The sequence below is a fragment of the Gammaproteobacteria bacterium genome, assembly GCA_015709695.1.
Taxonomy (GTDB): Bacteria; Pseudomonadota; Gammaproteobacteria; order Steroidobacterales.
This window is the reverse complement of sequence record CP054183.1, coordinates 2331990-2389046: the sequence shown is the minus strand read 5'-3', so window position 1 is coordinate 2389046 and position 57057 is coordinate 2331990. Positions and strand designations below refer to the sequence as shown.

Here is a 57057-nt window from a genome sequence, read left to right as displayed (position 1 = left end):
CATCACCGCCTACACGACGGTGGACCGCCTGCAGCAGGAGGACTCGGACATGAACCCGTTCCTCATGCCCCCCTACAACCCCGGGCCGATCCCGCCGCCGGAGATCCGCTCCTTCATCGCGCCGAGCTTCGGCGCCGACACCGACACCTTCTCGCAGGAGTTCCGTCTGGCCGGTTCGGCCGACAAGCTGCGCTGGCTGGCTGGCGTGTACTACTTCGACAACAAGGTGGGCGGTCACTACACCCTGAACACGGATGCCATCGGCTTCGTCGACATGGACGCCAACTACCGGCAGGACACCGAATCCTGGGACCTGTTCGGCCAGGTCGAGTACGACCTCGCGGCGGACTGGACCGTGATCGCCGGCCTGCGCTGGACCAGCGAGGACAAGGACCTCGACTACAGCAACACCGACAGCTCGGGCATCGTCGCCTTCTGCTCGACGACGCCGGCGCCGCCCTGCACCAACCCGGATCCCACTCCCATCAGCCCGTCGCGGCCGACAGCCGACTACCTCATGCTGTTCAACAGCGCCTCGGTGGGCAGCCTGGCGAAGCATGACGACAGCTACCTCACCGGTCGCCTGCAGCTCAACTGGAAGGCCAGCGACGACGTGCTGCTCTACGGCTCGATCTCGCGCGGCAAGAAGTCGGCCGGCTTCAACAACGGCTTCCTCGACCAGACGCAGATCTTCGGCAACAACCCGATCGACAGCGTGCCCTTCGGCACCGAGACGCTGGATGCCTACGAGCTCGGCGTGAAGTCCACGGTGCTGTCCTCCACAACGCGGCTGAACGCCTCGGTGTTCTACTACGACTACAAGGACTTCCAGACCTTCCAGTGGCTGATCCTCAACCAGGTCATCTTCAACACCGACGCCGAGGTGTATGGCGCGGAGCTGGAGATCGACAGCCGGCCGATCGAGGGCCTGACGCTGCAGGCGGGCCTGGGCCTGCTGCACGCCACCGCGGACGACATCCCGACCATCACCGGCGATGCGGTACGCGAGCGCGAGATGGTCGGCGCCCCCGACCTCAGCCTCGATGCCCTGGTGCGCTACGAATGGCCGGCCCTCGGCGGCACGCTGGCGCTGCAGGCCGCGGGCAGCTACCACGAGGACATCTGGTACGACATCCAGAACCACCCGGTCTCGAAGGAGAACGGCTACACGCTGGTCAACTTCCGCGGTTCCTACACCAGCGGCGACCGCGCCTGGGAGCTCTACGCCTACGTGAACAACGCCTTCGAGGAAGAGTACAAGGCCTACACCTTCGACTTCACCGGCCTGTTCGGCTTCAATCAGATCGCCTACGGCGCGCCGCGCTGGGCGGGCGTGGGCGCGCGCTTCAACTTCGGCAGCTCCCGGTAGGGAGCACGCCCTGCCTGTCGCCGGCTGGCGCTCAGCCGACCTTCGGCAGGTGCTGCAGCGACTCGGTGATGGCCTCGGCGGGGTAGTCGTAGTTCTGCAGGCTGCCGGAGAAGTAGCGGTCGTAGGAACTCATGTCGAAGTGGCCGTGGCCGGAGAGGTTGACCAGCAGCACCTGCGGCTGGCCGCTCTTCGCGCAGGCCCTGGCCTCGCGGATGGTGGCGGCGATGGCATGGGTGGACTCCGGCGCGGGGACGATGCCCTCGGTGCGGGCGAAGAGCACGCCGGCCTCGAAGGTCTCGAGCTGCGGGATGGCCACCGCTTCCACCAGCCCCGCGTCGACCAGCTGGCTCACCAGCGGCGAGGCGCCGTGGTAGCGCAGGCCGCCGGCGTGGATGCCGGGCGGCACGAAGTCATGGCCGAGTGTGTGCATCTTCAATAGCGGCGTCAGGCCGGTGGCATCGCCGTAGTCGTAGGCGTACACGCCCTTGGTGAGCGTCGGGCAGGAGGTGGGTTCCACCGCCACCAGGCGCACGGCCTTGCCCGTCGCCTTGTCGGCGAAGAAGGGGAAGGCGATGCCGGCGAAGTTCGAGCCGCCGCCGCAGCAGCCGAAGACGGCATCGGGGTAGTCGCCGGCGAGCGCCATCTGCTTCTTCGCCTCCTGGCCGATGACGGTCTGGTGGTGCATGACGTGGTTGAGCACCGAGCCCAGCGCGTAGTTGGTGTCGGCGCGGCCCGCGGCTTCCTCGACCGCCTCGGAGATGGCGATGCCGAGCGAGCCCGGGGTGTCGGGATGCTTCTCCAGCGTCTGGCGGCCGGCGTTGGTGAGCGTCGTGGGGCTGGCGAAGACCTCCGCGCCCCAGGTCTGCATCAGCGAGCGGCGGTAGGGCTTCTGCTCGTAGCTCACCCGCACCATGTAGACCCGCACCTCCAGCCCCAGCAGCTGGCCGGCCAGCGCCAGCGAGCAGCCCCACTGGCCGGCGCCGGTCTCGGTGGTGAGGCGGCGGATGCCCGCCTCCCGGTTGTACCAGGCCTGCGGGATGGAGGTGTTCGGCTTGTGCGAGCCCGCCGGGCTGACGGACTCGTTCTTGTAATAGATCCTCGCCGGCGTCTTCAGCGCCTGCTCGAGGCGATGGGCGCGGTGCAGCGGTGTCGGACGCCACAGCCGGTAGATCTCGCGGATCGGCTCGGGGATGGCGATCCAGCGTTCGGCCGAGACCTCCTGCTCGATCAGCGCCGGCGGAAAGATCGCGGCCAGTGCCTCCAGCCCCACCGGCTTGCCATCCGGCCCCAGCGGTGGCGGCGGCGGCGCCGGCAGGTCGGCCACCACGTTGTACCAGTGGGTGGGCAGCTCGGTTTCGGGCAGGAGGAACTTGCTGGTCATGGCGGTTGCTCGGGGAATCCAGGGAGGACAGGGGGGAGACAGTGTACTCAACTCTGTCCGGGTGACGCAGTGTAGCGGCCACTGCCGGCGGAGTTGAGTACACTGTTCCCGGATGCCAACGGACCCCCGCCGCCGATGATCAAGCGCCTGCTGGACTGGCTCGGATTCGCTGCCCAGGCCCACGAGCACGGGCACGGGCATGCGGACGATCACGGGCAGGATCACGGACACCCGGGTGGCCATGTCCACGGGATCGTCGACCCCGGCATCGCCAGCACCGGGCGCGGCATGTGGGCGGTGAAGTGGTCCTTCGCCGGGCTGCTGCTCACCGCGCTGCTGCAGATGGCGGTGGTGGCGCTCTCCGGCAGCGTGGCCCTGCTCGCCGACACCATCCACAACATCGGCGATGCGGCCACCGCCGTCCCGCTCTACTTCGCCTTCTGGCTGGCCCGGCGCCAGCCGACCGCGCGTTTCACCTATGGCTATGGCCGGGCGGAGGACCTGGCCGGGGTGGCGGTGGTGGCGCTGATCCTCGCCAGCGCACTGCTCGCCGGCTACCAGGCCATCGAGCGGCTGCTCGAGCCGCGGCCGATCGCCTGGCCGGGCGTGGTGGCGGCGGCGGGAATCGTCGGTTTCCTCGGCAACGAGATGGTGGCCGCGTTCCGCATCCGCGTCGGCCGCGAGATCCAGAGCGCGGCGCTGATCGCCGACGGCTACCACGCGCGCGTGGACGGGCTGACGAGCCTCGCCGTGGTGCTCGGCGCGCTCGGCGTCTGGCTCGGTTTTCCGCTGGCGGATCCCGTCATCGGCCTGCTGATCACAGTGATGATCTTCGGCATCGTCTGGCAGTCGGCGCGCGCGGTGTTCTCGCGCATGCTCGACGGCGTGGAGCCGGAGGTGCTCGGCGAGCTCGAACATGTCGCCAGCCATGTCCCGGGCGTGCGCGGCCTCGCCAACCTGCGCGCCCGCTGGGTCGGTCATCGCCTGCACGCGGAAGCCGACCTGATCGTCGATCCCGATCTCCCGGTGCGCGATGCCGCGGCGCTCGCCGCCCGGGTGCGCGAGGCGGCGCTCGCCCACCTGCCGGCGCTCGGCTCGCTGCGGCTCGCCTATGCGGAAGCCGCGGCGGCGTCGGCGGCGGCTGGCATGCGCAATGCGCCCGGCTATCATGACGCCGGCGGTCATCGCGGCGATCAGGGCGGGCACGGCCATTCCCACGGCGGAAGACATCACTCGCACGATCGTTCCTGAGGCGCCGTCGGCGGCAGCACGACCCTGGCACACGCTGCCGGCTGAAGCGGTGCTGCGGCGTCTGGATGCCGAGGCGTCCGGTCTTGCGCCCGACGAAGCCGCGCGGCGCCTTGCCGCTGCCGGCCCCAACCGCCTGCCGCGGACTCCCGCGCCGACGCCCGCTGCCATCCTCCTGCGGCAGTTCCGCAGCCCGCTGATCTACCTGCTGCTGGGCGCGGCCGGCCTGGCGCTGGCCACCGGCGCCGTCAAGGATGCGCTGTTCATCCTCGCCGCATTGCTGATCAATGCGGTGCTCGGCGCGGTCCAGGAGGCGCGCGCGGACCGCAGCAGCCGGGCCCTGCAGCAGCTGCTGCAGCTGCGGGCGATCGTCGTGCGGGCCGGCGAGGCGCTCGGCATCCCCGCCGAGCAGCTGGTCGCGGGCGATGTCATCGAGCTGGAGCCGGGCGCGCGCGTGCCTGCCGACGCGCGCCTGCTGGCGACGCAGGGCCTGGAGATCGACGAGTCGCTGCTGACCGGTGAATCGCTGCCGGTGGCCAAGTCCGCGGACTGGACCGGTGCCGAGGCCACGCCGCTCGCCGAGCGGCGCAACCTTGCGCATGCCGGCACGCTGGTCGTTCGCGGTCGCGCCCGCGCCGTGGTGGTCGCCACCGGGAGCGCCACGGCCGTCGGCCGGCTGGCGCTGGCGGTGATGGGCACGCCGCCCGGCGAGCCGCCGCTGATGCAGCGCCTGTCGGCGTTCAGCGGGCGGATCGGCGCGGCGGTCGTCATCGCCGCCCTGGCGGTGGCGGGCCTCGGCGTGCTGCTGCGGGGCTACGGCGGCGTGGAGATGGCGATCTTCGCCATCGCGCTGGCGGTGTCGGCGATCCCGGAGGGCCTGCCGGTGGCGCTCACCGTGGTGCTCGCCGTCTGCACCCGGCGCATGGCGCAGCGCGGGGTCATCGTGCGCCGGCTCGCCGCCGTGGAGGGGCTGGGCAGTTGCACGCTCATCGCCAGCGACAAGACCGGCACCCTGACCTGCAACGAGATCACCGTCCGTGAGGCGGTGCTGGCCGATGGCAGCTGCTTCAGCGTCTCCGGCGAAGGCTTCGCGCCCGAGGGCGAGGTGCGCCGCCACGATGCGACGGCGGAAGGCGCCGGCGAGCGGCGACACGCGGCACTGCTCGAACTGGCCCGCGCCGTCGCCCTGTGCAACGAGGGGCAGCTGTCACGGCGCAATGGCGCCTGGGCCTGGCACGGCGACCCGACGGACGTGGCGCTGCTCGCCTTCGCGGGGAAGCTCGGCCTGCAGCGCGAGGCCGCGCTGCAGGCGCAACCCCAGCTGGGGAGCACGCCCTTCGAGCCCGAGGCGCGCTATGCGGCCACGCTGCATGCCGCGGGTCCGCAAGCCGAGCTGCTGGTGAAGGGCGCGCCGGAGCGCGTCGCCGCGATGTGCGCCGATCCCGGGGCGGCAGCCAGCCTGCTGGCGGCCGCGGAGGCCATGGCACGGCGCGGGCAGCGGGTGCTGGCGGTCGCTGCCGGCATGCTGCCGGCCGGGACGGTGCTGCCACCGGCGGCGCCGGCCGGCCTGCGCCTGCTCGGCGTCGTCGGCATGATCGATCCGCCGCGACCGGGTGTGACCGAGGCCATCCGCGTCGCGGCGGGCGCCGGGGTGCGCACCATCATGGTCACGGGCGATCACCCGGTGACGGCGCTGGCCATCGCCCGCGACCTCGGCCTGGCCACCGGGGCCAGTGAGGTCGTGACCGGCGCGGAGCTGGCCGCCGCAGGGCCCGAGGGTTTGCCGGCGCTGATGGCGCGGGCGCGGGTGTTCGCGCGGGTGGCACCGGAGGAGAAGCTCGCCATCGTGCAGGCCGCGCAGGCCGCGGGGCACTGTGTCGCGGTGACCGGCGATGGCGTCAACGACGCCCCGGCGCTGCGCGCGGCGGACATCGGCGTTGCCATGGGCCGCGGTGGCACCGACGTGGCGCGCGAGGCGGCGGAGCTGGTCATCACCGATGATCACTACGCCACCATCACCGCCGGCATCGAGGAGGGGCGCATCGCCTACGCCAACATCCGCAAGGTCATCTACCTGCTGGTGTCCACCGGCGCCGCCGAAGTGCTGTTCGTGGCGCTCGCGGTCGCCACCGGTGCGCCGCTGCCGCTGACACCGGTGCAGCTGCTGTGGCTGAACCTCGCCACCAATGGCATCCAGGATATGGCACTGGGTTTCGAGCGCGGCGAGCCCGGCATCCTCGGCAGGCCGCCGCGGCCCCCGGGCGAGGGCATCTTCGACGCCCTGATGATCCGCCAGTCGGCCGTGGCGGCCCTGGTCATGGGCCTCGCGGGTTTTGCCGTGTTCCATGGCCTGCTGGATGCCGGCTGGAGCCTCGACGCGGCGCGCAATGCGCTGCTGCTGCTCATGGTCCTGTTCGAGAACCTGCACCTGCTCAACTGCCGTTCGGAGACTGCATCGGCCTTCTCGATGCCGCTGGCGCGCAGCCCGGTGCTGCTGGCGGGAGCCGCCGGTGCCCTGCTGCTGCACCTGGCGATGATGTATTCGCCGATCGGGCGCGAAGTGCTGCACACGGCGCCGCTGCCGCTGCAGGCCTGGGCCGGACTGCTGGCGGTGGCTTCCAGCATCGTCGTCGCCATGGAGATCCACAAGGCGCTGTGGCGGCGGCGCGGGCTCAGGCAGCGGGTTCGAGACTAGCGAGCCAGGCTTCCAGGCGCCGGCGGTCGAGCGGGCCGGCGAGCGCCTCGCGCCGGCCCGAGGCATCATAGAAATATGCGCGCGGCACCGCGCCGTCCCAGGCGGGGTCGATCTCCTCGCGCAGGGCGCGGTTGTTGCGGTTCACCATGATCCAGTTGGCTTCGTGCTCGAGGCCGTGGGCGAGCAGCACCTTGCCGGCCGCTTCCTGCAGGGCCACGCCGTCGGTGGACAGCAGCGCCAGCGGCATCGCCGGATGCCGGCGGCGCAGCTCGCGCAGCAGCTCGAGATCCGGCCGGCAGGGCTCGCAGGCCAGCGACCAGAGCACCAGCAGGAATGCCTTGCCGCTGCGGGCCGCCACGCGCGCGGCGAAGTCCCCGGGCCGCAGCACCTCGAACTGCACGTGGTGCGCGCCGGCCGGCGCGGCGGCGAGGAGCAGCGGCAGCGCGAGGCAGGCGCGCCGCGAGATCACGGCCGGGCCCGCATCGTGGCGGCGGTTCAGCTGCGCACCGGGCGCTTGCGCAGCTTGCGCTGCAGGGTGCGGCGGTGGATGCCGAGCGCGCGGGCCGCCGCCGAGATGTTGCCGCCGTGGTTGGAGAGCACGCGCTGTATGTGCTCCCACTCCGCGCGGCGCACCGACAGCGGCTTCGGCGCGGCGGCCTCGGCGCCGGCAGCCGCCTGGCGCTCGTCCTGGAGGGCCGCGAGGATCTCGTCCACTTCCACCGGCTTCGTCAGGTAATGCAGGGCGCCGAGCTTGATGGCCTCCACCGCGGTGGCGATGCTGCCATAGCCGGTCAGCACCACCGAGCGCGCCGGCGGCGTGAGCTCCGACAGCTGACGCACCAGCGTCAGCCCGGAGTCGTTGCCGATGCGCAGGTCGATCACCGCCAACTCCGGCCGGCGGCGTGCAATCAGCTGCTGCGCCTCGGTCACCGTGCGCGCCGCCGCGACATCGAAGCCACGCCGCTCCAGGGCCCGCGCCAGCACGCTGCAGAAGATGTCGTCGTCGTCCACCACCAGGAAGGTGGCACCATCGCCCGTCGCCGTCATCGTCAGGCTCCCGTCTGCAGCCGCGCCAGCGGCAGGTTGACCGTCACGCGCGCGCCACCGCCGGGTGCGTCGCTGAAGCTGATGTCGCCGCCGAGGTGGCTGAGCGCGGTGTGGGTGAGGAACAGCCCGAGCCCCAGGCCGCTTTCCTTGGTGGACTGGCCCGGCTCCTCGCCCGGGTGCAGGGACTGCAGGCTGATGCCCGGCCCGTGGTCCTGCACGGCGATGCGCACCTGTTCGCCATCCCAGGCGCAGTTCACGCGCACGTCGGCCGGCGAAACATCCACCGCGTTGTGCAGCACGTTGAGCAGCGCCTGCGAGAGCGTGCGCTCGACGAGGATGCGCGGCGCCGGCCGCGGGCCCTCGCTGCTCACGGTGATGGCCGCGCCGGGGCGCAGCTGGCGCACTTCCGCCACCGTCTGGCCGACGAAGGCATCCACCGCCATGGCGCGGGCCGCCTCGGCGCGGCGCACGCCGGCCGCCGCCGAGATCACCGAGAGCGCATCCTTGCACTTGCGGATCTGGCCGCGCAGCAGCTGCAGGTTGTCGTGCAGCTGCGGGTGGCGCTCCCGCGGGTACTCCTCGGCCAGTTCGCTGGTCACCAGCGCCATGGTGGCGAGCGGTGTGGAGAGCTCGTGGGCCGCGCCCGCCGCCAGCGTCGCCACGGCGACCACGCGCTCGTCGCGCAGCGCACGCTCGCGGGCCTCGGCGAGGTCGCGCTCCTGCCCGCGCAGCGATTCGCCCATGCTCACCACGAAGTGGGCGATGAGCCCGGCGCTCAGCACGAAGCCCAGCCACATGCCGACGATGTGCACCATGAAGGTCGGGCCTTCGCGCGGCTGGGAGAACGGCAGCAGCGGCACGCGGTAGAACAGCAGGAAGGTGTAGCAGGCGGCGATGATGGCCGCCATGGGCCAGGTGTAGCGCCGCGGCAGCACCGTGGCGCTGATGGCCAGCGGCAGCAGGAAGAAATAGGCGAAGGGATTGCTGGAGCCGCCACCGTAGTAGAGCATCCCGGTCAGCGCGCTGACATCCACCAGCATCTGCAGGAAGAACTCGCCGTCCGGGATGCTGCCGCCCTGCTGCAGCCGCCGCCAGGTCCAGAAGTTGACCAGCGCCAGCACGACGATGATGCCCAGCAGCGGGCGCATCTGGATCTGCAGATTGTAGAAGTGGCTTGCCAGCAGCAGCACCACGGCGGCGCCGGGTATGGCGATGGTGCGCAGCCAGATCAGCCGGCGCAGGTTCAGCGCCGAATGCGGTTGTGGCGGATGCGGATTGCCGTGGCCGTCGGTCATCGTCGTGGCCTCCCGCTGCTACTTGCGCCGCAGCATCTCGATGCGGCTGGCGTCGAGGAAGCGGCCGTCCCTGAAGGTGCGCCACTCGATCCGCAGCCGGTCCTCGCCCAGCCACTGGTAGCGGGCCTCGTGCATGTGCTCGTCGTTCATGGTCACCATGTTGCTGATGTCCAGGAACTGCAGCTCCAGCACGCCGGGCTCCCTGCCGGGGACCAGGCGCAGCACCGGCTGGTTGCCGCCGGCGCAGTAGTGAGTCATGTGCACCTCGTCGACATCGCGGTAGTACATGTTGACCATCTCGTGGTCCGTGCCGGGGAACATGACTTCCTCGACGCTGTGCCCGTTGGCGGTCACCCGGAACACGCTCGCCACCTGGTCGGTGGGCCGGCCGCTGGCATCCACCGCGAGCCAGGTGCCGGCGAGACCGCGGATGCGTGCCAGGGGATCCTCGTCGGCGCGCGCGGCCCCGGGCCCGAACGCCGCGAGGGTGAGGAGTGCGCCGGCCGCGATGGCCAGCGCGGCATGCCAGGCCCGCATCCGGGTGGCGGGCGGGAATCGCGGTGTGTCCATGCGGCGGATTCTAGCGCGGCCACGCCGTCGCTGCGCCGGCCGCGAAGCTTATGTCCATCCCCGTGCAAGCGCGGGCCCGCACGGTGTACAGTCGGATCCGGACCGCGGCAGCGCGCGCTGCGACGGTCCGGGGTGAAGGCCGCGGCGAGCGAAAAAGAGCATTTGAAATTGGACGCACCACCGAACATCGACAGCCTGACGCTGGCCCGGTCGCTGGATGCGGTGCCCATCGCACTGATGTCGCGCCGTCTGGTGGAGGCGGGCCTGCCGACCTGGGCATGGACCTCGCGGCGCGTGTCGCGCCATGTGCACGATCCGGACAGCGTGGTGCTCACCGCCCGCCGTGGCGAGGAAGTCACCGGCTTCGCCATCATGGGCTTCGGCGACGAAGCCGCCCACCTCAACCTGCTCGCCGTGGAACCGCGCTGCCGCCGCGCCGGCCTCGGCACGCGCCTGGTGCGCTGGCTGGAGGAGTCCGCGCGCACCGCCGGTACCTTCGAGGTCAGCCTCGAGGTGCGCGCCACGAACACCGCGGCGCGCGGCTTCTACCAGGCGCTGGGCTACACCGAGGTGGACCTGCTGCCGGGATACTACGACCGCATCGAGGACGCCGTGCGCATGACGCGCGACCTGCGCGTGCTGCGCATCGACCAGCCTGGCTGAGGCGCCCGTCCCGTTCAGAGAAAGAGCAGCGCCTCGCCCGGACGCGGCGGCCCGTAGAACGCCTGCACGATGCCGGCCTGCCAGAGCTGCAGCGGCGTCGGGTACCAGAACTGCCGGCCGCTGGCGATCCAGCGCTGCAGGAACCAGGGCGGCACGCCACGGCTGGCGAAGTAGCCGAGCTCGGCGGCATAGGCGGGCGACAGCGGGCCGCGCAGGCCGTAGCCCGGGTTGCGGGGCAGGTGCAGGCCGATGCGCGCACTGCTGCGCAGGAGCCGCTGGTGGCCACCGATGTAGGCCGACACGCAGGCGCTGGAGCAACCCCTGGTGCTGTCGGTGTCCAGGTCGTGGGCGATGATGATCCCGCGCAGCTTCTGCGCCTCGCTGAGCGAGCCGCCGCCGCTGTTGAGCCGCACCCGGCGCACCTGCGGGTTGGCGGCGAGCGCGGCCTGCACGGCATCGGCCAGGCCGAAGGTGATGCTGCCGCGCACTTCCAGCAGCCGGCCGCTGACGCTGACCTGGTAGTGCCAGCCGGTGATGGGGAACGCCAGCCTCAGGCCGGAATAGCCCTCCCCGGCGAACATGACGAAGCGCAGCGCCAGCAGGATGGTGAGGACCGTGGCCAGCCCCTGCGTGACATAGGCCGCCAGCGGCGTGCCCACCTCGGCGGCGTGGCGGTCCGCGGCGCGGAAGATGCCGATGACCTGCCAGGCCGGCACCAGCAGCAGGAGCACGACACCCGCGGCGACGAACAGCGCCACCCCGGCCCGCGAATCCAGCCCGCGGTCGAGGCCGAGCGCGCCGAGGTTTCCCTCCAGCGCCAGCGACAGCGCCGTCAGGCCGACGCCGTTCAGCCACCAGGCCACCCACAGCGGCAGCTCGCCACGCCAGTGGCGGATCAGGTAGGCAACCATGCGATGCGGGATTCCTCGCTGCGCGCCGCGGCGAGGCACAGGGGCCGGGCCGGCCGCATCCTAGCACCAACGCTGGCGCCCGGGCGGGGGAGTGGCGGGCCATCCGCCCCTCTGGCAACGTAGCCGCATGCGTAGCAGGCGCCCCCTCATCGGCGTCATCTCGGACCGGCGGGTGCTGGGCCACCACCCGTTCCACCTGGTCGGCGAGAAGTACCTCGATGCCGTGTTGCACGGCGCGGGCGGCTTCCCCGTGTCGCTGCCGGTGCTGGCAGGCGACTTCGACATCCGCGAGGCGCTCGAACACCTCGATGGCCTGCTGCTCACCGGCAGCCCGTCCAATGTCGAGCCCTGGCGCTACCAGGGAACGGCCAGCAGCCCCGGCACCCTGAATGACGCCGAGCGCGACGCCGCGGCGCTGGCGCTGATTCCGGCCGCGGTCGCGGCGGGGTTGCCGCTCATGGCCATCTGCCGCGGCTTCCAGGAGATGAACGTGGCCTTCGGCGGCACGCTGCACCAGGCGGTGCACGAGCTGCCCGGCTTCGTGCGCCACCGCGAGGATGCCGGCCGGCCGCTGGAGGAGCAGTACGCGCCCAGCCACGAGCTGCGCTTCACCGCCGGCGGCCTGCTCGAGCGGCTCGGCGGCCGTGACGGCCTGCGCGTGAATTCGGTGCACTCGCAGGGCGTCGACCGGCTGGCCGATGCGCTGGCCGTCGAGGCGCTGGCGCCGGACGGGCTGGTCGAGGCCTTCGTGGTGCGTGCCGCGCCGGGCTTCACGCTCGCGGTGCAGTGGCATCCGGAGTGGCAGCTGCGCGGCAACGCGCTGTCGCTGGCGATGTTCGGGGCCTTCGGCGACGCCGCAAGGCGCCGTGCCATGGCCTGAAGGCGGGACCCCATGGGCAACCGGCAGCAACTCACCGACTGGCTCACCGCGCACAAGATCTCCGAGGTCGAGGCGATCATCCCCGACCAGGCGGGCATCGCGCGCGGCAAGTTCATGCCCGCCAGGACCTTCGCCGCCCAGGGCGGCATGCGCCTGCCCGAGTCCGTGTTCATCCAGACCGTGACCGGCGAGCATCCCGAGGAGACCGTGCTCTCGCCCACCGACCGCGACATGCTGGCGGTGCCGGACCTCGCCACGCTGCGGCTGGTGCCCTGGGCCAACGATCCCACCGCCGTGGTCATCCACGACTGCTTCTTCATGGACGGCACGCCGGTGGACATCGCTCCGCGCCAGCTGCTGCGCAAGGTGCTGGACCTCTATCGTGCCGAGGGCCTGCGCCCGGTGGTGGCGCCGGAGATCGAGTTCTACCTCGTCAAGCGCAACACCGACCCGGACTACCCGCTGGCGCCGCCCACCGGCCGCTCCGGCCGCGCCGAGACCGTGCGCCAGCCCTACAGCCTCGACGCCATCGACGAGTTCGAGCCGCTGATCGAGGATGTCTACGACTACAGCGAGGCCATGGGCATGCAGGTGGACAACCTCGTGCACGAGGAGGGCACCGCGCAGCTCGAGGTCAATTTCGTGCACGGGGACGCGCTGGCGCTCTCCGACCAGGTGTTCCTCTTCAAGCGCATCGTGCGCGAGGCCGCCATGCGCCACGAGGTCTACGCCACCTTCATGGCCAAGCCGATGCAGAACGAGCCCGGCAGTTCCATGCACTGGCACCTGAGCCTGGTCGCCGGCGCGGATGGCGCCAACGTCTTCTCGCTCGCCGACGGCAGCGAGAGCCCGCGGTTCCGCCACTTCATCGGCGGGCTGCAGCGCTACCTGCCGCAGGTGGCGCTGCTGCTGGCGCCATACGTGAATTCCTACCGCCGCTTCACGCGCTACATGGCCGCGCCGATCAACCTGCAATGGGGCTACGACAACCGCACCGTCGGCCTGAGGGTGCCGGAAACCGGCCCGCAGGACCGGCGCGTGGAGAACCGTGTCGCCGGCGCCGACGTCAACCCCTACCTCGCCATCGCCGCCTCGCTGGCCTGCGGGTACCTGGGCCTGCGCGAGCAGCTGGAGCCCAGCGCGCCGGAGACCGGCAACGCCTACCGGCTGCCGTTCGCCCTGCCGCGCATGCTGAACGAGTCGCTGGACCTGCTCGAGGGCAGCGCGCCGATGCGCGCCCTGCTCGGCGAGCGCTTCGTGCAGGTCTACGCCGCCATCAAGCGCGAGGAGCAGGAGCGCTTCTTCCAGGTGATCAGCCCCTGGGAGCGGGAGTTTTTGCTGCTCAATGTGTGACTCCCTGACGTCGCCTGGCGCCCTTGCGGCGGGCGCTTCCGAAGTCGCTCCCCGATACTCGCCTGGTTCGGAAGCCCCCGCCTCCGGGCGCTTCCACGGCCGTGGAGCACATTGAGGCAGAATGCAGGGACACGAGCGTTGAACAGCCCGGAGGCCCTGGGTCACGAACAAGGCGGGTATCGGGGAGCGGCTTCGTGCCCCCGGGCCGCAAGGGCCGCCACCGAGGTCCGAGCCATGAGCACTGAACACAGCCTGGCCGAACTGCAGGAACTGGACCGCCAGCACTACCTGCACCCCTTCAGCGACCCCCGGCAGATCGCCGAGCGCGGCACGCGGGTCATCACCCGCGGCGAAGGCGTCTACATCTACGACACCGAGGGCCGGCAGATCCTCGACGCCATGTCCGGCCTCTGGTGCGTCAGCCTCGGCTACGGGCGGCGCGAGCTCATCGAGGCCGCGACCCGGCAGCTGGAAACGCTGCCCTACTACAACAGCTTCTTCCAGTGCAGCCACCCGCCCGCCATCGAGCTGGCGGCGCTGCTGGCCGATGTCGCGCCGCCGGGGTTCAGCCGCGTCTTCTATACGAACTCGGGGTCCGAGGCGAACGACACCGTGATCCGCATGGTGCGCCGCTACTGGGATATCCAGGGCCAGCCGGAGCGCAAGACCCTCATCAGCCGCCGCAACGCCTACCACGGCAGCACCATCGGCGGCATGAGCCTCGGCGGCATGCCCGCGCAGCAGGCGCAGGGCGACCTGCCCATCCCGGGCATCGCGCACATCGGCCAGCCCTACTGGTTCGAGGAGGGCGGCGGCCTGCACCCGGACGAGTTCGGCCTGAAGGTCGCGGGCGAGCTGGAAGCGAAGATCCTCGAGCTCGGCGCCGACCGGGTCGCGGCGTTCATCGGCGAGCCGGTGCAGGGCGCCGGCGGCGTCATCATCCCGCCGGATACCTACTGGCCGGAGATCCAGCGCATCTGCGACCAGTACGACATCCTGCTGGTGGCCGACGAAGTCATCACCGGCTTCGGCCGCCTCGGCGAATGGTTCGCCTCGCAGCACTACGCCATCGAGCCGGACCTGGTGATCTTCGCCAAGGCGGTGAATGGCGGCTACCTGCCGCTGGGGGGCGTGCTGGTGGGCGACCGGGTCGCCGATGCGCTGGTGGACGGCGGCGGGGAGTTCTTCCACGGCTTCACCCATTCCGGCAACCCGGTGGCCTGTGCCGTGGCCATCGCCGCGCTGCAGGTCATGCACGAGGAGGGCATCGTCGAGCGGGTGCGCGAGCGCATCGCGCCGTACTTCGCCAGCCGCTGGCAGTCGCTGGCCACGCATCCGCTGGTGGGCGAGGCCCGCTCCGTCGGCCTGCTGGGCGCGATCGAACTGGTGGCCGACCCGGCCACGCGGGCGCGCTTTCCGCCGGCGCTGCGGGTCGGCGAGACCTGCCGCGACACCAGCGTGGATCTCGGCCTGGTCATGCGCCATGTGCGCGACTCGCTGATCGTCGCGCCGCCGCTGGTCATCAGCGAGGCCCAGGTGGACGAGATGGTGGACAAGGCGCGGCGCACGCTCGACCGCGTCGCCCGCCGCCTGCGCCCGGGCGCCTGAGGCCGGCGCGGGCGCAGGGCATGACCGCGGGCTACCCGCCTTCCTGGTACCTGGAGACCGCCCGCGGCATCCGCGAGCGGCCGGCGCTCGCCGGCGACGGCGTGGCCGATGCCTGCGTCATCGGTGGCGGCTACACCGGCCTCTCGGCCGCGCTGCATCTCGCCGAACGCGGGCACTCGGTGGTGCTGCTGGAGGCACGGCGCATCGGCTGGGGTGCCTCCGGCCGCAACGGTGGCCAGGTGGGCAGCGGGCAGCGCCTCGGGCAGGCGGAACTCGAGGCCGGTTTCGGCCGCGATGCCGCGCGCCGGCTCTGGGAGCTTGCCGAGGAGGCCAAGGCCTGCGTGCGCGAGCGCGTCGCGCGGCACGCCATCGACTGCGGGCTGCGCAGCGGCCAGCTCATCGTGGCGGCGAAGCCCTCGCAGGCGGTGGCGCTGCGCGAACAAGCCGACCGGCTGGCACGCGACTATGGCTACGACCAGGCGAGCTACGTCCCGGCCGCCGGGCTGCCGGCGATGCTCGCCAGCCGCATCTACCATGGCGGCCTGCTCGACCGCGGCGCCCTGCACCTGCACCCGCTGAACTATGCGCTGGGCCTGGCGCGGGCCTGCGAGGCCGCCGGCGTGCGCATCCACGAGCACTCGGCGGTCCTCGGCTACACGCGCAGTGATCCCGTCATCGTGCGCACCGCGGCCGGCAGCGTGCGCGCGCGCCACCTGGTGCTCGGCTGCGATGCCCATCTAGGACGCCTCGAGCCGCGCATCGCCAGCCGCGTCCTGCCCATCGACAGCTTCATGCTGGCGACCGCGCCGCTCGGCGAGGCGCGCGCCCGCGCGCTGATCCGCGACGAGGTTTGCGTCCATGACAGCCGTTTCGTGGTCGATTACTTCCGCCTCACCGCCGACCACCGCCTGCTCTTCGGCGGTGGCGAGAGCTATGGCAGGAGCCTGCCGCGGGACATCGCCGCGCGGCTGCGCCCGCGGCTGCTGCGGGTGTTCCCGCAGCTCGCCGACGTCGCCATCGACCATGCCTGGGGCGGCGCCGTCGGCATCAGCCGCACCCGGCTGCCGCATTTCGGCCGGCTGCCGCCCAACGTGTTCTTCGCCCAGGGCTACTCCGGCCACGGCATCGGCATCGCCACCCTGGCCGGCCGGCTGATCGCCGAGGCGGTCGCCGGGCAGGCCGGGCGCTTCGATGTCATGGCCGGCCTGCCCGCGCCCGCCTGGCCGGGCGGCCGGCTGCTGCGCCGGCCGCTGCTGGCGCTGGGCATGGCGTATTACGCGCTGCGCGACCGCCTGTGAGCCGCCGCGACCGGTTTCTCGTACTGACAGGATTGTCATTCTGACGAGAGCTTGCTAGATTCCCTGGCGAATGGACGGAGAGGGTGGCGATGCCCGCCAGGAAGGCCACTGCAAGGCCCGGCAAGCAGCCCGTGGCGCGGCGCGCGGCGGACCACCGCACGCGCGTGGCCCGGCAGCGCCGGGAAAGAACCCGGGAGCGCATCCTCGAGAGTGCGCTGCATGTCTTCGCCGCGAAGGGCCCCGTCGCGCCGGTCATCGACGATTTCATCAGCGCCACCGGCATCGCGCGCGGCACCTTCTACAACTACTACCGCAGCACCGCGGAGCTCTTCGACGCCACGGCCAGGTGGCTCGAGGACGACCTGATCGTCTCCATCGTCCAGGCGATGGCGCCGCTGACGGACCCGGGCCTGCGGGTGGCGACCGGGCTGCGGCTGTGGCTGCTCAAGGCGCGCTCGGACCGCGCCTGGTGCGCCTTCATCTTCCGCAGCCGCTACCGCGGCGCACTGGTGGAGAAGGAGCTGACGCGCGACCTGCGCGCGGGCCTGCGCGGCGGCCAGTTCTCCTTCGACAGCATCCCGCTGGCGCGCGACTTCGTGGTCGGCGCCACCCTCGAGGGCATGGGGCGGCTGCTCGGGCGACGCGGGCGGCCCGATGTCGACGGCCTCGTCGCCATGATCCTGCGCGGGCTGGGCATGCGGGAAGCGGCGATCCGCGCCGCGCTGGCCAGGCCGCTGCCGGCGATGCGGCGACCGTCGCGGACATTGGGCTGAGGCGGCCTGCGGGCACACACAACATGCGGAGAACACCATGACACAGCAGGATTCAGCGGGAACCTTCAATCGCCGGGAGTTCCTCGCCGGCGCCGGCGCGGTCACGGCCGCGCTCGGCACCACGGGCGGGCTGGCGGCCACGGCAGCGGGTGAAGCCGCGGGCGGCGCAGCGCAGCCCGGTGCAGCCGGCCCGCCGTACAACATCCTGTTCCTGCTGACGGACCAGGAGCGGTTCTTCAGGCGGGGCGAGCTGCCGGATGGCTTCAGCCTGCCCGCGCACGAGCGGCTGGTGAAGCAGGGCACGACGTTCACCAACCACAGCATCAGCTCCTGCGTCTGCACGCCGTCGCGCTCGGTGCTGTACACCGGCCAGCACATCCAGCACACGCGGATGTTCGACAACACCAATTTCCCGTGGATCGACAGCATGTCGACCAGCCTGCCGACCATCGGCCACATGCTGCGCGATGCCGGCTACTACACGGCCTACAAGGGCAAGTGGCACCTGACCAAGGAGTTCGAGACCGTCAACAAGCTCGGCAGCCCGACCCGCATCTTCACCGCGGAGATGGAGGCATACGGCTTCTCGGACTACGTCGGGGTCGGCGACATCATCGCCCACCACCAGGGCGGCTACCTGCACGACGGGGTCATCGCCGCGATGGCCGGCAGCTGGCTGCGCGGCAGGGGCCGGGAGCTGGCGGGCCAGGGCAAGCCCTGGTTCCTCGCGGTGAACCTGGTCAACCCGCACGACGTCATGTTCTACGACACCGATGGCCCGGGCTCCACCGTGCAGGCCGCGAGCGGCCTGACCGACGTGGTGCGCGAACCGGACGATCCGCTCTATGCCCGGCAATGGCAGTTCGAGCTGCCGTCCAACCACGACCAGGCCATCGATGCGTCCGGCCGCCCGCGCGCGCACCACGACTTCCTGCGCTCGCACGATGCCCTGGTGGGCTCGATCCCCGACGAGCCGTCGCGCTGGCGGCGCCGCCACAATTACTACCTGAACTGCCTGCGCGACGTGGATCGCAACCTGTCGACGGTGCTGGCGGAGCTGGACGCCTCCGGCCTCGCGCAGCGCACGATCATCATCCTGACCTCCGACCATGGCGACATGGACGGCGCGCACAAGCTGCACGCGAAGGGCGCCGTCTCCTATCGCGAGCAGAACAACGTGCCGCTGGTGGTCGTGCATCCGGCCCGGCGTGGCGGCGGCAGCTGCCAGGCCGTCACCACGCACCTGGACATCGCCCCGACGCTGGTGGCCATGACGGGCGTCGAAGAATCGCGCCGCGCGCAGATCACCCGCGCCCTGCGGGGCCGGGACTTCTCCGGGCTGCTGGCCAGTCCGCAGCAGGCGCCGGTCGATGCGCTCAGGGACGGTGCGCTGTTCAACTACAACATGTTCGCCTACCTCGACGGGGACTTCCTCTGGAAGGCGGTCCAGTACATCAAGCAGGGCGGGGATCCCAAGGCACTGAAGGCGGCAGGCATCGTCCCGGACTTCGGCAAGCGTGGTGCCGTGCGCTCGGTGTACGACGGGCGCCACGTGTACGCGCGCTACTTCTCGCCAAAGCAGCACAACCGGCCGGAAACCATGGAGGCGCTGTTCCGGGTCAACGACGTCGAGCTGTACGACCTGCAGGCCGATCCGCTGCAGATGGTGAACCTCGCCATGGACCGCCGGCGCAACGGCGAGCTGCTCATGGCGATGAACCGGAAGCTCAACCGGCTCATCGACGAGGAGGTCGGCGAGGACAACGGCCAGATGCTGCCGGGAGGTGCCGAAGCCGGCTGGGAGGTCACCCCGGAAACCATGGCGCCCTGATGTGGCAGCCGATGCCGAAGCAGCCATGCCCGACGTCCTGACCGTCGCCGACACCGGCATCGACGCGCTGCGATCCCTGCTCCGCCCCCGGGGCATGGAGATCGTCGAGGTGCCGCCGGGAGCGCCGATCCCCGGCAGCTACTGGGGCGAGCCCGAGGCCGGGCTGCAGGGGCAGCGGCTGTACGTCCGCGCCGATACGCCGGTGCATTCGGCGCTGCACGAGGCCGCGCATTTCATCTGCATGGACGAGGCGCGCCGGCAGCGGCTCGACCGCGATGCGGGTGGCGACATCCCCGAGGAAAACGCCGTGTGCTACCTGCAGATCCTGCTGGCCGATGCCATCCCCGGCATGGGCCGCGAGCGCATGTGCGCCGACATGGATGCCTGGGGCTATACCTTCCGCCTCGGTTCGGCGGCGGCGTGGTTCGCGCAGGATGCGCAGGATGCGCGCGAGTGGCTGGAGGAACGGAGGCTGATGCCCTGAGGGGTGTCAAAGGTGTCGGTCACCTTGTTGGTGACCCCGGGCAGCATGGGTCATTTCCCGGCCAGCAAGCCGTCCAGTTCCCCCAGAACCCACTCTCGCGCACGGGTTCCGCCGGGCACGTCGGACTTCACGCCGTCGATCTTCAGGCGGGCAAACACGATCTGCCGGCCCTCCTTGTCTGCCCAGCCCACGAACCAGCCCTGGGGCCGGTTTTCGTCTTCCAGGCCATCGTCGCCGCGCAGCCAGCCGCTGCCGCTCTTGCCATGCACCAGCCACCCTCCGGCTGCCTGGTACTGCGGGATGGTGGCCAGCACCCTGTCGTAGGTCTGTGCAGATAGGGGCAGCTGGTGCGTAAGGAAGCGCCGCAGGAACTGCACCTGCTCCTCGGGGGAGATGGCCAGCGATGACATCAGCCACGACCGGGTCAGGCCGTCATGCTTGTCCGGATCACCTGCGATGTCCTGGTTGCCGTAGGCGAACTTCCTGACGTATTGCGCAAATCGCGCTTCTCCCAGCCGGGTGGTCAGTTGCTGCGAGAACCACACGACCGAGTCACGCTCCCAGAGTGCGGGATAGACCTCCTTGTAGGCCAGTTCCCTCGGCGAGGGGTGGTATTCCGGCTTCAGTTTCCAGGTGGGCGCCGTCGGCGACAGCAGGATGCCGCTGTCGAACCCCATGATGGCCAGGGCGATCTTGAAAGAAGAGCAGGGAGACACCCGCCGGCCGCATTCACCACTCCTGTAGAGGATGCTGCCGGTGGCGGCATCCGCGATGAGGGTGCATTCGAGCGTGCCGGACTCCCCGGATGCCATGGTGCGGACGGGAAGAAGCGCGAAAGCGATGGCCAGCAGGCACGGCAGCAGGAAGCGTGTCGCGGCCTCGTTCAACGGCTTCAGCGGTGTCATGCGGGTTTCCCTGTTTCGATGCCGTGAAGAATAAGCGAAATACCGAAGGCGGCGTCCCCGACGACCCCGCTTCGCCTCCCTGCGCGCTGCCGGCCCTTGTGGCGGCGGCCCTGCGGCTGCTAGCTTCGACGGCCTGCTTTCCGCTGGCCCTTCACCGGAGAACCGTCATGCAATACCGCAGCGCCTTCGCCCTGCTCGCCTGTTGCGCCCTCGGTGCCACCGCCTGGGCGGCCCGCGAGGCCAGCCCCTTTGCCGGGCCCGGCTTCCACCCGCGCGGTTCCTGGAGCGGTTTCGAAGGCCACGAGGCGGAGCTCGGCAAGGCGGTGGCGAAGGCCATCCTGGACGTCGCGCCGAAGCCGGCGAGGGAACTCGATTTCACCGGCCGCGAGCAGCAGCTCGGCCAGGGTGTCGCCACGGTGATCCGCACGCTCAACGTGGACTCGCCCTACCAGCACGAGACCAACGACGCACTGGTGAAGATGACGCTGAACTATATCCAGTTCGCCAGGGACCACGGCATGATCGAGGAGATGATCGATCATGACCTGCGCACCGAGATGCCGATGCTCAAGGCCAACGGCCGGCGGGTGGCGGAGAGCGGCGACATCGACATCGCACTGATGGCGGTCACCGAGCGCACCGCCTGCTTCTACCAGCTGGTGGAGGAGGTCCGGCGCGGCCCGCACCAGGTGAGCTACAGGTCACCCTACGGCACGGTGCTGCGCATGACACGCCAGCTCGGCCAGCACACACTGACCGAGCGGGAGATCCACGAGATCTACACCGTGCCGCGCCTGAGGCGGCAGGCCGAGCAGCTCGGCGTGGACTTCGAGGTAACGCCCTGGCAGGAAGACGGCTGGATCACCATCACGGTGAAGCCGCGGGCCAGGCTCTGAGGCCGGGCGTGGAGACTGCTGCCGTCCCCGCGCCCGCCTGCCCGGTGTGCGCCAGCGCATCCGCGCTGCTGGGGAGTGTGGATTTCAGCAAGAACTGCGAGGAGCGCCGCGGCCTGCGCCTGCCGGCGAGCGGGCGCCTCGTCGAATACCGCCTGTGCACGGCCTGCGGCCATGCCTTCGCGCCGGCGTTCGCCAGCTGGACGCCCGGGGACTTCCGGCGCGAGATCTACAACGGGCAGTACACGCTCGTCGATCCGGACTGGACCGGCGCGCGCGCCCGCGACAACGCCCTCTACCTCGGCAGCGCCTTCGGCCCGCGGGCCAGGGGCCTGCACCACCTCGACTACGGCGGCGGCGACGGCACGCTCAGCCGGCTGCTGCGCGAGGCCGGCTGGTCCTCGCAGTCCTACGATCCATTCGTGGACCACGGCATCGACCCGGCCAGCCTCGGCCGCTTCCCGTTCATCACCTGCTTCGAGGTGTTCGAGCATGTCGCCGATCCCCACGGCCTGGTGCATGACATCGCGGCGCTGCTGGCCCCCGACGGTCTGCTGATGTTCAGCACGCTGGTCTCCGACGGCGAGCTCAGCCCGGGCCAGCCGCCTTCCTGGTGGTACGCGGCGCCGCGCAACGGCCACATCAGCCTGTTCTCCAGCCGCAGCCTTGGCGCCCTCGCGCGCCGCCACGGCTTCAGCTGCGCCAGCGCCCAGGGCCTGCTGCACCTGTTCTGGCGCGGCGAATTCCCCGCCTGGGCGCGGCCGCTGCTCGGCCAGGCCTGAAGCCGTCGCCATGCCCGGCAAGCCCGAACCGGCGCGCCTGTACCAGGCAGGCCTCGCGCACCACCAGGCGGGGCGGCTGGCCGAGGCGGAGGCGGCGTACCGGCAGGTCCTCGCGCATTTCCCGCGGCAGCCCGATGCCCTGCACATGCTCGGCGTGCTCGCGCATCAGGCGGGCCGGCACGAGGTGGCGGTGGAGCTGATCGGCAAGGCGATCCGCATCGCGCCGAAGCAGGCGGCCTTCCACAACAACCTCGGCTCCTGCCACGAGGCGCGCGGTGACCTCGCCGCGGCGCTCGTTGCCTTCCGCCGCGCCATCGCGCTGCAGCCGGGCCTGCCCGAGGCGCACAACAACGTCGGCAACGTGCTGCAGGCGCTGGGCGATGCCGCCGGCGCCATCGCCGCCTATCGCCAGGCGCTGGCGCTGCGCCCGGACTACGCCGACGCGCACGACAACCTCGGCGCGGCGCTGCAGGCCGCCGGCCGTCCCGACGAGGCCATCGAGGCGCATCAGCGGGCACTGGCGTTGCGTCCGGATCATGCCGGCGCGCAGTGGAACCTGGCCTACGCGCTGCTCCTCAAGGGCGATTTCGCCGCGGGCTGGAAGCAGAACGAGTGGCGCTGGCGCGTCTCCGGACGACAGGCCGCTGAACCAGGCTGGAGCCAGCCGCTGTGGCTCGGCACGCCCACCCTGGCGGGACGCACGATCCTCGTGCACCACGAGCAGGGCCTCGGCGACACCCTGCAGATGCTGCGTTACGTGCCGCTGCTCGCCGCGCAGGGTGCGCGGGTGCTGCTGCGCATGCCGGCGACGCTCGCCGGCCTCGCGGCCACCGTGCCGGGCGTCGCCGCCGTACTGGAGGAGGGCGCGCCGCTGCCGCATTTCGACCTGCACTGCCCCTGCATGTCGCTGCCGCTGGCCTTCGGCACGCTGCTGGAGACCATCCCCGCCACCGTGCCCTACCTCCATGCGCCGGAGGCCGCGCGCCAGGCCTGGCAGGCCCGGCTCGGCCCGGCGAGGCGCCGGCGCATCGGCCTCGCCTGGGCCGGCTCCAGCGCGCACCGCAACGACCGCAACCGCAGCCTGCCGTTCGCGCGCCTCGCGCCGCTGCTCGGCTGCGATGCCGAGTTCCATTCACTGCAGAAGGAATACCGCCCCGGCGACGTAGCCGCGCTGCGCGCCGACGGCCGCCTCGTCGACCACGCCGCCGCCCTCGACACGCTCGCCGACACCGCCGGGCTCATCGCCGCGCTCGATCTCGTCATCACCGTGGACACCGCCATCGCCCATCTCGCCGGCGCCATGGGCCGGCCCGTGTGGCTGCTGCTGCCCCACGCGCCCGATTACCGCTGGCTGCTCGACCGCGACGACAGCCCCTGGTATCCCGGCATGCGGCTGTTCCGCCAGCCGGTGGCGGGAGATTGGGCGAGCGTGGTGGAGCGGGTGAAGCGGGCCAGTGCAGATGGCATCGGTTCCGGTCAGGGGTGAATGGCGCTAGACTGCAACACGAACTCGACCCGGGGGAGCCCGTGCGCGATCAGGACCAGGTCTGGCACTGGTCGCGGCGTCACATCTGTTGTCGCAAGCGGGAGGGAAGTGTTCATGCGCCGATATCTGCACTGTTGCGTTTTTGTGCTGTCGATTGGCCTCGCGTCGCCGGCCGTCGCGATCACGTGCTCCAGCCCGACCCTGAAGGGCGCATCCGGAGTCATCGGCAACAAGCACAGTTACAAGACTACTGGCGACTGCAGCTACACCTGGAGCGAGACCGAGTCCAGCCCCGGGAGTTCGACGACAAAGAACTACGCGCTGTCCTTCACCTACCTCGGGAGCGCGAGCTGGGACCGGCAGACTGGTGAAGCCGTGGAGCGGCTCAAGATCACGGGTGATTCGACCGCCGATCGTCATGCGCAGGCGACCTGCTCCCAGGATCCGTTCCTGAAGGATCCGCCCGGCGGGGCCGCAAAGTGCGGTCCCGTGAAGGTGCAGGTGGACGTCAAGTCGGGCGGCATCTACAAGCTGCTGACGAATGCCGAGTTCTGGTCCGCGAAGAAGCTCTCGCTGGCCGAAGCCCAGGCGCTCTCGGCCCTGCCCCCGCCGAGCCAGCCTCCGCCGCCGTCGAAGCCCAAGCCCGATGTCGTGGCGAGCAAGTCCATGCCCGCGGATGTGACCGTGGGCGATGCCGCGCCCGTCGGTGGCGCCGTTGGCGGCGCCGGCACGGGTATCGTGCGCGCGGACCAGCCGCCCCAGGACGCGGCGGGCCGGGCGGCCGTGATCGGGGAGATGCAGCGGGGTGCCGGGGCCGCAACGGGCCGGCCAACAGACGCGCGCCGTGCCACTTCACCGGTGGCGGGCAGCGGGCAGCGCGTGGCCAGCGCCGCGCCCGGCCTGGCGCGCGCGACGCAGATGGAGATCGAGGGCGAGGCCCTGGTGACCTCGGGCGCCTATGAGCTGGTTGGCGGACAGGCACGCGTGCAGCAGATGTCGGGCTTCGGCAGCGGCTGGGGTGGTGGCGCGCAGCTGTTCTGGAGCGAGGGTGCGCCGGGTGCGGTACTCGACCTGCTGGTGGACGTCCCGGCTGCATCGAAGTACGCGCTGGAGATCTACATGACTCGCGCGCCGGACTACGGCCAGATTCAGTTCGAGGTGGACGGCAAGCCAAGCGAAGTGACCTTCGACGGCATGGCGCCGCAGGTCATGACGAGCGGTCCGGTGCAGCTTGGCACCTTTCCGCTGCAGGCGGGGCAGCGGCGGGTCAGCCTGATGATCACCGGGAAGTACGCGCAGTCGAGCGGTTACTACGTGGGCATCGACAAGCTGCGGCTGTATCCGGCTGGTCCTCTCGACTGAAGCCTCACCCTCCGGTTCGGCAATCCCCGACTCTTCGATGGTCGCCAGGTTACCCCTTGATCCTTTTTCCGGGAGAGACACCATGACCAGCACCCGCATGTTCCTGTATACGTTGGTGGCTGCCGCGCTCGGCGCCTGCGGTGACGGAGGCAAGCCGCCGCCAGCGGCCGACGTGGCGCCAGATGCAGCGGCTCCGGTCGCGCCCACGCCGGCGCCAGCCGCAGAAGGCAGCGCGGACGGGATTACCGCCCGTGCCATGCTGGACGAGGCACTGGCCGAGGCGCAGAAGTGGGCGCCCGACGCCGAACTCGCCGGGGTGGCTACGAGCCTCGCCGACGGGCCGCGGCACGCTTTCTGGTTCTACGACGTGCAATCACGCGCCAGGGGTGCCTGCACCCGCATCCGCGCGCTGGCCAGCGGCCGTGTCGAGAATGTCGGCACGGGCGAGGAGTGCGTGCTGATGAAGCCGGTTGCCACCGGCTTCGTCGACAGCCCGCAGGCCTGGGACGCCGCGCGTGCCGCGGGCTTCGATCCCGGAGATTCGGCGCAGTTCGGTCTGCGCTTCCAGCGCGACGAGGCCCTGCCGCAGGCGCACGAGTGCTGGGTACTGTGGTCGGACGCCGACGGCGACGAGGCGACGGGCCTGACCCGCGGCTGGTGCGTGGATCCGGCGAGCGGCCAGTTCGTCGCCCGGCTTTCGGGCAAGGGCCGGCAGGAGCCGCTCAGGTAAGCTGCGTCCGCATGCGGCTGTTCCGCCAGCCGGTGGCGGGAGATTGGGCGAGCGTGGTGGAGCGGGTGGGTGACTCCCTGACGGAACTGCTGTCCGCGTGACCTTGTGCTTCGCGCCGACAGGCGTAGCATCCGGTGGCGGGGGTGCCGCATGTTGGGTACGGTGCTGCACGTCGAACGCCAACAGGGGAGGACTCCCGTCATGTTCGATTCAAGGCTCACCGGCCAGAAGCTCCTGCACATCCTGTCTCTGCTGGGCTGCAGTGCTGCGGCGATGGCCGCCAGTGACAGCGGACGCATCGAGGAGATCGTCGTCACCGCCGAGAAACGCGAGACCAGCCTGATGGAGACGCCGGCGGCGGTGTCGGCATTCGACACCGACACACTGCACGCGGCGGTAACCCGCGACATCAACGAAGTCGGCATGCTGACACCGACACTGATCGTCAACCAGGAGCTGGTGTCGAAGATCTTCGTGCGCGGCGTCGGCACGGAGAACCTGACCTCGGGCGGCGACCCGGGCGTGGCCCTGAACATCGATGGCCAGTACGTGGCGAGGACTTCCGCGGCCAACTTCGATCTCTACGACGTCGAGCGCGTGGAACTGCTGCGCGGGCCACAGGGCACGCTATATGGCCGCAATGCCACGGGCGGTGCGATCAACATCGTGACCCGGGCGCCGACCGCCGAATTCGGCGGCGATGTCCAGGCCGAGTACGGGAGCTACCACCACTACCGCCTCGGCGCGACGCTGAACGCCCCGCTCGTCGAGGACAAGCTGCTGGCGCGGGTCAGCGGTTTCACCAGCCAGCGCGATGGCTACACGCGCAACGAGGCGCCGGGGAAGGACCTCGACGACCAGGACCTCGACGCAGCGCGCCTGCGGCTGCGCTACCTGCCGATGGAGACGCTGACGGTCGACCTGATCGCCGACTTCTCGGATGCCGACAATCGCCAGGCGCCGTTCAAGATCCTCGAGAGCACGCCGTCGCTGTTCGAGCTGCCGCCATACAACGGCTACGATCCGGTCGACAGGCGCGCGGTTGCCCATGATACCGAGGACGTCATGAGCCAGAAGCAGCACAGCGCTGTCCTCCAGGTCAACTGGGACACGGGCAGTTCGACACTGACGTCGATAACCGGCTATCGCGACACCGATTTCTACTCGCTGTTCGACGGCGACTCGACCAATGGCTATTTCCAGAACTTCTACGATGATTCCGAGTTCGACCAGTTCAGCCAGGAACTGAGGCTGGCCTCCAATTCGACGACGCCGCTGGAGTGGCTGGTGGGCCTCTATTATTTCCACGATGACGGCACGTCGCGGGTGTTCATCGATCTGCCGGCCTTCGGCTTCGATATCGACCATCGTGCAGACATGAAGACCGAGGCCTATGCGGCCTTCGGTCAGGCCACCTACAGTCTCACCGAGCAGCTGCGCCTGACGTTCGGCCTGCGCTACAGCGATGAGCAACGCGACGCGCTGCAGGTCTCGGACTTCGGTTTCGGCAATGTACAGACGCAGGACATGAGCCGTGACGACGATGCCTGGACACCCAAGTTCGGCGTCGAGTATTCGCTGGACGCGGACACGCTGCTCTATGCCAACCTGACCAAGGGCTTCAAGAGCGGCGGCTTCGTCTTCAACGGCTACCAGCCGAGCTACGCGCCGGAGGAGGTCTGGGTGCTGGATGGCGGTGTCAAGGCGAAGCTCATGGATGGGCGCATGCAGGCCAGCCTGTCGACTTTCTACTACGACTACACGGACATGCAGGTCTCGGTATTCGAGCAGTTCGTCGGCACCATCAAGAATGCGGCGGACGCGACCATCTATGGCGTGGAGGCGGAAGTGGTTGCGCGACCCATGGAGGGATTCGACATCAACGCAGCGGTGTCACTGCTGCACACCGAGTACGACGAGTTCGTCACCCAGGATCCGACGCAGCCATCGGTACCATCGGTCAACCTGGCAGGCAACGAGCTGCCGAGGGCGCCGACCTTCGCTGCCACCCTGGGCATGGCGTACACGCAGGCTTTCTTCGACATCGGGTCGATCGTCTACCGGGTGGACTACCGGTACCAGGATTCGAGCTACTTCAACGCTTTCAACCGCAGCCGCTCCGAGCAGCCGGCCCTGAACCTGCTCGACGCGCGGATCAGCGTGACGAGCGAGGACGAGCACTGGGAGGCGGCCGTTTTCGGCAAAAACCTGCTGGACGAGTTCTACTACGCGACCATCCTGGAATCGGCGGTCGAGGTGGGGCGCCCGTTCGGCATCCTCGCGGCACCGAGGACCGTGGGCGCCCAGGTCGCCTATCACTTCTGATCCGGTGAATTAAGGTGCCAGTCACCTTTTTGAGCACCGCCATTCAAAGGAAACCGAACTTGGCAAAAAAACGCAAACGAGACATCGAAAAGAGCTATCCCAAGGCCCGGTTCGTGGAGAAGCTGCGGCGCCTGGCCGATGCCATCGAGAAGGGCGAACGCTTCGCCATCCAGGTCGCCGGCGAGCGGGTGTTCGTCCCGGCCCGTGCGGTGTTCAACATCGAGCACGAGCGCTCGGGCGGCGAGGAGGAGATCGAGTTCCAGATCAAGTGGTCGGGGGTGGAGTGAGCGGCGATCTCATTGCGCCGCCGTGAATGCCGATCCGCTCACCGCGGCCGCACCCGCCGCGTAGGCTGCGCCTGCCAGGGGTCGTCGGGCCAGTAGTGCTTCGGGTAGCGGCCCTTGAGTTCCTTCCTGACCTCCGGGTAACCGCGCTCCCAGAAACTCTTCAGGTCCTGCGTGACCTGCACCGGGCGTTGCGCGGGGGAGAGCAGTTTCATCAGCACCGGGACGCGGCCGCCGGCGATGCGCGGGGTGTCGGCGAGGCCGAAGCATTCCTGCAGCCGCACGGCGAGACTCGGCGTGTCGCCGTCCTGGTAGTCGAGCGCGATGCGCGAGCCGCTGGGCACGGCGAGGTGGGTGGGTGCGAGCTCGTCGAGGCGGCGCTGGCGCTCGTAGCCGAGGATGGCGTGCAGGGCGTCGGCGAGGGGCAGTCGCGCGAGGTGGTCGCGGCGCGAGAGGCCGTCGAGCCAGGGCAGCAGCCAGGACTCGAGGCTGGCGAGCAGCGCGGCGTCGCTGACGTCGGGCCAGGGTTCGCGGGGGTTGCTCTCCACCCGGCGCAGCAGCGCGATCCGCGCCTGCCAGCTGCGCAGCTCGCGGCTCCAGGGCAGGGCGCCGATGCCGAGTTCGCGGATGCCCTCGAGCATCGCGGCGGCCACCGCGGCGCTGTCCGGGCGGGCGAGCGGGGAGTCATCGAGCAGCAATTCACCGAGACGTCGCTGGCGGCGCGCCAGCACGGCCTGCTCGCGCGAATCCCAGGCGATGTGCTCGTCCGTGACGATCTGCGTCGCGAAGTGCTGGTCGATCTCCGCCGCGGTGAGCGGCGCGGCGAGGAAGATGCGCGCATCGCGCCCGCCGGCGTCGAGTTCGGCGGCGACGATGTACTCCGCGGTCGCCAGCGCCTGCGGTTCGCCGAAGTGCGCGCCGCGGCCGTTGGCGAGCTGGTAGCGGCCGGAACGCGGCTCGCGCCAGCGGCCGATGCGGTCCGGGTAGGCGCAGGCGAGGAGCCAGCCCGCCTGCTGCATGTCGATCTGCGTGTCGGCAGGCGCGAGGCGCAGCTGGCGGCGGAAGAACTCGGCCGTGCGGCGGGCATGGCGCAGGGCCTGCTGGTCGGCGTCGCCGCCGGAGCCGCCGGGGCCGAGCAGTTCGAGGCGGCTGCGGATGTCGGCATCGCGCGCGCGACCGCGCAGGATGTCGCGCTCGCCGAGCAGGGCGGCGAGAACCGAAGCCGTCACACCGGCACCGGCCTGCGCTCCGCGGAGCAGGAGGTGGGCGAGGCGGGGATGCGTGCCGAGGCGGGCCATCTCGCGGCCGTGTTCACTGATGCGGCCGGCGGCATCGAGCGCGCCGAGCGCGGTGAGCAGCTCGCGCGCCTGCGCCAGCGTGCCGGGCGGCGGCGCATCGAGCCAGGCGAGCGCGGCCGCATCGCTCGCGCCCCAGGCGGCGAGTTCCAGGGCCAGTGGCGCGAGGTCGGCCTCGAGGATCTCCGGCGGCGCGTGGGCGGCGAGCGCGCGATGCTGGGCCTCGGTCCACAGGCGCAGGCACACACCTGGTCCGAGCCTTCCTGCGCGGCCACGGCGCTGGTCGGCGGAGGCGCGCGCGATGCGCAGCGTCTCCAGGCGGCTCATGCCGCTGCCCGGGTCGAAGCGCGCGCGCCGCTCGAGGCCGGCATCGATCACCACGCGCACGCCTTCGATGGTGAGGCTGGTCTCGGCGATGTTGGTGGCGAGCACCACCTTGCGCTCGCCGGGCGGGCCCGGGGCGATGGCGCGGTCCTGTTCATCCTGCGAGAGGTCGCCATGGAGCGGCCGCACGCTCGTGCCCCGCGGCAGTGCCACCTCGCCCAGCGCGCCGGCCACGCGGCGGATCTCGCCCGCCCCGGGCAGGAACACGAGGATGTCGCCGGCTTCCTCGGCCAGCGCGCGGCGCACCGCACCCGCGGCGAGGCGGTCGGGGTACTCGTCGGTCGGGCGCGGCAGGTAGCGCGTCTCCACCGGGTAGGAGAGGCCCGGCGCGCCGATCACCGCATCGCTGCCGAGCAGGCGGGCCACGGCCGCGGTGTCCAGCGTCGCCGACATCACCAGCACCCGCAGGTCCGGGCGCAGGTGGCGCTGGCAATCGAGCACCAGCGCGAGGCCGAGGTCGGCCTGCAGGCTGCGCTCGTGGAACTCGTCGAAGATCACGCAGCCGACCTGCTCCAGCGCCGGGTCGCGCTGCAGCTGGCGGGTGAGGATGCCCTCGGTCACCACCTCGATGCGGGTCCGCGGGCCGACGCGGCTGTCCATGCGCATGCGGTAGCCCGCGGTGTCGCCGACGCGCTCGCCGAGCAGGCTGGCGATGCGCGCGGCCACGGCGCGCGCGGCGAGGCGGCGCGGCTCGAGCATGAGGATGCGCCGGCCGGCGAGCCAGGGTGCCGCGAGCAGGGCCGGTGGCACGCCCGTGCTCTTGCCGGCGCCGGGGGGCGCGTGCAGCACGGCATTGCCCGCGGCCAGCGCGGCGTGCAGCGCGGGCAGGGCCTCGGTGATGGGCAGGGGCGTGGCGCTCACGGCGCGCATTCTAGAACGTGGGTGGCCGCAGGCCGCATAATCCATGCTTCCCGAGTGAGCCGGCGATCCTGCCCATGACCATGCCATCTCCCGATCCAGTGAACGGTGCCGGTAACGGTGCCGGCAACGGCGCCACCGGCACCGCGCCCGGCATCGAGCTGGCGGCCGTGCTGCTGCGCGCGGTCCGCTTCGAGTCGCAGCTCGATCTCGGTGCGCCGGTCTCCGCGCCGCCGCAGGTCGCGGTGACGGCGGGCTACCAGCAGGAACCGCTGGCGAACGGCGCCTTCGCGGTCGTGCTGGTGCTGCGCGCGGTGGGCCGGGCCGGCGAGGCGCCGCTGTTCACGGCGGGCATCGAGCAGACCGCCGTGGTGAAGACGGCCGGACTCGCTGCCGGCGAGGCCGCGGACTGGGTGGCGGCGCGGGCGCCGGCGCGGCTGTATCCCTACGCCCGCCAGGCGCTCGAAGACCTGCTCGGCAACAGCCAGTTCACCGGCTTCCGGCTGGGTGTCAGCTGCCCGCCGCTCGTGCCCGTGGCGGCCGGGGACGCAGCGGCCGCCGGCTGAGCCGTCCTGCTCAGGCGAAATCCGCCAGCGGCAGCCTTGCGCTGACCAGCAGGCCACCGCCCGGCCTTGCCGCCGCCGCGACCGTGCCATCGTGGGCCTCGAACACGCGCCGCGCGATGGCGAGGCCGAGCCCGGTGCCGGTGGCCGGCCCGCCGCTGCCCGGGGCGCGGAAGTAGGGCTCGAAGATCCGCTGCAGGAAGGCCTCGGGCACGCCTGGTCCGCGGTCGGCGATGCCGATCAGCGCCATGCCGCCCTCGCTGCGCGCGGAGACCTCCACGCTGGCGCCCGGCGGGCTGTAGCGGATGGCATTGCGCAGGATGTTCTCCAGCCCGCTGCGCAGGAGCGCGGGGTCCCCCACCACGGTGGGGTTGTCGCGGACATCGAGGCGCAGCTCGCAGCCGCGGGCCGTGGCCTCGATCTGCTCGACACGCACGAGATCGGCGAGCAGCTCGCCGACCCGCACCAGGCGGCGCTGGATCTCCGCGGCACTGCCCAGGCGCGAGAAGCGCAGCACGTCGCCGATCACCTGGTCGAGGCGCCCGAGTTCCTCCTCGATGCGGCCACGCTCGGTCTCGCCGAGGCCGCCGCGATGCGCGGCCAGCGCCACCGCCGCCTGCAGGCGCGCCAGCGGCGAGCGCAGCTCGTGCGAGAGCTCGGCCATCAGTTGCTGCCGCCCCTCCAGCAGGCCGACGATCTGGTCGGCCATGGTGTTGAAGTCGCGCGCCAGGTCGCCGAGTTCGTCGCGCCTGCCGGTGATGCCCGCGGGCAGCCGCGCCTCGAGCCGGCCGGAGGCGAGCTGGCGCACCGCGGTCTGCAGCTCGCCCACGGGGCGGCCGAAGGCGCCGGCCACCAGCCAGGCGACCGTGCCGACCACCAGCAGGGCCGCGAGGATCAGCCCGAAGGTGATCGCCGGGCTGCCCCAGATGGTGATGCCCTTGGGCAGCACGAGGAAGGTGTAGCTGGCGCCGTCCGGGCCGATGATCTGCGGCGCCAGCCGCACCGGCCGGTAGTTGCTGCCGGGCTCGTCGGGCGGGCCCACCACCGAATTGCGCACGAAGCCCTCGAGATAGGCCGGCATCGTCCGGCCGAGAATGTCGCGGCTCTGCGCATCGAGCACGAAGACGGTGGCGCCGGCCGGCACCTGCGTGCCGGCCAGCCAGCGCTCCAGCGCCGGACGCCCGCCTTCGGCCAGCACCGCGGCCGCCTCCTGCCCGAGCGGGCCCTGGCGGGTCTGCACGTAGCTGGCGAGCTCGGCCGAGGCGAGCAGCGCGACGCTGCCGACGGCCAGCGCGAGAAAGGCCGCCAGCGCGGTGCCGACGTAGAACGCCATCCGGGCATAGATGCGCGGCGCGGGGATGTTCACCGTTCAGCCGTTCCCGGCCGGCACATCGAGCACGTAGCCATGGCCGCGCAGGCCGCGGATGCAGCGGCCCGGCACACCGGCCTCGTCGAGCTTGCGGCGCAGCTTGCTCACCAGCGTGTCGATGCTGCGGTCATAGGCTTCCATCGGCCGGTCGAGCGCCAGTTCCGTCAGCCGCGCGCGCGACAGCACTTCGCCGGGGCTGCGCATCAGCTGCTCCATGACGCGCATCTCCGCGGCGGTGACGTTGAGCGGCGCGCCCTGGGCGCGCAGCACGCGGGTGCGCAGGTCCAGCTCCAGTGGCCCGGCGCTGAGCACATGGGCGGCGGGGGCGGCTACCCGCGAACGCTTCAGCACCGCGCGGATCCGCGCCGCCAGTTCCAGCGGGTTGCAGGGCTTGGCGAGGTAGTCATCGGCACCGCCGAGCAGGCCGACGATGCGCTCGGACTCCTCGCCGCGGGCGGTGAGCATGATGACCGGCAGCTCCTGGTGCTCGGGGCGCTGGCGCAGCTGGCGCAGGGCCTCGAAGCCGCTCATGCCGGGCATCATCACATCGAGCACCAGCAGGTCGGGCGGATCGGTGGCGATGCGCGCCAGTGCGGACTCGGCATCCGGCAGCGTGTCGACGCGAAAGCCCTGCAGTTCGAGGAACTCGCGCAGCATGGCCACCAGGCCCGCGTCATCGTCGACCAGCAGCAGCCGCGGTGCTGCACTGTCGCTGGCCGTGACGCGGTTCTCACCCACGGGAACGATTGCCTGTCATTGCGTCCTGTTGACCTGCTGTTGACACTGTGCCGTCGCCGCCCTTCCTAGACTGGCCGCGAACGCCCGCCATTAACCTACAGGAAAGCGGGCCGCGGCAAAATCCGAGGAGGCACGCATCATGAGTACACCCGGCGCAAGCGCTGTCCCGACGTCCGGCAACCGGCTGATGAACCTGCTGTACCGGCCGCCCTGGGTGGGCCTGCTGGCCTTCGCCATCGTCTTCGTGGTGCAGGCGCTGGGCCACACCGTGATGATCGTCATGGAAGAGGTCTGGCCGGGCCCGGGCTACGTGCTGCAGTCCGCGTTCGCACTCGGCGCCGTGGGGGCGGTGATGCTGTTCTACGGCATGCGCAGCCGCTCCGAGGTCGCCGCGACCTGGCTGGGCTTCTGGGCCGGCACGCTGCTGTGGACCGGCTGGATCGAGTTCTCCTTCGTCTGGGCCGGTGACTTCCTCGGCGTGCAGGACCTCATGGATCCGAACGTCGCGGGCGAGATCGCCACCAAGGCCGAGTACCTGGTGATGATGTCCTCGGTCGGCATCATGTTCGCCACGCTTGCCTACTTCCTCCTCAACAAGGAGACCAAGTGCAACTTCTTCCTCTGGTTCCAGAGGAACCTGAGCCTGCGCGTCGGCAAGCCCAACCCCAGGCACGAGCGCAACTTCGCGGCGATCACCGCGCTGGAGACCATCTACATCATCTGGTTCTTCTACCTGCTGCTGCTGTTCATCTACGACGAGAACATCCTCGGCGACCAGCACCCGGTGACCTACGGCATCTTCTTCCTCAACGTGATCTGGGCGGTGTACCTGTTCCAGCGGCTGATGAAGTTCTGGAAGGTGACCACGGCCATCCGCTACGGCATCCCCACGGCCATCGTCGCCTGGAACGTGGTGGAACTCGCGGGGCGCTGGCACCTGTTCACCGAGTTCTGGGAGAAGCCCCAGGAGTTCTGGCTGGAGATGAGCCTGCTCACCGCAGGCATCGTCATCGCCGCGCTGCTGGCGGCCCGCACGCCGGCCCACAAGAAGGCCGAGCTGTCGCGCCAGAAGCTGGCCAGCGAGGCGGGCCAGGCCGCCCGGTAGCCACGGGGGTTCGAGCCGCGTAGTCTGCCCCCGGGCCCGCAAGGCCCGGGGGCTTTTTCTTGGGCAACTGTTACCTCGCGCTCGACCAGGGCGGGCACGCCAGCCGCGCCATCCTCTTCGATTCCGCGGGAACGAAGCTGGATGAGGCCTTCGCGCCGGTCGGCACGAGGCGGGACGAGGCTGGCGACATCGTCGAGCACGATGCCGGCGAACTGATCGATTCCCTGCGCACGGCCATGGCGGCGGTGCTGGCGCGGGCCCGGGCGGCCGGGCGCGGCATCGTCGCGGCCGGGCTCGCCACCCAGCGCTCGAGCATGGCCTGCTGGAGCCGCGGCAGCGGCGCCGCGCTGGCGCCGGTGATCTCCTGGCAGGACCGGCGCAACGCCGCCTGGCTCACGACCCTGGAGCCGCGCCGCGACTGGATCCGCGAGCGCACCGGCCTGGTGCTCTCGCCGCACTACGGCGCGAGCAAGATGCGCTGGTGCCTGGAGCACCTGCCGGCGGTGCGGCGGGCGGCCGCCGCGGGCGACCTGATGATGGGTCCGCTCGCGGCATTCATCACCAGCGCGCTGGCGCGCGAGCGGCCGCTGCTCGCCGATCCCGCCAATGCCTCGCGCACCCAGCTCTGGGACCCGCGCCAGCGCGACTGGTCGGACGAGCTGCTGGCGCTGTTCGGTGTGCCGCGGGCCGTGCTGCCACGCTGCGTGACCAGCCGCCATGCCTTCGGCACGCTGGAGGCCGCCGGGATGGAGGTGCCGCTCGCTGTGGTGACCGGCGACCAGTCCGCGGTGCCCTTCGCCTTCGGCCCGCTCGATGCGGCGACCGCCTACGTCAATGCCGGCACCGGTGCCTTCGTGCAGCGCGCCATCCGCGGCCGCCTGCCCGAGGCGCCGCGCCTGCTGGCGAGCGTGGTGTGGTCCGATGCGGCGAACGTGGACTACATGCTCGAGGGCACGGTGAACGGCGCGGGCAGCGCGCTCGCCTGGCTCGCGGAACGCGAGGGCAGGGAGGTGGCGGCACTGCTCGCGGCCGCCGCGGCGCAGACCGCGGCGCCGGAGCCGCCGCTGTTCCTCAACGGCGTGTCGGGGCTCGGTGCGCCCTACTGGGTGAGCGGCTTCGAGCCGCGCTTCATCGGCGAGGGCGATGCCGGCGCCAGGGCGCTGGCGGTACTCGAGAGCGTCGTCTTCCTGCTGGTGGTGAACCTCGACGAGCTGCGTCAGCAGGGGCCGGCGCTGGAGCGTATCGTGCTCACCGGCGGGCTCGCGGCAAACCCGCTGTTCTGTCAGCGCCTCGCGGACCTGTCCGGCCTGCCGGTCTGGCGCAGCGAGGAGCCCGAGGCCACCGCCCGTGGCCTCGCCTGGCTGCTCGCCGGTGGCGCGGAGGCCTGGCCGGCGGCCGGCAGCGGGTTCACGCCCAGGGCGGATGCCGCGCTGGCGGCGCGCTTCGGCCGCTGGCGCCGCGCGCTGGAGGCGGCGCTGGCCGCCTGATCGCGCCTTCGCCCCGATCGACCCGATGCGCCCGCTGCCCCGCCGCTTCTATGACCGCGACACCACCACCGTGGCGCGCGAGCTGCTCGGCATGCATCTCGTGCACCTGGTGCGCGGCGTGGCACGCATCGGCCGCATCGTCGAGACCGAGGCCTACCTCGGGCCACAGGATCTCGCCGCCCATTCGGCGCGGGGCCGCACCGCGCGCACCGAAGTCATGTTTGGGCCACCCGGCCACGCCTATGTCTACCTGATCTACGGCATGTACCACTGCTTCAACGTGGTGACGGAAGCCGAGGGCCATGCCAGCGCGGTGCTGGTGCGGGCGCTGGAGCCGGTGCAGGGGCTGCAGGGCCGGAGCAACGGCCCGGGCCTGCTGTGCCGGGCGATGGGCCTGGACCGCCGCCACAGCGGCCATGACCTGCTGAGCGCGGATCTCCATATCGCGCGCCCGGCGAAGCGGCCGGCGTTTGCCATCGTGCGCCGCCCGCGCATCGGCGTCGACTACGCCGGGCCCTGGGCGCGGCGGCTGCTGCGCTTCTACATCGAGGGCAGTCCGCAGGTGTCGCGCCCCTGAGCCGACCCTGAGCCGACCCCGGGTCGGTGATCGGCCAGTCATGGGCCAGCCATAGGCTAGGATGGGCCGCCACCATGGACATCGACGACCTCAGACAGCAACTGCGCGCCGCCGGCGCGCGCCCGCGCCACGAGACGCTGGCGCTGCGCGCCTGGGCGCAGGGGCTGCCGCTGCAGGCCTTCGCGCGCCGTGCGGATTCGGCCTTCCCGGCCCGGCTGAAGGCGGCGCTGCCGGACATCGAGGCGCGGCTCGCAGGCCTGGTGCGGGTCAGCGAGGAGCACCCGGCCGCCGATGGCTCGGCGCGGCTGCTGCTCGGCCTCGCCGATGGCCAGGCCGTCGAGTGCGTGCTGTTGCCGCGCGACGGGGTCTGCGTCTCGACCCAGGTGGGCTGCGCCGTGGGCTGCCTGTTCTGCATGACCGGCCGCGCGGGGCTGCTGCGCCAGCTCGGCAGCGCCGAGATCGTCGCCCAGGTGGCGCTGGCCCGCGCGCGGCGGCCATTGCGGCGCGTGGTGTTCATGGGCATGGGCGAGCCGGCCCACAACCTCGAGCGGGTGATGGAAGCGATCGTGCTGCTCGGCACCGAGGGCGGCCTCGGCCACAAGAACCTGGTGTTCTCCACCGTCGGGGATCGCCGGGTGTTCGAGAAGCTGCCGCTCGCGGCGGTGAAGCCGGCGCTGGCCCTGTCGCTGCATACCACGCGGGCGGAGCTGCGTGCGCAGCTGCTGCCCAGGGCGCCGCGCCTGTCGCCGGAGGAACTGGTGGAGCGGGGCGAGGCCTACGCGCGCGCCACCGGCTACCCGATCCAGTACCAGTGGACCCTGCTCGAAGGCATCAACGACGGCGATGACGAGGTGGAGGGCATTGCCCGCCTGCTCGCCGGCAGGTACGCGGTGATGAATTTCATCCCGTACAACCGCGTCGACGGCCTGCCGTACCGGCGGCCGACCTGGGAGCGCGCCGCGGACATGGCGCGCCGGCTCCAGCAGCACGGCGTGCTCGCCAAGCTGCGCCGCTCGGCTGCCCAGGACGTGGACGGGGGCTGTGGCCAGCTGCGGGCGCGCGCCTTGCCGGGCGCGCCCGCGGCCGGATTCAGTTGCAGCCGCTCAGCCCGTTGATCCAGTCGGTGATCAGCGTCACCGCGGCCGCGTCCACCACCGTGCTGCCGAGCGGCGGCATGGCATAGGGACCGCGGTTGCTGATGCGTGCGCGCACCATCGAGTTGGCGGCATCCCCGGGCTTGATCAGCTTCGGATCGGTGAAGCTGCCGCCCGCGGCCACTGCGACGTTGCAGGCGTGGGTCTCGGCGAGCGGGGTGTCGTAGCGCAGGTCCATCGACGAGGAGGTCGGGCCTCCGGGCCGGTGGCAGCCCGCGCAGTTGCTGTGCAGCCAGGCGCGTGCCCGTGCCGACAGCGCCTGGCTGCCGACCTCCGGGTTGGCCAGTGCCGGCAGCGTGCCCGGGTTGCCGATGGGCGCGGCGAACAGGCCGATGTGGTCCAGCGTCGCCAGCTGGTTGGCGGTGCGGCCGGTGGACGGGTAGAGCTGCTCGCCGTTGAGCTGTGCCGTCTCCGGGCCGAGGGTGTAGCCCGCGGCGGCCGTGTGGCAGCGCAGGCAGTCGGCCTCGCTCGGGTAGATCCAGTTCTGGCCGTCGATCAGCCTGGTCTTGCCATCCTTGATGCGGGTGGCGCTGCTGCCGTTCCACTCCCAGGTGTAGCCGCGCCATTCGCCGTCCGGATGCCGCATGAACATGCGGGTCTCGATCGGATTGCCGTTGAGGCGGAAGACCTTGAGGATCACCGAGCCCTTGGGGAAGGTCCAGTGGTGGTTGGCATCGACGCTGACGGTGGTGCCGTCGGGAATCGCCAGCCAGCGATCCTTGTGCACGCCATCGGACCAGAACGGCGCGTTGACCCCGTAGGGGATCAGGCCCGGGCCGGGCTGCGACGGATCGGAGGCATCGACGCAGGGGCTGTCGGCCAGGTCGGTCCAGACTTCGTCGGACGCGGTGCCGCCCGGCATCAGCACGATCTTGCGCACGACGCCGTTGTCGAAGTCGGCCAGGTAGGGTTCGCCATCGAGGCCGCGGGCGAAGTCCGTGATGCCGTTGCTGACGGTGGTCAGCGAGTTGACGCTGAAGGTGCCGTCGCCGTTGTCGGTCACCGTCCGCAGGGCATTGCCGAGGAAGTCGGCGAACAGGTACTTGCCCTGCAGCTCGGGGATGGCGCTGCCGTGGTAGACGAAGCCGCCCGTGACCGAGCCGTTGGTGCCGTCGTGTGCGTACTCGGCCACCGGATCGATCAGCGGCTGGCCGTTCGCCGTGGTGGCGCAGCCGGTGCCGCCGGGGTAGAGCTCGGGTGTGCAATGCGCGCCCTCGCGCTCCGGCCAGCCGTAGTTGCCGCCCTTCTGCACCAGGTCGATCTCCTCCCAGGTCTTCTCGCCGACGTCGGCCAGCCACAGCCGCCCGGTAGGCGGGTCGAAGCTCCAGCGCCAGGGGTTGCGGAAGCCGGAGGCGTAGATCTCCGCGCAGTCATCGGCGCCGGTGCCGCCGGTGGTGCCGCAGCGGGCCTTGCCGGCGTAGGGGTTGTCCGCCGGAATGGTGTAGCCGGGGTTCGGGAAGGCCACGCCGTTGACGCCGATGCGGATCAGCTTGCCGAGCAGCTTCTTCATGTTCTGGGCGTCGCGGTCGGCGAGCGCCGTGGCGCCGTCGCCGAAGCCGACGTACAGGTAGCCGCCCGGCCCGAAGGCGATCTCGCCGCCCTTGTGGTAGAGCTCCGGCTGGTTGAGCGTCAGCAGGACTTCCTCGGGCGGGTTGGTGCCGCCATCGAGCTTCAGGCGCGCCACCCGCGTCACCATCTCGTAGCCGCTGCCGCCACTTGCGGGGGTGGTGTAGACGATGAAGGCCTCGGCCGTGGCCGGGTAGTTCGGGTGGAAGGCCATGCCGAGCAGGCCGCCCTCGCCGCGGGCGTCCACCCGCGTGTGGATGTCGAGGAAGGTGGTGATGCTGGTGACGTTGGCGGACTCGAAGCGCTTCACGTAGCCGGCCTTCTCCAGCACGTACCAGTGCGTCGGGTCGCCGGGGGTCTGCAGGATCTTGGTGGGCTGCGTGAACGAGTAGTCGCTGAATGCCTCGAGCGTCACCCCCGCGCCGCTGGTCGGCCGCGGCGGCGCGACGCAGCCGCTGGCGCTCGGGTTGGCCGGCCGGGCGTCGAGGCCGAAGAGCGCCGTGCCATCGTCGTTGCCGATGGTGCCCTGTGCCGTGCCCTGCAGGATCACCGCGCCGGAGGGGTTGGCGAGGACCAGCGAGAAGGATTCATCGGTCTCCGCGTCGGTGTCGCCGTTGACGGTGACGGTGACCACCTGCGAGGTGGTGCCGGCCGGGAACGTCACCGTGCCGCTGGTGGCGACGTAGTCGCTGCCGGCCAGCGCATTGCCGTTGGCGGTGGCGTAGTCGACGCTGACCGTGGTGGCCGCGGCCGGGTTCAGGCTGATGGTGAAGGCCAGTGGCTTGGTGCCGCTGTTGCCCTCGCTGACGCTGCTGCCGGTGACCGACAGGTTGGGCAGCGTGTCGTCGTTCCGGATGGTGCCGGTGGCGGTGCCGGTGGCAATGGTGGCGCCGACCGCATTGGCGAGCTGCACCTGGAAGGTCTCGTCGGCTTCGGGGACCAGGTCGCCATGGATGGTCACGGCGATGCTGCGCGAGGTGGTGCCGGCCGGGAAGCTCAGCGTGCCCGGGCCGGGATCGGTGTAGTCCTCGCCCGCCGTGGCGGTGCCCGCGGCGACCGTGTAGTCCACGGTGACGGTACCGGTGGCCGCCGCGCTCAGCGACACGGTGAAGGTCATGGTCGTGGTGCCGGAATTGCCTTCCGCCAGGCTGGCGTTGCCGATCGAGATCGTCGGCGGCCCGGGGGGTGTCGTGCCGGAGCCATTCCCGCCGCCGGTGCCGCCGCCACCGCCGCCGCAGGCAGTGAGGACGAGTGAAAGCAGGGCGGGCCAGTGCCGCCAGGGCAAGGCAGGTCGGGTCATGGGTTCGCGCACTCCGGAAGCAGCGTCACGTGCGGGCGGCATTGTGTCACGGAAGCGCTGTCGGAAAAGCGGAACGGTTCGACAGAATCCCGCAGGCGTTTCGCTGCTCGTCAGCAACGGTGCGGGTCGGCTAGAGTACCCGGCACATCCACCAGCCCGCGGCATCCAGACCTCCGTGCACGACATCGCCAGCCCGGCTGCCCGCGCCACAGCGCCCTGCGTCCTGCACGAGGACGAGCAGCTGCTGGTGGTGCTCAAGCCCGCCGGCTGGAACACGCATGCACCGGCGCCGTTCGCCGGCGAGGGCATCTACGAGTGGTTGCGTGACCGCGAGCCACGCTGGGCGGGACTCGCCATCGTTCACCGGCTCGACCGCGACACCTCCGGCGTCATGGTCTTCGCGAAGACACCGCTGGCGAGCCGCTCGCTCACCGCGCAGTTCGCTGCCCGCGAGGTACACAAGCGCTACCTGCTGCTCACCGATCGCGCGGCACCCGCGGGGGAGCTGCGGGTGGACGCGGCACTGGCCCGTGCGGGAGACCGCCAGATCGTGCAGCCGGCCGGCCGCGGCGGCGAATCCGCCATCACCGTCTTCCGGCCGGCCGGTGCGATGGACGGCCCGGGCGGCAGGCCGTACGCGGCGGTGATGGCGGAGCCGGTCACCGGCCGCACCCACCAGGTGCGCGTGCATGCGGCGGCCAGCGGCTTCCCGGTGCTGGGTGATGCGCTCTATGGCGGCGGGCCGGCGCCACGGCTCTGCCTGCATGCCCAGTCGCTCACGCTGCGGCATCCGGCTTCCGGCGAACCGGTCGGCTTCGAGTCGCCGGCGGATTTTCCCGCGGACCGGCGCGCGGCGCTGCGCGCGGCCTTCATCGATCCGGCGGCCACCGATGCCTGCCGCCTGCTGCATGGCGCCGCCGATGGCCAGCCCGGGCTGTACGTGGAGCGGCTCGGCGGCTTCCTGCTGGCACAGTCGCAACACGAACCGTCGGCGGACGAGCGGCGGCTCCTCGCCGCGCTGCCGGCGGATGGTCGCTACCACAAGCGCCTCGACCGCCAGGTCCGCCGGCTGGCGGCGGAGGACGCCAGCCCCCGTCACCTCGACGGCGGCATCGCGCCGGAGCGCTTCACGGTGCGCGAGAACGGCGTGCGCTACGAACTCGGCTTCGGCGAAGGCTATTCCACCGGCCTGTTCCTCGACCAGCGCGACAACCGGCGGCGCTTCCTCACCGGGCATGTGGCAGCGGGCTTCCCGCTGTACGCCGCGGGCTGCACCGCGCCCGAGGTGCTCAATGCCTTCGCCTACACCTGCGGCTTCTCGGTCTGCGCCGCGCTGGGCGGCGCGCGGGTCACCAGCCTCGATCTCTCGCAGCGCTATCTCGACTGGGGGCGGCGCAACTTCATCCTCAACGGCCTCGATCCCGCTGCCCACGATTTCATCTACGGCGATGCCTTCGACTGGTTCCGCCGCCTGGCCCGCAAGGGGCGGCGCCACGATGCGCTGGTCCTCGACCCGCCCACCTTCTCGCAGTCGAAGGCGCAGGGGCGCTTCCGCGTCGAGGCGGACTACGGGCGGCTGGTGGCCGCCGCGCTGCCGTTGCTGGCGCCGGGCGGCGTGCTGCTGGCCTGCGCGAACACGGCCAGGCTGCCGGCGGAGGCCTTCGTGGCGACGGTGCGCGAGGCGGTGGCCGCCGGTGGGCGCCGCATCGAGGCCACCCACTACGCGCCGCAGCCGCCGGATTTCCCGGTGACACGGGACGAGCCGGCGCATCTCAAGACCTTCTGGCTGCGTCTCGGCTGAAGCACCGCAGCGGCCGGCGACCGAGAAGCAGGTGCCGGTGTTACGGTTACGGTAACCGCCGGACGCTGCTGGATCAGGTCGATGGCGTCAGCCCGAGTGCCAGGAGGTCATCAGGTCGGCGGGGCAGGTTACCGTAACCGTAACACTGGCACCTATTTCCCCAGGCGGCGGTCTTCGAGTTCCACCCAGCGGGCGGTGGCGGCTTCGTGCTCCTGCTGCCGGGCTTCCAGCGCGGCGAGCACCGGGGCGCTGCGCTCCCATCCCCGGGCGTAGAAGTCCGGCGCCGCCACCTCGCGCTCGAGCGCGGCGATCTCCGCCTCGAGGGCCTCGATGCGCGGCACCAGGCCGTCGAGTTCACGCTGGTCCTTGTAGCTGAGCCTGGGCCGGGCAGGAGGGCGCGGTATCGCGGCGACCGCCACTGCGGCGCGCGCCGGTGCCGTGGCGTCGGCTGCGCCGGCCGCATCCGGCGGATCCTCCGCCACCGCCAGCTCGTCGCCCTGGGCCAGCCAGTCGGAGTAGCCGCCCGGGTAGCGGCGCACCCGGCCGCCGGCCTCGAAGGCCAGGGTGCTGGTGACCACGTTGTCCATGAACATGCGGTCGTGGCTGACGACGATGAGCGTGCCGTCGTACTGGCGCAGCTGCTCCTCGAGCACTTCCAGGGTCTCGACATCGAGGTCGTTGGTCGGTTCGTCGAGCACCAGCAGGTTGCTGGGGCGGGTGAACAGGCGCGCGAGGATGACGCGGTTGCGCTCGCCGCCGGAAAGCGCCCGCACGGGCGTCATGGCGCGCCGGGCGCTGAACAGGAAACCCTGCAGGTAGCCGATGATGTGCACGTCACGGCCACCGAGCCTGACGAAATCGTAGCCGTCGCCGACCACCTGGGCGACGGTCCTGTCGGGATCGAGGCTCTCGCGCAGCTGGCCGAAGTAGCCGGTCTCGATGCCGGTGCCCAGCTTCACCGAGCCTTCCTGCGGGGCGATCTCGCCCAGCAGGATGCGCAGCAGCGTGGTCTTGCCGACGCCGTTGTTGCCGATGAGGCCGAGCCGCTCGCCACGCATCAACTTCACCGACAGGTCGCGGAACAGCCAGTGCCCGCCGAAGCCGTGGCCGATGCCGCGGGCCTCGATGACCTTGCGGCCCGAGGGCTCGGCGCCCTCGATGGCGATGCGCGGCTTGCGCACCGGAGAGAGGCGTGCGGCACGCTGCTCGCGCAGCTTCATCAGCGCGCGCACCCGGCCCTCGTTGCGGGTGCGCCGTGCCTTGATGCCCTGGCGGATCCAGGTTTCCTCGGCGGCGAGCTTCCTGTCGAACAGCGCGTTGTGCGCCTGCTCGTCGGCGGCGAGCTGCTCGCGCCGGCCGAGAAACTCCAGGTAGTTGCCCGGGAAGCTGATGAGCCGGCCGCGGTCGAGCTCGACGATGCGGGTGGCGATGCGGTCGAGGAAGGCGCGGTCGTGGCTGATGAACAGCACGGCACCGCCGTAGCGCTGGATGCGCGATTCCAGCCACTCGATGCTGGCGATGTCGAGGTGGTTGGTGGGCTCGTCGAGCAGCAGCAGGTCAGGCCGCGACACCAGCGCCCGTGCCAGCCCCACGCGGCGGCGCCAGCCACCGGAGAGCTCGCCGAGCCGCCGCCCCGGCGGCAGCGCCAGCTCGCTCATCATGGCTTCCACCCGCTGGCCGATCTGCCAGCCATCCAGCAGGTCGATGCGCTGCTGCAGTTCCGCCAGCGTCGTCGCCTGCGCCGGATTGCCCGCACGGGCCAGCGCCTCGAAGCGGTCCACCAGTGCCTGCAGCCCCGCCAGCCCGCCGGCCACCACCTCGCGTACCGTCAGGCCCTCGTCCGCCGGCAGCTCCTGCTCCAGCGTGCTGACGACGAGATCCTTGCGCGGCGCCACCTCGCCGGAATCCGGCTGCAGCTCCCCGGTGACCAGCCGCAACAGCGTGGTCTTGCCGGCGCCGTTGCGGCCGATGACGCAGACCCGCTCGCCCGGCTCGATGGAGAAATCCACATCGGTGAAGACCGGCACATCACCGAAGGCGAGGGAGACGCGGTTGAGGCGGACGAGGGCCATGGGGTTCTTGCCAAAGAAGTGAAAGAGGGAGTGGGGCGATTGTCGGGCCCGCAGCCCTGACAGCCGATGCGAAACGCAATTCGGAAGATCTGACGGATCTCGACACCGCTGTGGTCGGGCCACCCGTCTGGACCGCGGCATGCCAAATGCTTGCGCTGTTACATCAAGCGGCTTGGATGCATCTTCACCCTCCACGACCAGCTGCTCGACCGCCTTGCCTCCTTCAACCTTTACCAGGCGTCAACCAGCGTCAGCAGTTTGCCTGTTCGCATGCATCGACGACACGACTTGACTCATACAGCCTGGGGATGTCCTTGCTGTTGACCCTGAACTGGCTGCGTCGCTTTGCAGAAGGTCTTTCCGTGGACACCTTTTCAAGCTTGATGCCCGGGTCGTAGTACACCTTTCCCGCGTCCACCGCAGCGAGAAAACGGCCGAACTCGGCTCCCTCACCCAGCAGGATGCTTCGCCCGAAGCGGTACTGCCGCTCGGGTTCCAGTCGTTGCTGTGCCGGCACGAAAGCGGCGTGAGCATGCTTTGCTTTCCAGTGGTCGATCAGCTTCGCAAACGACCAACCCATGGCCTCCCGGTCCTCGATGTCCAGCAACCGAATGGCACCGGTCGGGGAGTAGGTTCCTTCCTCGGCATTGAAGCCTTCCAGCACCATGCGCAGGCTCGTTCTGGCGTGAGCGGTGCCATTGGCACGGTACAGCCCACCAAAATTCAGACGATCCGGCCGACCCATGGTATCTACATATCCATATAGGCGCATGAAAGCCTGAAGTCCGTCATGAACGTAGACGCCGGACGTCGGCTCCGGCGTGAATAGAGTTACCACGCTGCTGCTTGGTGCGGCCGAATTCGGCACGCTCCGGGCCTTGATCTCCCATCCGCGGAAATCCGGCTGTGAATATCCATTCGAACGAATTCCGAGCAGGGATTCCAGCGTATTGCCGTTGCAGTTCGGTGCGTTGCACGGAACCAGAACACCATTCTTGTCGAGGCGGCGTGATGGTACCCAGTCACGGCGATGGATGACGCATAACTTGTGCATCAGGTCAACGAAGCCGTCACCTTCTGCTATTCCGGGAATCGGCAGGATGAAGAACATGCCGTAGGCATCGCGCGGATGATGGACAGCAATCTCATGCGCAGCGGGTGATTCCGGCGGGAGCGTCATGCCCATTATCCGTTTTCCGCTTCCCACGCCGAAGACGAGTACTCGACCTGGCTCCTCGCCGCGCTTTCTTTTATCGTACAGTGATGACGGTGGATCACTGCAGCCCGCGAGGAATCCTGAAAAGCGAACTTCCGGATACTGGGGGTAGAAGATGAGCTTGGCATCCGGCGCTTGGCATGGGCGCCCATCCTTGCTGATCCAGGAGAAGTCCAGTGCGGAACGGTATACCGCAGCGACCCCACCGCGCTTGCTGGTTGTGGATTGATGGAGAGTCACCTCTCCGGACGGAATCTTGCCCAAGTGCGACAGGTCAGGTGCAAGGTAGACTTGGTTCTTGCTGTTGGCGTTTCGCGGAAGTACTTTGTAGAGAATTTCGGTGGTGCCGTTATCCTTCATCAACCGGAAAATTGTCGCCAAGTCGATTTCGGATAGCCACTTGTCCCGATCTTCGCTTTCCGCCACTACCGTACCTTTCTCTCGTCTGACCGAAGTCGTGCGATAAGCGCATCCATCTTCCGTTGATTCACTTCGCATGACCACACGACGTGTACCCGCCAGCCCAGTCGGCGGAGCTGCTGTTTCACCAGCGCGTCCCGCTTCCTGTTTTCTGCAAACTTCGCTTGCCAGAATGCGATATTGCTGGCGGGTGTCGTCGAGTACCGGCAGTCGGGGTGCCGATGCCAGAAGCAACCATGCACGAACACGACAGCACGAAATCGCGGAAGCGTCACATCAGGTCTGCCTGGCAGATTCGCGTGCAGGCGGAAACGGAATCCGGCCCGGTGAAGAAAGCTGCGTACGGTGCGCTCGGGCTTCGTGTTCTTGCCGCGAATTCCCGACATCATCCGGCTTCGCGTGCCTCGGTCCACGACATCCATCAGCAAGCCCTCTCCGGAATCGCAAAACGGCTGCGATACAGGGGCATGCGCCCTGCTGCTACGCTGCCAGAAGAGATTTCTGTCTTGCCAACTCCGGGTCGATCAGTTTCCGGATGCGAGGTAGCATCACTCGGGCAACCTCGCGCATGACCGGCACGACCACGCTGTTGCCGAATTGCTTGTAGGCCTGTGTGTCACTCACCGGAATTACGAAATTGTCCGGGAATCCCATGAGTCGAGCGCATTCGCGCGGGGTCAGCCGCCTGGGGAGGCTGCGCGGCCCCTGCGAAACCAGAATTTCCGAGCCGTCCTTGTAGTACCTGGCCGAAAGCGTGCGCGCGACGCTGTCACCGTTCACCAGCCCGTAGCCGAACCCGTTGCCCGCAGCCTTGTGCTTGGCGGCATAGCCTTTCAGATACGCCCATAGTTTCGGCGTGAGCGTGTAGCGACCGTCTACCTCGGCCTTTGGGCCAAACGTGTAGTGGCTCTCTGCGCGCTCGCTGCCATCCTGGGGATGCAAGATGGAGGAAAGGACGGGTTTCTTCTCCGGAAGCATCACATCCGCCCAATCGAAGTCGATCTTCTCCGAGAACCCCACTATCAGTATGCGCTCGCGATGCTGCGGAACGAAATGTGCGCCGTCGATCACTTTAAAGTGAATGTGGTAGCCGAGATCTTCTTCCAGAACCCTCTTGATAACGCGAAACGTGTTGCCTTTGTCGTGGCTGACCAGGTTTTTCACGTTCTCCAGGAGGAAGGCGGCAGGACGCTTGGCGGCGATGATTCGCGCCACATCGAAGAACAGGGTTCCCTGCGTCTCGTCCGCGAATCCGTGAGCACGTCCGAGAGCATTTTTCTTCGAGACTCCCGCGATGCTGAACGGCTGGCATGGAAAGCCCGCCAGCAGAACGTCGTGATCTGGAACATCGTGTTCAGCTACATTGGTGATATCGCCTGCCAACGCATGGGCAGAGTTGGGGAAATTGGCGAGATAGGTTTTCTGGGCCCATGAATTCCACTCGCTGGTGAACACGCACCGCCCGCCGTGCACCTCGAAAGCCATGCGGATGCCGCCGATTCCCGCGAATAGGTCGATGAAGCTGAAGGCGCAATTGCCGGCATCAAGGCTGCCTGCAAGCGGCAGCAGACGCTGACGAATGGCATCCACCAGATACGGCGGTGGCTCGGTTTCCCGTGTTTCCCAGCGACGCAGCGTACGAGTGGTAATGCCCAGTGCTTCCGCCAACTCTCTCTGGTTGTAGCGACCGCGCAGGGAAGTGAGCAGCTGAATCGGGTCTTCCACGGCACAACTCCGGCTCAAGATCAGACAGGGACGATCTGCGGACATTATGTCCCTTCCATTGCCCGAATCTCAACCTTCTGGCTGCCTCATGACTGCTGTTGCGTGATTGCCCGGCCTTGCCCGGGTCCGGGGCTGTCGACGGTGCCGGTCCAAACGTCGCCGAGATCGCTCGGTACACCCCGTATCGTCTGTCCACACGGGACGCCATGCAGGCGATCGTCAGGCAGCAGCGACTACCTCCGCCGCGAATGGCATCAGGCGTGGAAGCGGTGCAACAGAAACGCTGTTCATTCAGGCGGCTCGTGATGCCGCCGGGTACGTGAAATGCTCCCGCGCCAGCCGCAGCTGCTCCGCGGCGCTGCCCGTCTGGTTGATCCGCGCGCGGAACTCCGCGGCGCCGGCCTGGGCGGCGGCGTACCAGCCGAGGTGCTTGCGGGCGATGCGCACGCCCATGTACTCGCCGTAGAAGGCGTGCAGCGCCTGCAGGTGGCCGAGCAGGATCTCCGCCACCTCGGCCACGGAGGGTTCGGGCAAGGGTTCGCAGCCGCGCAGGCGCGCGGCGATGTCGCGGAAGATCCACGGACGGCCCTGTGCGGCGCGGCCGATCATCACCGCATCGGCGCCGGTGCGCCGGAGCAGGGCGAGCGCCTGGCCGGCGTCGCGGATGTCGCCGTTGAGGATCACCGGGATGCGCACCGCGGCCTTCACCGCGGCCACCGTGTCGTGCTCGGCCTCGCCGCGGAAGTGGTCCTCGCGGGTGCGGCCGTGTACCGCCAGCGCGGCCACGCCGGCGGCCTCGGCGATGCGCGCCACCGCGACGGCGTTGCGCCCGGCGCGCGAGTAGCCGGTGCGGATCTTCAGCGTCACCGGCACCGGCACGGCGGCGACCACGGCATCGAGGATGCGCCCGACGAGGGCCTCGTCGCGCAGCAGGGCGGAGCCCGAGGCGACGTTGCACACCTTCTTCGCCGGGCAGCCCATGTTGATGTCGATGATGTCGGCGCCGAGCGCGACGTTGTGCCGTGCCGCATCCGCGAGCATGGCCGGGTCGTAGCCGGCGATCTGCACGCTGACCGGCGCGGGCTCGCCGGCGTGGTCCATGCGCTGGCGGGACTTGCGCGTGCCCCACAGCCGCGGGTCGGCGATGGTCATCTCCGACACGGCGAGTCCCGCGCCCAGGCGCCGGCAGAGCTGGCGGAAGGGCTTGTCGGTGACCCCGGCCATGGGGGCGAGGATCAGCGGCGGGTCGATGAGGTGGGGGCCGATGTGCATGGCCGCGGGATTGTAGCCGGGGCCATCCGCGGCGGGTATCTTGGCGCCGGAGCCTGGCATCGTGGATCACCCCCTGCGCCGCATCATCCACCTCGACATGGATGCGTTCTACGCCTCCGTGGAGCAGCGCGACGACCCGGCACTGCGCGGGCGCCCGGTGGCCGTGGGCGGTTCGCCCCGCTCCCGGGGCGTGGTGGCGGCGGCGAGCTACGAGGCGCGCGCCTTCGGCGTGCGCTCGGCCATGCCGATGGCGCGGGCGCTGCGGCAGTGCCCGGACCTGGTCGTGGTCCGGCCGGATTTCCCGCGCTACCGCGAGGCCTCGCAGCGGGTCATGGCGATCCTGCGCTCGGCGACGCCGCTGGTCGAGCCGCTGTCGCTGGACGAGGCCTACCTGGATGTCACCGACAACCTGTGGGGGGAACCGCTGGCCAGCAGCGTCGCGCGCGGGCTCAAGCAGCGCATCCGCGAGGAGCTCGCGCTCACCGCTTCCGCCGGCGTTGCGCCCAACAAGTTCCTCGCCAAGATCGCCTCGGGCTGGCGCAAGCCGGACGGACTGACGGTGATCGCGCCGGCCCGCGTGGAGGCCTTCCTGCAGCAGCTGCCGGTGGAGGCCCTGTGGGGCGTGGGACCGGTGACCGCGAGGAAGCTGCACGCCATCGGCATCGGGCGGCTGGTGGATGTGCGGGCGGCGGACCCGGCGGTGCTCGCCGGCGCGGTCGGCAGCCTCTCGGGTCGCCTGCAGGAACTGGCGCGTGGCGAGGACCAGCGGCCAGTCAGGCCGGATCGCCCGTGGAAGTCCATTTCCGCGGAGACCACGTTTGCCACGGACCTCGCCGACCCGGCGACGCAGGCCGAGGAAATTGCGCGTCTCGCGGCCCGGGTAGCGGCATCGCTGGCGAAACGCCGGTTGCGCGCGCGCACCGTCACCATCAAGGTGCGCTACGGGGATTTCACCACCGTGACCCGCAGCCACAGCGAGCTGCTGGCCACGGCCGATGCCAGCGACATCACCGGCCGGGCACTGGCCCTGCTCGCGCGCACCGAGGCCACCACCCGCCCGGTGCGCCTCCTCGGAGTGGGCAGCCACGGGCTGGTGGCCGGGAGCGGCGTATGAATCGCGCCGGCGTCACCAAGCTGGTGGCGGCCTGGCCGGTGTCCGCCCGGGTGTTGCCAACCTGCGGCAGATCCTGCCAGTCACATGGGTTTTGCGCCTGGCAGCGAGCCGAACCGCCGGGTGACGATATTCCACACATGCGGCAGCTCCGCGAGGCATATAGTATGCATGCCGTCAATACTCTTGAATTCGACCCGATGAGACAGGTTGTCATCAGCCGCGGTGAAAGCGGCTACTGGATAGCCGAGTGCCCGAGCCTGCCGGGTTGCGTCTCGCAGGGACTGACGCGCGAGGAAGCGATCCGGAACATCAAGGCGGCTATAGCTCTCTATATCGAGACGCTCAAGGACGACGGACTGGCCGTTCCGGACGATACATTCGAAACCACCGTCATCGCAGTGTGACGAAATTGCCGCGGGTCTCGGGGCGGCAATGCGTGGCTGCTCTCGAAATGGCGGGTTTCACGAGGCGCCGCCAGCATGGCAGCCATATCGTGCTCCGTCGTGATGAGCCATTTGCACAGGTTGTGGTCCCGGATCATCGGGAATTGGATCGCGGCACGCCGACGTCAGCGTGGAGGAGTTCTGCAACCGGCTTTGACCGCGTGTGGCTCAGCGGCCGGCAGCCCCTGATGGCGCCCTGTCCGCGGGATCTGTCATCGACTCCAATGCAGCCGAGGCTTCGAGCCATGATTCCTCCACGGCTTCCAGCCGCCGGCGCAGGTCTTTCTGCTCGCGGCTCAGGGCCGCGGCGCGGCTGTGCTCCGCGTAGACCGTCGGGTCCTGCAGCTCCTGTTCGATGGCGGTGATCCGCGTGTTGAGCTTCTGCACCTCGGTCTCGGCCTTCTGTACCGTGTCGCGCAGGTCCTTCAGCCGGGCGCGCTGTTCGGCCGAGGCGCGCCGCTGTTCCTTCGGCGACAGGCGCGGGCTGCTGGACGCTGCGGGGGTTGCCGTGACGGATGCCTCCGGCGGGTCGCTCCGCTCGCGCTGGGTGAGCCAGCGCGCGTAGTCGTCGAGGTCGCCGTCGAAGGGCTGGACGCTGCCGCCGGCGACGCGCCAGAGGCTGTCGCAGCTGCTCTCCAGCAGGTGGCGGTCGTGCGACACCAGCACCAGCGCGCCGGCGTAGTCCTGCAGGGCGATCTCCAGCGCATGGCGCAGGTCGAGGTCGAGGTGGTTGGTGGGCTCGTCCAGCAGCAGCAGGTTCGGCCGGCCATGGACCAGCAGTGCGAGCGCGAGGCGCGCCTTCTCGCCGCCCGAGAACGGACCCACGGGCTCGAAGACCCGGTCGCCGCGGAAGTGGTAGGCGGCGAGGTACTCGCGGCCGGCCTTCTCGCCGAGGCGCGGTGCCTGGCGGCGCAGGTGGTCGAGCGGCGAGGCCGCGGGATCGAGCTGCTCGAGCTGGTGCTGGGCAAAGTAGCCGACGCCGAGCCAGGGGCTGCGCACCACGGCGCCGGCCCGGGGTTCGAGGGTACCGGCCAGCAGCCTGGTGAGCGTGGACTTGCCGGCGCCGTTGGGGCCGAGGATGCCGAGGCGATCGCCCGGCGACAGCGTCATGCGCACGCCGGAGAGCACCGTGCGCTCGCCATAGCCGGCGGCGGCGCGGTCGAGCACCAGCAGCGGCTCGGGCAGGCGTTCCGGCGCCGGGATCGTGAAGTCGAACTCGGCATCGGCATGCGCCGGCGCCGCGAGGCGGATGCGCTCGATCATCTTCACCCGCGCCTGCGCCTGGCGCGCCTTGCTGGCCTTGGCCTTGAAGCGGTCGACGAAGGACTGCAGGTGGGCGATCTGGCGCTGCTGCTGGGCGCGCAATGCGCCCTGCTGTGCCATGCGCTCGGCGCGCAGTCGTTCGAACTGCGAATAGTTGCCGGTGTAGAGCGTCGCCGTGCCCTGGGCGAGGTGCAGGGTGTGGGTGGTGACGGCGTCGAGGAAGTCGCGGTCGTGGGAAATCACCAGCAGGGTGCCGGCATAGGACTTCATCCACGCCTGCAGCCACAGCACGGCATCCAGGTCGAGGTGGTTGGTGGGTTCGTCGAGCAGCAGCAGGTCCGAGCGGCAGAGCAGGGCGCGCGCCAGGTTGAGGCGCATGCGCCAGCCGCCGGAGAACTCCGCCACGGCACGCGCCTGGTCCGCCTCCTCGAAGCCCAGGCCCTGCAGCAGCTTCGCCGCCCGCGCGCGGGCCGCATAGCCGTCGATGGTGTAGAGGTGCTCGTGCAGGCGGGCGATGCGCGCGGCGTCGTGGGCCGCCTCGGCCGCGGCCAGTTCCGCCTCGGTGGCGCGCAGTTCCGCGTCGCCGTCCAGCGCATAGTCGAGGGCGCTGCGCGGGCTGGCCGGGGTCTCCTGGGCGACGCTGGCCACGGCCAGGTTGCGCGGCAGCGAGACGGTCCCCGCATCCGGCGCGATCTCGCCGGTGACGAGGCCGAACAGGCTGGTCTTGCCGGTGCCGTTGCGCCCGACCACGCCGAGGCGCCAGCCGGCGTAGGCGGCGAAGCTCACGTCGGTGAGCAGCGTGCGGGGTCCGCGCGAGAGCGTGACGTTGGCGAAGGTGAGCATCGGGGGGCGCAGTGTAGCGGCCGGCCTTGTGAAGCGCGATGGCGGAAGGCAACATCGCGCCTGCCGGCAGCCGCCGCCCCTTGGCGCATCCGGCCGGCGGGGAAGACCATGGTCGAGCACATCGAGTTCGGCGGCAGGACGTTCGCCATCATCCTCTCGGGCCGTTTCCGCGAGCCCGGCGTGCATTTCTTCACGCCCGGCAGCTTTTCCCAGCAGGTGGCCTACATGCGCCATGCCGCCGGCAAGACCATCGATCCCCACATCCACAACCCGGTGCCGCGGGAGGTGCAGTACACCTCCGAGGTGCTGCTGCTGCGCAAGGGCCGGCTGCGCGTGGACTTCTACGGCGAGGACCGCCAGTACCTCGACAGCCGCACGCTGGAGGGCGGGGACGTCATCCTGCTGGTCCAGGGCGGCCATGGCTTCGAGGTGCTGGAGGAGGTCGAGATGGTCGAGGTGAAGCAGGGCCCCTACGCCGGCGACCAGGACAAGACGCGGTTCGCGGCCAGCCGGCCGCGCTGACCGTGCCCGGCGCGGCGATGGACTTCAGCGTCGTGGTGCCGACGCGCAACCGCTGCGAGGCGCTGCGCGTGGCGCTGACCTCGATCCTCGAGCAGCGCCTGGAGCATGGACGCTTCGAGGTGCTCGTCGTCGACAACGGCTCGACCGATGGCACCCGCGCGCTGGTGGACGAGCTGCGCGCGCGGCACCCCGGGCTGGCCTATCACCACGCGGCCGAGCCTGGCCTGCACGTGGGCCGGCACAAGGGACTGCGGGAGAGCCGCGGCGATATTCTGGTGTACGTGGACGATGACATCAGGGCCGCGCCGGGCTGGCTGGCCGGCCTGCGCGAGGCCATGGCGGATCCGCGGGTGGCGATGGCGGGCGGGCGCGTGCTGCCCGAGTGGGGCGCCACCCCACCGGACTGGATCCGGCGCCTGTGGGAGCAGCCTCAGGCCGAGGGCCGTGTGCTGCCGGACCTGTCCATCCTCGACCTCGGCGACAGGCCGCGGCCGATTCCGCCAACGCTGGTCTTCGGCTGCAACTTCGCCGTGCGACGCTCCGTGTTGCTGGCTGCCGGTGGCTTCCATCCGGATGGCTTTCCGCAGGAACTGATCCGTTTCCGCGGTGACGGCGAGTCCTGGGTCTCGGCATACGTGGAGGAGCAGGGGCTGCTGGCGTTCTACCATCCCGACGCCAGCATCCAGCATTGCATTCCCGCCTCGCGTCTCACGGCCGGGTACTTCCGCCAGCGTCAGTTCAACCAGGGCATTTCCGACTCCTACACGGCGATCCGCCGCGCGGGCGGCTTGCGGCGCGCCGGCTTGTCATCGAAGGTACTGCGCCGCCGGCTGCGCCGCTCGCTGCGCCGCCTGCTGGGGCGCGTACCGGCGGATTTCGCCGCCATCCCCGACAGCGAGATCCAGCGGGAGCTGCGGCAGAGCCATGATGAGGGCTACGAGTTCCACCAGCAGGCCGTTCGCCGCGATCCGCGGCTGCTGGCCTGGGTCCTGCAGAAATCGTATTTCTAGGGTGAGCCCATGAGCGAAGCCTTGTACAGCGGCAGCTACTACTCCGAGCGCCACCAGCGCACCCTGCCGGCAGCCCGCGCCGTCACGGCCTTCGTGCGTGAACGCCTGCCGATGCCCGTGAATTCGGTGCTGGACCTGGGCTGCGGCGTGGGGACCTGGCTGTCGGTCTGGCGGGAGGCGGGGGCGCGGGTCCACGGCTTCGATGGCGACTGGGTGCCGGCCGAACACCTGCAGATTCCTGCCGATGCGCTGGTGCGTTGCAATCTCGCCGAGGGGATCACCTTCGCGCAGCGCGTGGACCTGGCCATGAGCCTGGAATGCGCGGAGCACCTGCCCGAGGCGGCGGCGGCGGGTTTCGTCGATACGCTGTGCAATGCAGCCGATTTCGTGCTGTTCGCCGCCGCGATTCCCGGCCAGACCGGTGAAGGCCACATCAACGAACAATGGCCGGCCTGGTGGGCCCGGCTGTTCGCCGCGCGCGGCTTCCAGTGCCTGGACTGGATCCGGCCGGCATTCTGGGACGACGGACGGCTCGACTGGTGGTACCGGCAGAACCTGATGCTCTATGTGCGCAACCAGCGTATGGCGGAGCTGCGGCCACCGCCGCCGCGGCAGGATGGCATGCCGCCGGCACTGGTGCATCCCGGCTGCCTGGCCATGTACCTGGGCAGTGGAGCCGGTACCGCTCCGGCAGCGCCCCGGCGGCGCTGGTTTCGCGGCATCCGCCGGCTGCTGGGAAGCTGACCGCCTCAGCTGTGCACGTAGGGCGTGTCGCTGCTCCAGCAGCGGCGCACGCCGGCGAATTCGTCGATGAGCCGCAGCAGTGCCGTGCTGAATTCACGTCCGGTCCAGGCCTGGGCGCGGGCGGCACCGCGCGCGGTCAGCGCGGCGCGCAGGTCCGGCTCCCGTTCCAGGCGCAGCAGCGCCCTGCGCAGTTCTTCCTCGCTGCGCGGGTCGAACAGCAGCGCCGCGTCGCCGAGCTGGTGCTCGGCGCCGGACACGCGCGCTGCCACCACCGGGCAGCCGAGCGCGAAGGCCTCGAGGGGCGGCAGGTTTTCGGGGCCGAAGAACGACGGGAAAACGAGCGCGAAAGCCTGCTGGTAGAGGCTGGCCAGCTCCGCCTGCGGAACGAAGCCGCGGTGCTCCACCTGTTCCCAGACGCCGAGCCGCTCGCCGGTGGCGCGCACATGAGCGAGGTTGCCCTTGTCGGCGCCGGTGAGGATGAGGCGCGGCCGCAGGCCATCGCGATCCCGCAGCAGCCGCAGGGCATGCAGCAGCACGACGTGGTTCTTGTGTGGCCAGAACTGCGCCGGGTAGAACAGCGGATCGCCGGCCAGGCTGCGTGGCGCCGGGGTGGCCGTTGCGGCTGCGGCGAGCGCGAAGTCCGGGGTCGGCTGCGGCAGCATCGCGATGCGCCCGGCGGGCAGGCCGTAGAACAGCTGCACCTCGTCCCTGAGGGCTTCGTTGGGTACCACCACCCAGGTGGCGCGCGGCAGGATGTGCCGGAATGCTTCCTCGCGCCGGTCGAAATCCAGCCCCGTGACCGACACTTCCGGGAAGCAGGGCTGCAGGCGGTGCTGCAGGTCCCAGACGGTATAGATGAACGGCACATCGACCGGCTCCCAGTCCTGGGTCGGGAACCACATGAGCTCGATGCGTTCGGCGCGCGCGGCAGCCTGCAGCGCCCGGCGCTTGCGGCTCGACGGCAGCCGCTGCCGGCGTCCCATGGCGCGGGCGAGGCCGCCGAGCCGCGAGTTCGTGCCGCCCCGCGGTTCGAGGCGGACGTGGCGCATGCCCGAGGCAGCGGCCGCGGGTGCGGCACCGTAGTGGAAGCAGAGGAACTCGTGACCGGTGTCGTGATGGCGCAGGTTGTCGAGCAGGGTCTGCTGGTAGGTGTGCGCACCGCCGGCGGTCGGCGCCAGTTCGCCGAGAAAGATGCCGACCCTCATAGCGCCTCGGCCAGGGTGCAGGCGTTCCAGGTGTCGAGCGCCGGTGCGGCGTCGGCCATCCACGCCATGCTGCGCAGGACGCGGAATCCCGCCGCCCCGAGCAGGAGCGCCAGCTCCGGCTCGAAGAGATAGCGCATCGGGTGGGTTTCCTCGATGTGCTCCGTGGTGCCGCTGTGCTTGTCCCGTCCGGTGATCTCGTAGTGGACCTTCACCAGGTTCTGCCGGGGCAGCATCTCCGGGCGTGCGCGGCGGGTGACGGCGAAGGACTCGTCTTCGCCCTGCTTCTCGCGCGGTCCGGGGAGGTCGGTGAGGACCCCCGGCCCATGCCAGTAGTCGAAGAAGAAATGCCCGCCGGGAGCGAGGTGATGGCGGGCGGTGGCGAACATCGCCGCCAGGTCCTCGTTGCGGACCTGGTAACTCACTACGTGGAACAGCGAGACCACGGCATCGAAACGCCGCTCCAGGCGTACATGGCGTGCGTCGCCCTGCACCAGCTCCAGGCACTGCCGCAGGGCGGGTGGCTCCTGTTCCAGCGCCGCACGCGCCGCCGCCAGCATGGTGCCGCTCATCTCCACGCCGCAGACTTCGAAGCCCGCGGCCGCCAGCAGGCGGGCATGGCGCGCGGTGCCCGAGCCGAGTTCCAGCACGCGGCGTGCCCGGGCATCGGCGGCTCGGAGCTGGCGCGCAACGTAGGCCGCCTCGGTGGCATAGTCCTTGCCCGCGTTGAGCAGGTCGTAGTAGCGCGAATAGCGTTCAAACGCGCTCATCGAGCGCTTCCAGCAGGGCGGCGGCCGAATACCGCAGCTGTTCCTCGGTGAGCGCCATGCCGCTCGGCAGG

Annotated in this window: 49 protein-coding genes and 1 pseudogene (2 of these 50 running past the window's edge); 30 read left to right on the top strand and 20 right to left on the bottom strand. The window is 70.4% G+C overall.

The annotated features are described in order from the left end of the window. On the top strand, positions 1-1369 hold the 3' portion of the coding sequence (locus tag HRU81_11095) for a TonB-dependent receptor (protein ID QOJ32610.1). The gene continues 1001 nt to the left of window position 1, outside the view; 1369 of the gene's 2370 nt are visible here — the last part of the coding sequence; the start codon falls outside the window, past its left edge; its stop codon occupies positions 1367-1369. Positions 1370-1400: 31 nt separating this feature from the next. On the opposite strand, the gene HRU81_11090 is transcribed toward HRU81_11095, so the two are convergent. Then, positions 1401-2750: a TrpB-like pyridoxal phosphate-dependent enzyme gene (locus HRU81_11090; protein QOJ32609.1), complete on the bottom strand. Its 1350-nt coding sequence runs from the start codon at positions 2748-2750 to the stop codon at positions 1401-1403. 135 nt (positions 2751-2885) lie between these two features. Between HRU81_11090 and HRU81_11085 the strand changes: the two genes are divergently transcribed. Next, a complete protein-coding gene (locus HRU81_11085; GenBank protein QOJ32608.1) occupies positions 2886-4001 on the top strand; it encodes a cation transporter in 1116 nt (371 codons plus the stop codon). Then, the gene (locus HRU81_11080; protein ID QOJ32607.1) at positions 3919-6693 is read left to right on the top strand and encodes an HAD-IC family P-type ATPase; all 2775 of its coding nucleotides are present in this window, start codon (positions 3919-3921) and stop codon (positions 6691-6693) included. Before HRU81_11085 ends, HRU81_11080 begins: the two co-directional genes overlap by 83 nt. Here HRU81_11080 and HRU81_11075 read toward each other — a convergent pair. Genes HRU81_11075 through HRU81_11060 form a run of 4 tightly spaced genes read right to left on the bottom strand, consistent with a single transcriptional unit; the run spans position 6671 to position 9605 of the window. Next, a complete protein-coding gene (locus HRU81_11075; GenBank protein QOJ32606.1) occupies positions 6671-7162 on the bottom strand; it encodes a TlpA family protein disulfide reductase in 492 nt (163 codons plus the stop codon). The genes HRU81_11080 and HRU81_11075 overlap by 23 nt on opposite strands. A 26-nt stretch (positions 7163-7188) precedes the next feature. Continuing rightward, the gene (locus HRU81_11070; protein QOJ32605.1) at positions 7189-7740 is read right to left on the bottom strand and encodes a response regulator; all 552 of its coding nucleotides are present in this window, start codon (positions 7738-7740) and stop codon (positions 7189-7191) included. A gap of 2 nt (positions 7741-7742) precedes the next feature. Beyond that, positions 7743-9035 (bottom strand): sensor histidine kinase, encoded by a 1293-nt coding sequence (locus HRU81_11065; GenBank protein QOJ32604.1) that lies wholly within the window; start codon positions 9033-9035, stop codon positions 7743-7745. An 18-nt stretch (positions 9036-9053) separates the two neighbouring features. Beyond that, positions 9054-9605: a hypothetical protein gene (locus HRU81_11060; GenBank protein ID QOJ32603.1), complete on the bottom strand. Its 552-nt coding sequence runs from the start codon at positions 9603-9605 to the stop codon at positions 9054-9056. A 168-nt stretch (positions 9606-9773) separates the two neighbouring features. Here HRU81_11060 and HRU81_11055 point away from each other — a divergent pair, with 168 nt between their 5' ends. Beyond that, positions 9774-10268 carry a GNAT family N-acetyltransferase gene (locus HRU81_11055; protein ID QOJ32602.1) on the top strand — a complete coding sequence of 165 codons (495 nt, stop codon included), beginning with the start codon at positions 9774-9776 and terminating at the stop codon, positions 10266-10268. 14 nt (positions 10269-10282) lie between these two features. Here HRU81_11055 and HRU81_11050 read toward each other — a convergent pair whose 3' ends face one another. Then, a complete protein-coding gene (locus HRU81_11050) occupies positions 10283-11179 on the bottom strand; it encodes a hypothetical protein (protein ID QOJ32601.1) in 897 nt (298 codons plus the stop codon). A 127-nt stretch (positions 11180-11306) separates the two neighbouring features. Here HRU81_11050 and HRU81_11045 point away from each other — a divergent pair, with 127 nt between their 5' ends. The 7 genes from HRU81_11045 (at position 11307) to HRU81_11015 (ending at position 19406) form a co-directional block, all read left to right on the top strand. Continuing rightward, positions 11307-12059, top strand: coding sequence for a gamma-glutamyl-gamma-aminobutyrate hydrolase family protein (locus HRU81_11045; protein QOJ32600.1), 753 nt, complete (start codon positions 11307-11309; stop codon positions 12057-12059). 12 nt (positions 12060-12071) lie between these two features. After that, positions 12072-13412 carry a glutamine synthetase gene (locus HRU81_11040; GenBank protein QOJ32599.1) on the top strand — a complete coding sequence of 447 codons (1341 nt, stop codon included), beginning with the start codon at positions 12072-12074 and terminating at the stop codon, positions 13410-13412. A gap of 234 nt (positions 13413-13646) precedes the next feature. Next, the gene (locus tag HRU81_11035; protein ID QOJ32598.1) at positions 13647-15020 is read left to right on the top strand and encodes an aspartate aminotransferase family protein; all 1374 of its coding nucleotides are present in this window, start codon (positions 13647-13649) and stop codon (positions 15018-15020) included. 20 nt (positions 15021-15040) lie between these two features. Beyond that, positions 15041-16318 (top strand): FAD-binding oxidoreductase, encoded by a 1278-nt coding sequence (locus HRU81_11030; protein QOJ32597.1) that lies wholly within the window; start codon positions 15041-15043, stop codon positions 16316-16318. 89 nt (positions 16319-16407) lie between these two features. Beyond that, entirely contained in the window at positions 16408-17091 is a 684-nt protein-coding gene (locus HRU81_11025) for a TetR/AcrR family transcriptional regulator (GenBank protein QOJ32596.1), read from the top strand. Between the two features lie 37 nt (positions 17092-17128). Then, positions 17129-18922: a sulfatase-like hydrolase/transferase gene (locus tag HRU81_11020; protein ID QOJ32595.1), complete on the top strand. Its 1794-nt coding sequence runs from the start codon at positions 17129-17131 to the stop codon at positions 18920-18922. A 25-nt stretch (positions 18923-18947) separates the two neighbouring features. Beyond that, positions 18948-19406 (top strand): hypothetical protein, encoded by a 459-nt coding sequence (locus HRU81_11015; protein QOJ32594.1) that lies wholly within the window; start codon positions 18948-18950, stop codon positions 19404-19406. A gap of 50 nt (positions 19407-19456) precedes the next feature. On the opposite strand, the gene blaOXA is transcribed toward HRU81_11015, so the two are convergent. Further along, positions 19457-20311, bottom strand: a complete 855-nt coding sequence (gene blaOXA, locus HRU81_11010; protein QOJ32593.1) for a class D beta-lactamase — start codon at positions 20309-20311, stop codon at positions 19457-19459. A gap of 167 nt (positions 20312-20478) precedes the next feature. Here blaOXA and HRU81_11005 point away from each other — a divergent pair, with 167 nt between their 5' ends. The 7 genes from HRU81_11005 to HRU81_10975 all read left to right on the top strand — a co-directional run bounded on the left by HRU81_11005 (position 20479) and on the right by HRU81_10975 (position 28176). Further along, entirely contained in the window at positions 20479-21207 is a 729-nt protein-coding gene (locus tag HRU81_11005; GenBank protein ID QOJ32592.1) for a hypothetical protein, read from the top strand. A gap of 8 nt (positions 21208-21215) precedes the next feature. Next, positions 21216-21986 (top strand): class I SAM-dependent methyltransferase, encoded by a 771-nt coding sequence (locus tag HRU81_11000; GenBank protein QOJ32591.1) that lies wholly within the window; start codon positions 21216-21218, stop codon positions 21984-21986. A gap of 10 nt (positions 21987-21996) precedes the next feature. Further along, on the top strand, positions 21997-23472 hold the full coding sequence (locus HRU81_10995) for a glycosyltransferase family protein (protein QOJ32590.1): 1476 nt from the start codon (positions 21997-21999) through the stop codon (positions 23470-23472). A gap of 114 nt (positions 23473-23586) precedes the next feature. Then, a complete protein-coding gene (locus HRU81_10990; GenBank protein QOJ32589.1) occupies positions 23587-24834 on the top strand; it encodes a hypothetical protein in 1248 nt (415 codons plus the stop codon). 82 nt (positions 24835-24916) lie between these two features. Next, positions 24917-25564 (top strand): hypothetical protein, encoded by a 648-nt coding sequence (locus HRU81_10985; protein ID QOJ32588.1) that lies wholly within the window; start codon positions 24917-24919, stop codon positions 25562-25564. A gap of 201 nt (positions 25565-25765) precedes the next feature. Further along, positions 25766-27889, top strand: coding sequence for a TonB-dependent receptor (locus HRU81_10980; GenBank protein QOJ32587.1), 2124 nt, complete (start codon positions 25766-25768; stop codon positions 27887-27889). Positions 27890-27948: 59 nt separating this feature from the next. After that, positions 27949-28176, top strand: a complete 228-nt coding sequence (locus HRU81_10975) for an amphi-Trp domain-containing protein (protein QOJ32586.1) — start codon at positions 27949-27951, stop codon at positions 28174-28176. A gap of 38 nt (positions 28177-28214) precedes the next feature. On the opposite strand, the gene hrpB is transcribed toward HRU81_10975, so the two are convergent. Beyond that, the gene (hrpB, locus tag HRU81_10970; protein ID QOJ32585.1) at positions 28215-30722 is read right to left on the bottom strand and encodes an ATP-dependent helicase HrpB; all 2508 of its coding nucleotides are present in this window, start codon (positions 30720-30722) and stop codon (positions 28215-28217) included. Positions 30723-30787: 65 nt separating this feature from the next. Here hrpB and HRU81_10965 point away from each other — a divergent pair, with 65 nt between their 5' ends. Continuing rightward, complete coding sequence (locus HRU81_10965) at positions 30788-31276, top strand: protein-export chaperone SecB (protein ID QOJ32584.1); 489 nt, start codon at positions 30788-30790, stop codon at positions 31274-31276. Between the two features lie 10 nt (positions 31277-31286). Here HRU81_10965 and HRU81_10960 read toward each other — a convergent pair whose 3' ends face one another. Both HRU81_10960 and HRU81_10955 read right to left on the bottom strand, forming a co-directional pair. Further along, the gene (locus HRU81_10960) at positions 31287-32639 is read right to left on the bottom strand and encodes a HAMP domain-containing protein (GenBank protein QOJ32583.1); all 1353 of its coding nucleotides are present in this window, start codon (positions 32637-32639) and stop codon (positions 31287-31289) included. A 3-nt stretch (positions 32640-32642) separates the two neighbouring features. After that, on the bottom strand, positions 32643-33299 hold the full coding sequence (locus HRU81_10955; protein QOJ33381.1) for a response regulator transcription factor: 657 nt from the start codon (positions 33297-33299) through the stop codon (positions 32643-32645). Positions 33300-33519: 220 nt separating this feature from the next. On the opposite strand from HRU81_10955, the gene HRU81_10950 reads away from it, so the two are divergent. From HRU81_10950 to HRU81_10935, 4 genes are all read left to right on the top strand, one after another. Beyond that, positions 33520-34485: a hypothetical protein gene (locus HRU81_10950; protein QOJ32582.1), complete on the top strand. Its 966-nt coding sequence runs from the start codon at positions 33520-33522 to the stop codon at positions 34483-34485. Positions 34486-34544: 59 nt separating this feature from the next. After that, a complete protein-coding gene (locus HRU81_10945; protein ID QOJ32581.1) occupies positions 34545-35972 on the top strand; it encodes a hypothetical protein in 1428 nt (475 codons plus the stop codon). Positions 35973-35997: 25 nt separating this feature from the next. After that, positions 35998-36549: a DNA-3-methyladenine glycosylase gene (locus HRU81_10940; protein ID QOJ32580.1), complete on the top strand. Its 552-nt coding sequence runs from the start codon at positions 35998-36000 to the stop codon at positions 36547-36549. 74 nt (positions 36550-36623) lie between these two features. After that, entirely contained in the window at positions 36624-37664 is a 1041-nt protein-coding gene (locus HRU81_10935) for an RNA methyltransferase (GenBank protein ID QOJ32579.1), read from the top strand. Here HRU81_10935 and HRU81_10930 read toward each other — a convergent pair. After that, positions 37639-40569: a PQQ-dependent sugar dehydrogenase gene (locus HRU81_10930; protein QOJ32578.1), complete on the bottom strand. Its 2931-nt coding sequence runs from the start codon at positions 40567-40569 to the stop codon at positions 37639-37641. The two genes, HRU81_10935 and HRU81_10930, sit on opposite strands and share 26 nt — an antisense overlap. 175 nt (positions 40570-40744) lie before the next feature. Between HRU81_10930 and HRU81_10925 the strand changes: the two genes are divergently transcribed. After that, a complete protein-coding gene (locus HRU81_10925; GenBank protein ID QOJ32577.1) occupies positions 40745-42370 on the top strand; it encodes a class I SAM-dependent methyltransferase in 1626 nt (541 codons plus the stop codon). Positions 42371-42522: 152 nt separating this feature from the next. On the opposite strand, the gene HRU81_10920 is transcribed toward HRU81_10925, so the two are convergent. From HRU81_10920 to dusB, 5 genes are all read right to left on the bottom strand, one after another. Then, positions 42523-44442: an ATP-binding cassette domain-containing protein gene (locus tag HRU81_10920; GenBank protein ID QOJ32576.1), complete on the bottom strand. Its 1920-nt coding sequence runs from the start codon at positions 44440-44442 to the stop codon at positions 42523-42525. 250 nt (positions 44443-44692) lie between these two features. Then, a complete protein-coding gene (locus HRU81_10915; GenBank protein ID QOJ32575.1) occupies positions 44693-46084 on the bottom strand; it encodes an MvaI/BcnI restriction endonuclease family protein in 1392 nt (463 codons plus the stop codon). Continuing rightward, entirely contained in the window at positions 46084-46500 is a 417-nt protein-coding gene (gene vsr, locus HRU81_10910) for a DNA mismatch endonuclease Vsr (GenBank protein ID QOJ32574.1), read from the bottom strand. Before vsr ends, HRU81_10915 begins: the two co-directional genes overlap by 1 nt. Positions 46501-46558: 58 nt before the next feature. Next, positions 46559-47848 carry a DNA (cytosine-5-)-methyltransferase gene (gene dcm, locus HRU81_10905; protein ID QOJ32573.1) on the bottom strand — a complete coding sequence of 430 codons (1290 nt, stop codon included), beginning with the start codon at positions 47846-47848 and terminating at the stop codon, positions 46559-46561. Positions 47849-48094: 246 nt separating this feature from the next. Next, positions 48095-49075: a tRNA dihydrouridine synthase DusB gene (gene dusB / locus HRU81_10900; GenBank protein QOJ33380.1), complete on the bottom strand. Its 981-nt coding sequence runs from the start codon at positions 49073-49075 to the stop codon at positions 48095-48097. A 97-nt stretch (positions 49076-49172) separates the two neighbouring features. Here dusB and dinB point away from each other — a divergent pair, with 97 nt between their 5' ends. The 3 genes and pseudogenes from dinB to HRU81_10885 all read left to right on the top strand — a co-directional run bounded on the left by dinB (position 49173) and on the right by HRU81_10885 (position 50751). After that, positions 49173-50189: a DNA polymerase IV gene (gene dinB, locus HRU81_10895; protein QOJ33379.1), complete on the top strand. Its 1017-nt coding sequence runs from the start codon at positions 49173-49175 to the stop codon at positions 50187-50189. Between the two features lie 197 nt (positions 50190-50386). Next, a complete protein-coding gene (locus tag HRU81_10890; GenBank protein ID QOJ33378.1) occupies positions 50387-50593 on the top strand; it encodes a type II toxin-antitoxin system HicB family antitoxin in 207 nt (68 codons plus the stop codon). Next, positions 50590-50751 (top strand): annotated as a pseudogene (locus HRU81_10885) (type II toxin-antitoxin system HicA family toxin). Before HRU81_10890 ends, HRU81_10885 begins: the two are co-directional and overlap by 4 nt. A 49-nt stretch (positions 50752-50800) precedes the next feature. On the opposite strand, the gene HRU81_10880 reads toward HRU81_10885, so the two are convergent. Then, entirely contained in the window at positions 50801-52738 is a 1938-nt protein-coding gene (locus tag HRU81_10880) for an ATP-binding cassette domain-containing protein (protein ID QOJ32572.1), read from the bottom strand. A 108-nt stretch (positions 52739-52846) separates the two neighbouring features. Between HRU81_10880 and HRU81_10875 the strand changes: the two genes are divergently transcribed. Genes HRU81_10875 through HRU81_10865 form a run of 3 tightly spaced genes read left to right on the top strand, consistent with a single transcriptional unit; the run spans position 52847 to position 55014 of the window. Further along, a complete protein-coding gene (locus HRU81_10875; protein ID QOJ32571.1) occupies positions 52847-53260 on the top strand; it encodes a hypothetical protein in 414 nt (137 codons plus the stop codon). A gap of 17 nt (positions 53261-53277) precedes the next feature. Next, on the top strand, positions 53278-54270 hold the full coding sequence (locus HRU81_10870) for a glycosyltransferase family 2 protein (GenBank protein ID QOJ32570.1): 993 nt from the start codon (positions 53278-53280) through the stop codon (positions 54268-54270). A 9-nt stretch (positions 54271-54279) separates the two neighbouring features. Further along, positions 54280-55014, top strand: coding sequence for a methyltransferase domain-containing protein (locus HRU81_10865; GenBank protein QOJ32569.1), 735 nt, complete (start codon positions 54280-54282; stop codon positions 55012-55014). 5 nt (positions 55015-55019) lie between these two features. Here HRU81_10865 and HRU81_10860 read toward each other — a convergent pair whose 3' ends face one another. The 3 genes in view from HRU81_10860 to HRU81_10850 are tightly spaced (each overlapping or abutting the next) and all read right to left on the bottom strand, a layout consistent with a single transcriptional unit that may run on beyond the window. Further along, complete coding sequence (locus HRU81_10860) at positions 55020-56219, bottom strand: glycosyltransferase family 4 protein (GenBank protein QOJ32568.1); 1200 nt, start codon at positions 56217-56219, stop codon at positions 55020-55022. Next, complete coding sequence (locus HRU81_10855) at positions 56216-56986, bottom strand: class I SAM-dependent methyltransferase (protein QOJ32567.1); 771 nt, start codon at positions 56984-56986, stop codon at positions 56216-56218. The genes HRU81_10860 and HRU81_10855 overlap by 4 nt, the downstream gene beginning before the upstream one ends. After that, positions 56973-57057 carry the final stretch of a DegT/DnrJ/EryC1/StrS family aminotransferase gene (locus tag HRU81_10850; GenBank protein QOJ33377.1) on the bottom strand. 1040 nt of this gene lie beyond the right edge of the window, so only the last 85 of its 1125 coding nucleotides appear in the window; its start codon lies off the right edge, out of view; its stop codon occupies positions 56973-56975. The genes HRU81_10855 and HRU81_10850 overlap by 14 nt, the downstream gene beginning before the upstream one ends.

Coding starts and splice junctions, on each gene's coding strand:
- HRU81_11090 (QOJ32609.1), bottom strand. CDS start 2,750: ATGACCAGCAAGTTCCTCCTGCCCGAAACCGAGCTGCCCACCCACTGG.
- HRU81_11085 (QOJ32608.1), top strand. CDS start 2,886: ATGATCAAGCGCCTGCTGGACTGGCTCGGATTCGCTGCCCAGGCCCAC.
- HRU81_11080 (QOJ32607.1), top strand. CDS start 3,919: ATGACGCCGGCGGTCATCGCGGCGATCAGGGCGGGCACGGCCATTCCC.
- HRU81_11070 (QOJ32605.1), bottom strand. CDS start 7,740: ATGACGGCGACGGGCGATGGTGCCACCTTCCTGGTGGTGGACGACGAC.
- HRU81_11065 (QOJ32604.1), bottom strand. CDS start 9,035: ATGACCGACGGCCACGGCAATCCGCATCCGCCACAACCGCATTCGGCG.
- HRU81_11060 (QOJ32603.1), bottom strand. CDS start 9,605: ATGGACACACCGCGATTCCCGCCCGCCACCCGGATGCGGGCCTGGCAT.
- HRU81_11050 (QOJ32601.1), bottom strand. CDS start 11,179: ATGGTTGCCTACCTGATCCGCCACTGGCGTGGCGAGCTGCCGCTGTGG.
- HRU81_11045 (QOJ32600.1), top strand. CDS start 11,307: ATGCGTAGCAGGCGCCCCCTCATCGGCGTCATCTCGGACCGGCGGGTG.
- HRU81_11040 (QOJ32599.1), top strand. CDS start 12,072: ATGGGCAACCGGCAGCAACTCACCGACTGGCTCACCGCGCACAAGATC.
- HRU81_11035 (QOJ32598.1), top strand. CDS start 13,647: ATGAGCACTGAACACAGCCTGGCCGAACTGCAGGAACTGGACCGCCAG.
- HRU81_11030 (QOJ32597.1), top strand. CDS start 15,041: ATGACCGCGGGCTACCCGCCTTCCTGGTACCTGGAGACCGCCCGCGGC.
- HRU81_11025 (QOJ32596.1), top strand. CDS start 16,408: ATGCCCGCCAGGAAGGCCACTGCAAGGCCCGGCAAGCAGCCCGTGGCG.
- HRU81_11020 (QOJ32595.1), top strand. CDS start 17,129: ATGACACAGCAGGATTCAGCGGGAACCTTCAATCGCCGGGAGTTCCTC.
- HRU81_11015 (QOJ32594.1), top strand. CDS start 18,948: ATGCCCGACGTCCTGACCGTCGCCGACACCGGCATCGACGCGCTGCGA.
- blaOXA (QOJ32593.1), bottom strand. CDS start 20,311: ATGACACCGCTGAAGCCGTTGAACGAGGCCGCGACACGCTTCCTGCTG.
- HRU81_11005 (QOJ32592.1), top strand. CDS start 20,479: ATGCAATACCGCAGCGCCTTCGCCCTGCTCGCCTGTTGCGCCCTCGGT.
- HRU81_10995 (QOJ32590.1), top strand. CDS start 21,997: ATGCCCGGCAAGCCCGAACCGGCGCGCCTGTACCAGGCAGGCCTCGCG.
- HRU81_10990 (QOJ32589.1), top strand. CDS start 23,587: ATGCGCCGATATCTGCACTGTTGCGTTTTTGTGCTGTCGATTGGCCTC.
- HRU81_10985 (QOJ32588.1), top strand. CDS start 24,917: ATGACCAGCACCCGCATGTTCCTGTATACGTTGGTGGCTGCCGCGCTC.
- HRU81_10980 (QOJ32587.1), top strand. CDS start 25,766: ATGTTCGATTCAAGGCTCACCGGCCAGAAGCTCCTGCACATCCTGTCT.
- hrpB (QOJ32585.1), bottom strand. CDS start 30,722: ATGCGCGCCGTGAGCGCCACGCCCCTGCCCATCACCGAGGCCCTGCCC.
- HRU81_10965 (QOJ32584.1), top strand. CDS start 30,788: ATGACCATGCCATCTCCCGATCCAGTGAACGGTGCCGGTAACGGTGCC.
- HRU81_10955 (QOJ33381.1), bottom strand. CDS start 33,299: ATGCTGCGCGAGTTCCTCGAACTGCAGGGCTTTCGCGTCGACACGCTG.
- HRU81_10950 (QOJ32582.1), top strand. CDS start 33,520: ATGAGTACACCCGGCGCAAGCGCTGTCCCGACGTCCGGCAACCGGCTG.
- HRU81_10940 (QOJ32580.1), top strand. CDS start 35,998: ATGCGCCCGCTGCCCCGCCGCTTCTATGACCGCGACACCACCACCGTG.
- HRU81_10935 (QOJ32579.1), top strand. CDS start 36,624: ATGGACATCGACGACCTCAGACAGCAACTGCGCGCCGCCGGCGCGCGC.
- HRU81_10930 (QOJ32578.1), bottom strand. CDS start 40,569: ATGACCCGACCTGCCTTGCCCTGGCGGCACTGGCCCGCCCTGCTTTCA.
- HRU81_10920 (QOJ32576.1), bottom strand. CDS start 44,442: ATGGCCCTCGTCCGCCTCAACCGCGTCTCCCTCGCCTTCGGTGATGTG.
- vsr (QOJ32574.1), bottom strand. CDS start 46,500: ATGGATGTCGTGGACCGAGGCACGCGAAGCCGGATGATGTCGGGAATT.
- dcm (QOJ32573.1), bottom strand. CDS start 47,848: ATGTCCGCAGATCGTCCCTGTCTGATCTTGAGCCGGAGTTGTGCCGTG.
- dusB (QOJ33380.1), bottom strand. CDS start 49,075: ATGCACATCGGCCCCCACCTCATCGACCCGCCGCTGATCCTCGCCCCC.
- dinB (QOJ33379.1), top strand. CDS start 49,173: ATGGATGCGTTCTACGCCTCCGTGGAGCAGCGCGACGACCCGGCACTG.
- HRU81_10890 (QOJ33378.1), top strand. CDS start 50,387: ATGAGACAGGTTGTCATCAGCCGCGGTGAAAGCGGCTACTGGATAGCC.
- HRU81_10880 (QOJ32572.1), bottom strand. CDS start 52,738: ATGCTCACCTTCGCCAACGTCACGCTCTCGCGCGGACCCCGCACGCTG.
- HRU81_10875 (QOJ32571.1), top strand. CDS start 52,847: ATGGTCGAGCACATCGAGTTCGGCGGCAGGACGTTCGCCATCATCCTC.
- HRU81_10870 (QOJ32570.1), top strand. CDS start 53,278: ATGGACTTCAGCGTCGTGGTGCCGACGCGCAACCGCTGCGAGGCGCTG.
- HRU81_10865 (QOJ32569.1), top strand. CDS start 54,280: ATGAGCGAAGCCTTGTACAGCGGCAGCTACTACTCCGAGCGCCACCAG.
- HRU81_10860 (QOJ32568.1), bottom strand. CDS start 56,219: ATGAGGGTCGGCATCTTTCTCGGCGAACTGGCGCCGACCGCCGGCGGT.
- HRU81_10855 (QOJ32567.1), bottom strand. CDS start 56,986: ATGAGCGCGTTTGAACGCTATTCGCGCTACTACGACCTGCTCAACGCG.